The organism is Paraburkholderia sp. BL6665CI2N2 (assembly GCF_004366535.1).
GTDB lineage: Bacteria > Pseudomonadota > Gammaproteobacteria > Burkholderiales > Burkholderiaceae > Paraburkholderia.
The window spans coordinates 1,262,816-1,320,486 of the sequence record NZ_SORC01000001.1; the positions used below are offsets into that span (position 1 = coordinate 1,262,816).

50 protein-coding genes (2 of these 50 running past the window's edge) are annotated in these 57,671 nt (G+C 63.9%); 30 read left to right on the forward strand and 20 right to left on the reverse strand.

Translation table 11 applies throughout. The features are described from left to right. Both B0G81_RS05670 and B0G81_RS43490 read right to left on the reverse strand, forming a co-directional pair. On the reverse strand, window positions 1-181 hold the 5' portion of the coding sequence (locus tag B0G81_RS05670; protein ID WP_134133828.1) for a DUF4148 domain-containing protein. 92 nt of this gene lie to the left of the window's left edge; only the first 181 of its 273 coding nucleotides appear in the window; its start codon is at window positions 179-181; its stop codon lies beyond the left edge, outside the window. A 242-nt stretch (window positions 182-423) separates the two neighbouring features. Beyond that, the gene (locus tag B0G81_RS43490) at window positions 424-687 is read right to left on the reverse strand and encodes a hypothetical protein (protein ID WP_166678926.1); all 264 of its coding nucleotides are present in this window, start codon (window positions 685-687) and stop codon (window positions 424-426) included. A gap of 136 nt (window positions 688-823) precedes the next feature. Here B0G81_RS43490 and B0G81_RS05680 point away from each other — a divergent pair, with 136 nt between their 5' ends. Next, window positions 824-1,132, forward strand: coding sequence for a DUF4148 domain-containing protein (locus B0G81_RS05680; protein ID WP_134133829.1), 309 nt, complete (start codon window positions 824-826; stop codon window positions 1,130-1,132). 60 nt (window positions 1,133-1,192) lie between these two features. On the opposite strand, the gene B0G81_RS05685 is transcribed toward B0G81_RS05680, so the two are convergent. From B0G81_RS05685 to B0G81_RS05700, 4 genes are all read right to left on the reverse strand, one after another. Further along, a complete protein-coding gene (locus B0G81_RS05685; protein WP_134133830.1) occupies window positions 1,193-1,774 on the reverse strand; it encodes a hypothetical protein in 582 nt (193 codons plus the stop codon). A 34-nt stretch (window positions 1,775-1,808) separates the two neighbouring features. Further along, the gene (locus tag B0G81_RS05690; RefSeq protein WP_134133831.1) at window positions 1,809-2,540 is read right to left on the reverse strand and encodes a hypothetical protein; all 732 of its coding nucleotides are present in this window, start codon (window positions 2,538-2,540) and stop codon (window positions 1,809-1,811) included. Between the two features lie 158 nt (window positions 2,541-2,698). Beyond that, complete coding sequence (locus B0G81_RS05695) at window positions 2,699-4,063, reverse strand: sigma-54 dependent transcriptional regulator (RefSeq protein ID WP_134133832.1); 1,365 nt, start codon at window positions 4,061-4,063, stop codon at window positions 2,699-2,701. After that, window positions 4,048-5,556: a HAMP domain-containing sensor histidine kinase gene (locus B0G81_RS05700; RefSeq protein ID WP_134133833.1), complete on the reverse strand. Its 1,509-nt coding sequence runs from the start codon at window positions 5,554-5,556 to the stop codon at window positions 4,048-4,050. Before B0G81_RS05700 ends, B0G81_RS05695 begins: the two co-directional genes overlap by 16 nt. Before the next feature lie 338 nt (window positions 5,557-5,894). Here B0G81_RS05700 and B0G81_RS05705 point away from each other — a divergent pair, with 338 nt between their 5' ends. Together B0G81_RS05705 and B0G81_RS05710 are read left to right on the forward strand one after the other, a co-directional pair. Further along, window positions 5,895-7,157 carry an MFS transporter gene (locus tag B0G81_RS05705; RefSeq protein WP_134133834.1) on the forward strand — a complete coding sequence of 421 codons (1,263 nt, stop codon included), beginning with the start codon at window positions 5,895-5,897 and terminating at the stop codon, window positions 7,155-7,157. A 69-nt stretch (window positions 7,158-7,226) separates the two neighbouring features. After that, complete coding sequence (locus B0G81_RS05710) at window positions 7,227-7,658, forward strand: response regulator (protein WP_181196471.1); 432 nt, start codon at window positions 7,227-7,229, stop codon at window positions 7,656-7,658. Window positions 7,659-7,698: 40 nt separating this feature from the next. Here the strand turns inward: B0G81_RS05710 and B0G81_RS05715 are convergent, their stop codons facing one another. Further along, entirely contained in the window at window positions 7,699-8,028 is a 330-nt protein-coding gene (locus B0G81_RS05715) for a helix-turn-helix domain-containing protein (protein ID WP_116123250.1), read from the reverse strand. Between the two features lie 87 nt (window positions 8,029-8,115). Between B0G81_RS05715 and B0G81_RS05720 the strand changes: the two genes are divergently transcribed. From B0G81_RS05720 to B0G81_RS05735, 4 genes are all read left to right on the forward strand, one after another. Further along, a complete protein-coding gene (locus B0G81_RS05720; RefSeq protein WP_134133835.1) occupies window positions 8,116-9,213 on the forward strand; it encodes an NADH:flavin oxidoreductase/NADH oxidase in 1,098 nt (365 codons plus the stop codon). 235 nt (window positions 9,214-9,448) lie between these two features. Then, window positions 9,449-10,480 carry a MerR family transcriptional regulator gene (locus B0G81_RS05725; protein WP_134133836.1) on the forward strand — a complete coding sequence of 344 codons (1,032 nt, stop codon included), beginning with the start codon at window positions 9,449-9,451 and terminating at the stop codon, window positions 10,478-10,480. 29 nt (window positions 10,481-10,509) lie between these two features. Beyond that, on the forward strand, window positions 10,510-11,133 hold the full coding sequence (locus B0G81_RS05730; protein WP_134133837.1) for a sigma-70 family RNA polymerase sigma factor: 624 nt from the start codon (window positions 10,510-10,512) through the stop codon (window positions 11,131-11,133). Between the two features lie 205 nt (window positions 11,134-11,338). Beyond that, entirely contained in the window at window positions 11,339-12,016 is a 678-nt protein-coding gene (locus B0G81_RS05735; protein WP_134133838.1) for a dihydrofolate reductase family protein, read from the forward strand. 86 nt (window positions 12,017-12,102) lie between these two features. On the opposite strand, the gene B0G81_RS05740 is transcribed toward B0G81_RS05735, so the two are convergent. Both B0G81_RS05740 and B0G81_RS05745 read right to left on the reverse strand, forming a co-directional pair. Next, on the reverse strand, window positions 12,103-12,870 hold the full coding sequence (locus B0G81_RS05740; protein ID WP_116123939.1) for a DUF4410 domain-containing protein: 768 nt from the start codon (window positions 12,868-12,870) through the stop codon (window positions 12,103-12,105). Window positions 12,871-13,648: 778 nt separating this feature from the next. Continuing rightward, window positions 13,649-14,098 carry a hypothetical protein gene (locus tag B0G81_RS05745; RefSeq protein WP_134133839.1) on the reverse strand — a complete coding sequence of 150 codons (450 nt, stop codon included), beginning with the start codon at window positions 14,096-14,098 and terminating at the stop codon, window positions 13,649-13,651. A gap of 351 nt (window positions 14,099-14,449) precedes the next feature. On the opposite strand from B0G81_RS05745, the gene B0G81_RS05750 reads away from it, so the two are divergent. The 3 genes from B0G81_RS05750 to B0G81_RS05760 all read left to right on the forward strand — a co-directional run bounded on the left by B0G81_RS05750 (window position 14,450) and on the right by B0G81_RS05760 (window position 17,194). Next, window positions 14,450-14,875 carry a phasin family protein gene (locus tag B0G81_RS05750; protein ID WP_106277025.1) on the forward strand — a complete coding sequence of 142 codons (426 nt, stop codon included), beginning with the start codon at window positions 14,450-14,452 and terminating at the stop codon, window positions 14,873-14,875. A 580-nt stretch (window positions 14,876-15,455) separates the two neighbouring features. Next, complete coding sequence (locus B0G81_RS05755; protein WP_134143005.1) at window positions 15,456-15,905, forward strand: DUF2844 domain-containing protein; 450 nt, start codon at window positions 15,456-15,458, stop codon at window positions 15,903-15,905. Window positions 15,906-15,916: 11 nt separating this feature from the next. Continuing rightward, complete coding sequence (locus B0G81_RS05760; protein ID WP_134133840.1) at window positions 15,917-17,194, forward strand: DUF3443 domain-containing protein; 1,278 nt, start codon at window positions 15,917-15,919, stop codon at window positions 17,192-17,194. A gap of 84 nt (window positions 17,195-17,278) precedes the next feature. Here the strand turns inward: B0G81_RS05760 and B0G81_RS05765 are convergent, their stop codons facing one another. Further along, window positions 17,279-19,120 (reverse strand): adhesin, encoded by a 1,842-nt coding sequence (locus B0G81_RS05765; protein ID WP_134133841.1) that lies wholly within the window; start codon window positions 19,118-19,120, stop codon window positions 17,279-17,281. 338 nt (window positions 19,121-19,458) lie between these two features. Continuing rightward, window positions 19,459-20,742, reverse strand: coding sequence for a putative zinc-binding metallopeptidase (locus B0G81_RS05770; RefSeq protein WP_134133842.1), 1,284 nt, complete (start codon window positions 20,740-20,742; stop codon window positions 19,459-19,461). A 333-nt stretch (window positions 20,743-21,075) separates the two neighbouring features. On the opposite strand from B0G81_RS05770, the gene B0G81_RS05775 reads away from it, so the two are divergent. From B0G81_RS05775 to B0G81_RS05865, 19 genes are all read left to right on the forward strand, one after another. Further along, complete coding sequence (locus B0G81_RS05775; RefSeq protein ID WP_134133843.1) at window positions 21,076-24,549, forward strand: transglutaminase family protein; 3,474 nt, start codon at window positions 21,076-21,078, stop codon at window positions 24,547-24,549. A gap of 46 nt (window positions 24,550-24,595) precedes the next feature. After that, window positions 24,596-27,232: a circularly permuted type 2 ATP-grasp protein gene (locus tag B0G81_RS05780; protein ID WP_134133844.1), complete on the forward strand. Its 2,637-nt coding sequence runs from the start codon at window positions 24,596-24,598 to the stop codon at window positions 27,230-27,232. Further along, a complete protein-coding gene (locus B0G81_RS05785; protein ID WP_106277035.1) occupies window positions 27,229-28,119 on the forward strand; it encodes a transglutaminase family protein in 891 nt (296 codons plus the stop codon). Before B0G81_RS05780 ends, B0G81_RS05785 begins: the two co-directional genes overlap by 4 nt. A gap of 328 nt (window positions 28,120-28,447) precedes the next feature. Then, a complete protein-coding gene (locus tag B0G81_RS05790) occupies window positions 28,448-30,586 on the forward strand; it encodes a fimbria/pilus outer membrane usher protein (protein WP_134133845.1) in 2,139 nt (712 codons plus the stop codon). 459 nt (window positions 30,587-31,045) lie between these two features. After that, the gene (locus B0G81_RS05795) at window positions 31,046-31,999 is read left to right on the forward strand and encodes a hypothetical protein (protein ID WP_134133846.1); all 954 of its coding nucleotides are present in this window, start codon (window positions 31,046-31,048) and stop codon (window positions 31,997-31,999) included. A gap of 61 nt (window positions 32,000-32,060) precedes the next feature. Further along, window positions 32,061-33,266, forward strand: a complete 1,206-nt coding sequence (locus B0G81_RS05800; protein WP_134133847.1) for an HlyD family efflux transporter periplasmic adaptor subunit — start codon at window positions 32,061-32,063, stop codon at window positions 33,264-33,266. Between the two features lie 11 nt (window positions 33,267-33,277). Next, complete coding sequence (locus B0G81_RS05805) at window positions 33,278-35,386, forward strand: peptidase domain-containing ABC transporter (RefSeq protein ID WP_134133848.1); 2,109 nt, start codon at window positions 33,278-33,280, stop codon at window positions 35,384-35,386. After that, complete coding sequence (locus tag B0G81_RS05810) at window positions 35,379-36,683, forward strand: TolC family outer membrane protein (protein ID WP_134133849.1); 1,305 nt, start codon at window positions 35,379-35,381, stop codon at window positions 36,681-36,683. Before B0G81_RS05805 ends, B0G81_RS05810 begins: the two co-directional genes overlap by 8 nt. A gap of 175 nt (window positions 36,684-36,858) precedes the next feature. Further along, on the forward strand, window positions 36,859-37,281 hold the full coding sequence (locus B0G81_RS05815) for a MarR family transcriptional regulator (protein WP_134133850.1): 423 nt from the start codon (window positions 36,859-36,861) through the stop codon (window positions 37,279-37,281). Window positions 37,282-37,362: 81 nt separating this feature from the next. Continuing rightward, a complete protein-coding gene (locus B0G81_RS05820; protein WP_106277047.1) occupies window positions 37,363-37,785 on the forward strand; it encodes a MarR family winged helix-turn-helix transcriptional regulator in 423 nt (140 codons plus the stop codon). Window positions 37,786-37,870: 85 nt separating this feature from the next. Continuing rightward, complete coding sequence (locus B0G81_RS05825; RefSeq protein WP_208328511.1) at window positions 37,871-38,971, forward strand: HlyD family secretion protein; 1,101 nt, start codon at window positions 37,871-37,873, stop codon at window positions 38,969-38,971. 7 nt (window positions 38,972-38,978) lie between these two features. Then, window positions 38,979-40,550, forward strand: coding sequence for a DHA2 family efflux MFS transporter permease subunit (locus B0G81_RS05830; protein ID WP_134133851.1), 1,572 nt, complete (start codon window positions 38,979-38,981; stop codon window positions 40,548-40,550). A 10-nt stretch (window positions 40,551-40,560) separates the two neighbouring features. Further along, window positions 40,561-41,994: an efflux transporter outer membrane subunit gene (locus B0G81_RS05835; RefSeq protein WP_134133852.1), complete on the forward strand. Its 1,434-nt coding sequence runs from the start codon at window positions 40,561-40,563 to the stop codon at window positions 41,992-41,994. A gap of 70 nt (window positions 41,995-42,064) precedes the next feature. Then, the gene (locus tag B0G81_RS05840; protein WP_134143007.1) at window positions 42,065-43,252 is read left to right on the forward strand and encodes a thiolase family protein; all 1,188 of its coding nucleotides are present in this window, start codon (window positions 42,065-42,067) and stop codon (window positions 43,250-43,252) included. 195 nt (window positions 43,253-43,447) lie between these two features. Then, on the forward strand, window positions 43,448-44,725 hold the full coding sequence (locus B0G81_RS05845) for a NupC/NupG family nucleoside CNT transporter (protein ID WP_116123271.1): 1,278 nt from the start codon (window positions 43,448-43,450) through the stop codon (window positions 44,723-44,725). A gap of 15 nt (window positions 44,726-44,740) precedes the next feature. Next, window positions 44,741-45,130, forward strand: coding sequence for a cytidine deaminase (locus B0G81_RS05850; RefSeq protein ID WP_134133853.1), 390 nt, complete (start codon window positions 44,741-44,743; stop codon window positions 45,128-45,130). Further along, window positions 45,127-46,092 (forward strand): nucleoside hydrolase, encoded by a 966-nt coding sequence (locus tag B0G81_RS05855; protein WP_134133854.1) that lies wholly within the window; start codon window positions 45,127-45,129, stop codon window positions 46,090-46,092. The genes B0G81_RS05850 and B0G81_RS05855 overlap by 4 nt, the downstream gene beginning before the upstream one ends. Window positions 46,093-46,303: 211 nt before the next feature. Then, window positions 46,304-47,239, forward strand: a complete 936-nt coding sequence (gene panE, locus B0G81_RS05860) for a 2-dehydropantoate 2-reductase (RefSeq protein ID WP_134133855.1) — start codon at window positions 46,304-46,306, stop codon at window positions 47,237-47,239. Between the two features lie 67 nt (window positions 47,240-47,306). Beyond that, window positions 47,307-47,606 (forward strand): hypothetical protein, encoded by a 300-nt coding sequence (locus B0G81_RS05865; protein WP_116123275.1) that lies wholly within the window; start codon window positions 47,307-47,309, stop codon window positions 47,604-47,606. 86 nt (window positions 47,607-47,692) lie between these two features. Here the strand turns inward: B0G81_RS05865 and B0G81_RS05870 are convergent, their stop codons facing one another. Genes B0G81_RS05870 through B0G81_RS05900 form a run of 7 tightly spaced genes read right to left on the reverse strand, consistent with a single transcriptional unit; the run spans window position 47,693 to window position 54,576 of the window. After that, window positions 47,693-48,739 (reverse strand): ABC transporter substrate-binding protein, encoded by a 1,047-nt coding sequence (locus B0G81_RS05870; RefSeq protein WP_106277060.1) that lies wholly within the window; start codon window positions 48,737-48,739, stop codon window positions 47,693-47,695. A 32-nt stretch (window positions 48,740-48,771) separates the two neighbouring features. Then, entirely contained in the window at window positions 48,772-49,899 is a 1,128-nt protein-coding gene (locus B0G81_RS05875) for an FAD-binding oxidoreductase (RefSeq protein WP_134133856.1), read from the reverse strand. Beyond that, a complete protein-coding gene (locus B0G81_RS05880; RefSeq protein ID WP_134133857.1) occupies window positions 49,892-51,325 on the reverse strand; it encodes an NAD(P)/FAD-dependent oxidoreductase in 1,434 nt (477 codons plus the stop codon). Before B0G81_RS05880 ends, B0G81_RS05875 begins: the two co-directional genes overlap by 8 nt. Continuing rightward, complete coding sequence (locus B0G81_RS05885) at window positions 51,322-51,744, reverse strand: (2Fe-2S)-binding protein (RefSeq protein WP_134133858.1); 423 nt, start codon at window positions 51,742-51,744, stop codon at window positions 51,322-51,324. The genes B0G81_RS05880 and B0G81_RS05885 overlap by 4 nt, the downstream gene beginning before the upstream one ends. Further along, window positions 51,744-52,538, reverse strand: a complete 795-nt coding sequence (locus B0G81_RS05890; protein WP_106277067.1) for an ABC transporter permease — start codon at window positions 52,536-52,538, stop codon at window positions 51,744-51,746. The genes B0G81_RS05885 and B0G81_RS05890 overlap by 1 nt, the downstream gene beginning before the upstream one ends. A gap of 39 nt (window positions 52,539-52,577) precedes the next feature. After that, a complete protein-coding gene (locus tag B0G81_RS05895) occupies window positions 52,578-53,492 on the reverse strand; it encodes an ABC transporter permease (protein ID WP_134133859.1) in 915 nt (304 codons plus the stop codon). Continuing rightward, on the reverse strand, window positions 53,485-54,576 hold the full coding sequence (locus B0G81_RS05900; RefSeq protein ID WP_134133860.1) for an ABC transporter ATP-binding protein: 1,092 nt from the start codon (window positions 54,574-54,576) through the stop codon (window positions 53,485-53,487). The genes B0G81_RS05895 and B0G81_RS05900 overlap by 8 nt, the downstream gene beginning before the upstream one ends. 303 nt (window positions 54,577-54,879) lie before the next feature. Between B0G81_RS05900 and B0G81_RS05910 the strand changes: the two genes are divergently transcribed. Further along, complete coding sequence (locus B0G81_RS05910) at window positions 54,880-55,758, forward strand: IclR family transcriptional regulator (protein ID WP_134133862.1); 879 nt, start codon at window positions 54,880-54,882, stop codon at window positions 55,756-55,758. A 63-nt stretch (window positions 55,759-55,821) separates the two neighbouring features. Here the strand turns inward: B0G81_RS05910 and B0G81_RS05915 are convergent, their stop codons facing one another. Both B0G81_RS05915 and B0G81_RS05920 read right to left on the reverse strand, forming a co-directional pair. Further along, entirely contained in the window at window positions 55,822-57,402 is a 1,581-nt protein-coding gene (locus B0G81_RS05915; protein WP_134133863.1) for an OprD family outer membrane porin, read from the reverse strand. 177 nt (window positions 57,403-57,579) lie between these two features. Beyond that, window positions 57,580-57,671: the end of an oligopeptide/dipeptide ABC transporter ATP-binding protein gene (locus B0G81_RS05920; RefSeq protein WP_134133864.1), read on the reverse strand. 934 nt of this gene lie beyond the right edge of the window; only the last 92 of its 1,026 coding nucleotides appear in the window; its start codon lies beyond the right edge, outside the window; the stop codon is at window positions 57,580-57,582.

The window sequence follows — 57,671 nt, forward strand, 5'->3', positions numbered from 1 at the left end:
TCGTATTGGCGTCGGGCGGGTATTGCGTCTTGCTGGACGGAATCACGCCGGTGTGTTGCGCGTGAACCAGTTCCTGTTTCACCTCCGCGCGAGTCTTGCCTTGCGCCTGCGCAAGCTGCGAGGCCGTGCCGAATATCGTCAGGGCGGCGACTGACAGGGTGAAGAGTTTTGCAGTGTTCATGGTGAAATCTCCTGAGTGACGACCGCCGTTTGGCGATTCGTGAGCTCAGTGTGAAGCGCCGGTGGTGTGCAATCGTGACCGAAACATGAGAAAAATGTCAGGACCCACGGCAGCGACGAAACGGCGATCGCGCGGCCGCGCGCATGAGATTTTTGTCATATTGGCGTGATGCTGGCAGCGAGCGTCGCGGAGCAGGATGACGCATCTTTCTCCGAGAACGACGAGGCGGCGACATGCGCGCGTTACTGCAAAAATCCGCCTTGACGGCGATCCTTGCCACAAGCCTCGCGGGATGTGCGGGCAGCGGTGGCGAGCCGGCGGTTGCCGTCAAGCCAGGTTCGTCCGCGCACAAGGCGCCGACGGACCTGGCACCAGGCGAGCAGATCGACTACGCCGGCCACCGCTGCGGAAATCCGAATCTCCATGTGAAGACGCATCTGTGTCTTTTTCCGCGCCGATAGCGCCTGCGTGCGGACCTTCGCTTCGAGATGGGGCGGCCCAGCCATGCTTTATCCACAATCGAGAACAATCCTCTCCACGCACGGCCCTTATTCTCGAGCGCCGACCTTTCTAGACTGTTGTCACTGATTTACGAACAGGGCTGTTCGTAGCAGAACAAAGCGAAGTGTGGAGGTCGTCGTCATGAAGTCCCTTATTCAAGCCGTTGTGGTTGCCGCTGTCCTTGCAGCGCCGGTTGCGGTATTTGCTCAATCGAATTCGCCTGTGACCCGTGCGCAGGTGCGTGCCGAGTTGCTCGAACTCGAACAGGCCGGCTATAACCCGGGCCGCGGGGAGGATCCGAACTATCCGGCCGATATTCAGGCCGCCGAAGCACGGGTGGCGGCACGGCATGCGGCGAGCGGTTTCGGTGGCGCCGCGAGCGGTTCGTCGGAGGCGGGGCGCGCGCCCGTTCCCAGCGCGGATTGGAATGCGATGTACAACCATCCGTGATGCGTGAGCGGTGTGAACGTGCGTGGCGACCGGCGTCGTCGGTCGCCACTTGACATCCGCTCAGGCGTCCGACGCGATTTCCTCGTCGACCAGTTCGGCGATGTCGTGTACATCGACCGTGCAACCCAGCCGGTTTTTCACACCACGGCCCCAAGCCTGCACGTGAACGCCCGGCGTCAGATACGCAATAAGTTCGGCGGCGGCATGCGGCGGCATACGCAGTGACGTGCCGTCTTCCAGCAGCGCGCCGCGCAATTCTCCTTTCGGTCCGTAGAGCGGCATGACGACTTCGCCTTGCACGTCCATCGGCTCGCCGTGGCGCTCGGGGCCGTGTTCATGTTTCGGACCATGTTCGTGCGCGTGTGGACCGTCGTCGACGATCTCGACGCCTTGCCGGCTCGTCAGCGAGACGGCGGCGATCAGTTCGGCGCCGCGCGGTTTCACGCCGCGCACGCGTACGGCGTCGCCGGGCGCGATGTGACGCGCGATCTGTTTGCCCAGATGAGGCGGGAAGTGCACCTGCTGCTGCGTGCCGTCGGCGTGCTGAAGAATGAAGCCGTCCGCGTCGCCGTGCGGATTGAGCAGGAACAGCACGACTTTGCCGCGCGTTTCAGGCAGGCAGGCGGGGTCGATCCAATGCATGGTGAAACTCCTTTGTTCGAGTGATGAGTCGGGATTACCTGGGCGGGACGTCGTAAATCACCGTGAGATTGCCGGGCGTGCCGAAAGCGGTGGCCTGCAGCGATTCGCCGTAGCGATTGCGCGTGCCGTAGCCTTGCGCCGCGATCGTCGCGCCCGGTTGCAGCAGGTTGGCGAAGCGCGCGGCCGCGGGCGGCGTCAGCTTGATCACCGTGCCGTCGGTGAGCAGCACGCCGTCGGGTTCGCCGCGCGGCGCGCTGGTGACGCGCAGCACGCGCCCGGTTGCGTCGAGCTTGACGAGTCCGACGCCGGCGAGCAGCTTCGGCGGACGTTGGGCGTCGGCCGGCGGCGGTTGATCGACAACGCTGCGGCCGTTGTTCGCGTCGGCGATCTGACGGGCGCGCAGCGTTCCGCCGGGCTGCGCGAAGCCGTTCACGTTGACCGTCGCGCCTGGCGCGAAGGCAGCGGCCACTTGAGTGCCGATATGCGGAGGGAAGCGGACAAGTGTGTTGTCGGCGAGCAGCATGCCGTCGACATCGCCTTCCGGGTTGATCACAAAACGCTGAAGCACGCCGCTCACAGTCGCGGGAGCGCCCTCTCGCGGAGCTTCGGCGAAAGGTGGCGGCAGCGGAGCGTTAGCGTTCGGCGCGGGCGGTGATAGCGGCGCGCTTGGCTGCGGCGGCGGCACGGGTTGTGCCGCGCAAGCCGCTGTCGCGGCGATCACGGCGAGCACGGACGCCGCGCGGGCGATCGGGTTGAAACGGTTCATGGTCAGACTCCTTCGACAGCAATGTCGTGCAGGAGTCTTTGCAACCACCATGCCATGCCGCTATGCGTTGTCGCGTAAGGCTTTGCGCCACGGCGTCCGGTTCAGGCTGTCGGCTGGCTGGACGCGGGGTGTCAGCCGGATGGACACCGGCAAGCGCATCAACCCAGCTTGTACGCGGCGATCTTCGTATAGAGCGACTGACGACTGATGCCGAGGCGGCGCGCGGCTTCCGCGCGATTGCCGCCGGTCTGTTGCAGCGCGCGTTCGATCGCGGCGCGCTCCAGCCATTCGATCGACTGCTGCAGCGGCAGATCGAGCAGCGCGGCCGGAATCCCGTTCGCGGCGGCACGCGGCGCAGTGAGAAAAGCCAGATCGTCGGCGGTCACGAGCGGGCCGCGGGCGAGTGCCGCGACCCGTTCCATTGCGTTCTTCAACTCGCGTACGTTGCCCGGCCATGCGTGCGCGAGCAGGCGTCGTTCGGCATCGGCGCTCAGGGTCCGCACGGGACCGGCCAGGTTGGCGGCGGCGATGAGAAAGTGCGCGGCCAGCGGGAGAATGTCATCGGGGCGATCGCGCAACGGCGGCAGATGAATCGGAATCACGTTGAGCCGGTAGAACAGATCCTCGCGGAACGTGCGCGCTACCACTTCCTCCGCGAGGTCGCGGTGCGTTGCAGCCACGATCCTCACGTCGATTGGCACACTCGTGTTGCTGCCGACCGGCGTCAGCGTGCGTTCCTGAATCACGCGTAGCAGCTTGGCCTGCATGGGCAACGGCAGGTCGCCGATCTCGTCGAGAAACAGCGTGCCGCCGTTCGCCTCGGCGATGCGCCCGGCGCGTTGCGTCACCGCGCCGGTGAAGGCGCCGCGCGCGTGGCCGAATAGTTCGCTCTCCAGAAGGTCAGCGGGAATCGCCGCGCAGTTGATCGCGACGAAGGGCGCATGGCGGCGCCGTGACGCGTCGTGCAGGACGCGCGCCGCGACCTCCTTGCCGGTGCCGGTTTCGCCCGTGATCAGGACAGTCGAATCCGTGGCGGCGGCGCGGCCGATCTGCTTTTGCGCGTCGCGCAGCGCCTCGCTGTTGCCGAGCAGGCGTGGCGTGCCGTCGCTGACGTCTTCGTTCGACGCCGGCAGCGCCGGATTCGCCGCGCCGCGATTGGACGCTTCGATCTTGCGCAGCAGGGACGCAATCGCATCGCGCCCGACCGGCTTGGTCAGGTGCTCGAAAGCGCCGAGCCGCATGGCGTGAATGGTGTTGTCGCTGGTGGCGAAGGCGGTCAGCACGACCACGGGCAGCGCCGCGCGCGCCGGCATCGCGCGCAGACGCTCGAGCACGTCGATGCCGCTCAGGTCCGGCATCCTGATGTCGAGAAACATGCAATCGATGCGGGCGTCGCCGGCAAGCTGTGCAAGCGCTTGCTCCCCTGTGCCGGCCTGTTCGATGACATGGCCCAGGTCGCCGAGCGTTTCGGCGAGGCTTTCGCGAAAGGCGTCGTCGTCGTCGACGATCAGGATGTGCGCCATGGGATCTCGATCACAAAACAGGCACCGCGCTCGCGCGCTTCATAAAAGGCTCGCCCGCCATGCGCGGCGGCGATTTCCCGTACTACGGCGAGGCCGAGCCCCGAACCGGCCGCGTGGCCGGTCACGAACGGTTCGAAAATGCGCTCGCGCTCGGCGTGCGGCACGCCGGGTCCGTCGTCGGTCACTTCGATTCGCAGCGTGTCGGCGCGCCGCGCCGCGTGCAACGTGACGTTGCCGCCCGATGGCGTATGACGTAAAGCGTTGAGAAGCAGATTATCGATGGCGCGCGCCAGTTGCTCCGCGTCGAAACATGCCTGGGCGGGAAGCGCTTCGGCGCACTCCAACGCGAGCGCGACACCGGCCCGTGCGGCTGCGTCGTGGTGCCATTCCACACGTTCGGCCAGCCAACCGCGCAAGTCGACGGCGTGGGCGTCGACACGCACAGGTTGCGTCAGCGCCAGCAGACCCGAAAGCTGCCGCTCCACGCGCTGAATCTGCTCGAGGATCGCGCCGAGCGCGCGCTGCTTGCGCTCGGCGTCGCCGTTCAGGGCATTTTCCGCCTTCAGCCGCATCGCGCCGATGGGGTTGCGGATTTCGTGCGCCATTTGCGCGGAGAACCGGCCGATCGCCGCGAACCGTTCCGCGGCCGCGAGCTGCGCATGCAATTCGCCGGCTTGCTGCTGCAGGGAGGTGGCGCGCGCGCCGTAGGCGTTGAACGCGTGGACGATCTTGTCGAGGTCGGGCTCGCCGGTTGGTGCGATCGGTGTGAACAGGTCGGCGGGCCGGCTCAGGCCGGCCTCGATACGCGCGAGATTGGCGCGCCAGCGTCGCAGCAGAACGCCGAGCGCGATCGCGATACCGACGATCACCGCGAGCAGCACCGCGAGCGTGGTCACGAGCGCCTTGCCCGACGGCCCGAGCGGTGGATGCACGCGGGAAAGGGTCCATGCGAACAAACCATCCCGATGCGGCACCGGACAGGCGGTGACGATCACGGCGTCCTGCTGGCCTTCGACGAATTCGGATGCCGCCGTATGCGTGGTGGATGCCGCGCGCAAGGTGCGGAGGATCAAGGGCGTCTCGGCATCGGGGATGTCGCGTTTGATGCCGCTGCCCTGATAGGTCGGAAACGCATACGCGTCGAAGCTGCCGCGCGGCGCGCCTTGCGGGCGCCAGAAGCCGCCTTCCACGCCGTCCATTTGCGCGAGCACGATGTCGAGGATCGCGTGCATCAGGTCGGTGTTCGGCGCGTTGGACGGCGCCGGCTGCGTGGCGGCCGGCTCCGCCGCCCGGTCGACGGACAGGTCGTAGCGCGATCCGATCGTCTCGCAGCCGGCCAGCCCCTGTTGACGGGCGACGCCGATCTGCCGTCCGAGATTCGCTTGCGCCATGAACCACACGATCCCGATCAGGGCGGCGCACATCACTGCAACCAGCAGCCAGAAAACGATTAGCTGACTGGCGAACGATAAACGTCGGGGAGCTGCGGCCATGATGTGCGCGGAGAAGGACAGGAGCTAGACAGTAGCAAAATTCCGGCCCGTGGTGCTCGCGCCGACAACAGACGTCCGGCCGGATTGCGGGCCAGCCGGACGCGGGCTCGCGGTTGCGCCGTTGGACAGTCGCTGTCCACGAACCGGACAGCGCTGCGCGGCGTCGTGAAGCGCCGGCACGCACGCGCGGCGTTCGCGCGCCGATGGCATACGAGTTGCATCTGGCTGGCCGCCATCCCGGCACGCTTTGCCAGTGAGGTCGTCCGCATGTTGAAGCCGATACACCCCAACCATTCGCCGCGCGACGAACGCCGGCGGTCGGCCGCGCAGAGCGCATCGTGACACCCCGGCGCGCGCTCGAGGCGCTGAACTTCTTCGTGGCCGATGTGCAAGCGGGCATCGGACCGTTTCTCGGCGTGTTCCTGCAGGCGCGCGGCTGGGGCGCCGATCAGATCGGCACGGTCATGACGATCGGCGGCATCGCGGGCATGCTGGCGACGTCGCCGGCCGGGGCGCTCGTCGACGCGACACGGCATAAGCGCACTCTGATCGTGATCGCCGGCTTGATGACGATGCTGGCGTCCGGCCTGCTGTGGATCTCGCACGGTTACTGGATGGTGGCGGCGTCGCAGGTGGCGACCGCGATCACCGGCGCCGCGATCGGCCCCGCCTTGGCGGGCATGACGCTTGGCATGGTCAGGCAGCAAGGTTTTGACCGGCAGTTCGGCCGCAATCAGGTGGCCAATCATGGCGGCAACGTCGTGGCGGCGGCGCTGTCCGGCTGGCTGGGCTGGCGCTACGGATTCGGCGCGGTGTTCGTCCTGAGCGCGCTGTTCGGCTTGCTGTCGATCGTCGCCGTGGCGTCGATTCCGGGCGACGCCATCGATCACGAGGCCGCGCGAGGCGCCGGTGCTGACGCGAGTGCTGGCGCATCGGCCGCCACTGGCGAACCGCCGGCGAGCGGCTTGCGAGTGTTGTTGCAATCGCGCCCGTTGCTCCTGCTCGCCGCCGCGCTAGGCTTGTTCCACCTGGGCAACGCGGCGATGCTGCCGCTCTACGGGCTCGCGATCGTCGCCGCGCATCAAGGCGAGCCGAGCGCGTTCACCGCGCAGACCATCGTCATCGCGCAACTCGTGATGGTCGCGGCCGCCGTGCTGGCGAACCGGCTGATTCGCTGGCGCGGCTACTGGTGGGTGATCCTGCTGACTTTCCTCGCGCTGCCGCTGCGTGGGCTGATCGCCGCGTCGGTGATTCACGCGTGGGGCGTGTGGCCGGTGCAAGCGCTCGACGGCATCGGCGCGGGTCTGCAGAGCGTCGCGGTGCCGGCACTGGTGGTGCGTCTGCTGGAAGGCAGCGGGCGCGTGAACGTCGGCCAGGGCGTCGTGATGACGGTGCAGGGCGCCGGCGCGGCCTTGAGCCCGGCGTTGGGCGGAATTCTCGCGCACCGTTTCGGCTATCCCGCCGCGTTTATCGCGCTCGGCGCGGTGTCGACCGGTTCGCTGGTGTTATGGCTGGGCTTCGGGGCGTCGCTCAGGCATGCGTGCGCAGCACGTGAAGAAACGGCGCGGGAGACGGTCGAGGCAACGTCCCCGATTTCGTGACGCTGCTTCCCCGGCCGTTGGTATGCCGTTTGCTGTCCGCTGATGTTTCTATCGCAAGCGGTCACGCCTATGTCCCGAACCCCCGCTACTTGCCAAAGATGGAGCGCCCGTGAGATCCGGGTATTGCACGAATTGCCGCGCGTACTTGTTGTCGACGACAACGTCGGCGCCGCCGAAGCGCTCGCCACCTATCTCTCCTACGAAGGCGTCGAAGCACGCGCCGCCGACGGCTGCGAGCAGGCGCTGCGCTGCGTGCGGGACTGGGTGCCCGACGTGGTGGTGCTTGACATCATGATGCCGGAGCGCGACGGCTATGAAACCGCGAGCGCGCTACGCAGCTATCTGCCGACGCAGAGTCTGGGCATTGTCGCGTTCACGTCGCTCGATGAGGATCACGTGAAGGAAACCGGCAAGGCACGTCACAATTTCGACGGCTATTGTCAAAAAGGCACGGCCCCGACGGCGTTGCTCGCGCTGATGCGCAAGCTTTGGCGGGAGTAGAAGCGGCGGATCGTCGCGCGCGCGACGCCGCGCCGTGACGTCAAGCCGGTTCGCTCTCCACCGGTTCCGCGACGATCTGCTTGAGAATCGCCTCCATCAAGCCCGGAAACCGGGCGTCCAGTTCCGCGCGCCGCAGCGAATTCTGATGCACGGTGCCGGCCACGCGCGTGCGCACGAGACCCGCTTCACGCAGGATCCGGAAGTGATGGGACACGCTCGACTTCGGGCGGCCGCCGTCGAGTTCGCCGCAGGTGGCCTCGTCGACCGACGCGAGGCGCCGCACGATCTCGAGGCGGACCGGGTCGCTGAGTGCATGAAAGAGCCGCCCGAGCGCGAAATCCTCGGCGGCGGGGTGGTTATAAGTGCGCATGCTGCAAATGATAAAGGTTTCTGCGATACTTCGTTATTCGATGTTTATCGAACTACCGTACAAGCAAGTCCAGAGGAGTTTAGCCTGATGTCCGCATTGTTCCAGCCCTACAAGCTCAAAGACGTTTCCCTGCGCAACCGGATCGCCATTCCGCCGATGTGCCAGTACACCGCCGAAGACGGCCTGATCAACGATTGGCACCGCATCCACCTGGCCGGTCTGGCGCGCGGCGGCGCGGGTTTGGTGATTGTCGAGGCGACGGCGGTGTCGCCTGAAGGCCGTATCACGCCGGGCTGCGCCGGTATCTGGACCGACGAGCAGGCGCGGGCTTTTGCGCCGGTGGTGGCCTCGATCAAGGCGGCCGGCTCGGTGCCCGGCATCCAGATCGGCCACGCGGGGCGCAAAGCCAGCGCCAACCGTCCGTGGGAAGGCGACGACCATATCGCCGACGACGACAGCCGCGGCTGGCAAACCATCGCGCCGTCGGCAATCGCATTCGGCGGCGGTCTGCCGAAGGTGCCGAAAGCCATGACGCTCGACGATATCGCGCGCGTTCGCGAAGACTTCGTCGCGGCCGCGAAGCGTGCGCGTGACGCGGGCTTCGAATGGCTTGAACTGCATTTCGCGCACGGCTATCTCGGCCAGAGCTTCTTCTCGATGCATTCCAACCAGCGCGACGACGCCTACGGCGGCAGCCTGGAGAACCGCAGCCGCTTCCTGCTCGAAACGCTGGCGGCGGTGCGCAAGGTGTGGCCGGAGCATCTGCCGTTGACGGCGCGTTTCGGCGTGATCGAGTACGACGGCCGCGACGAGGAAACCCTTGTCGAATCGATCGAACTGGCGAAGAATTTCAAGCGCGAAGGACTGGATATGCTGAGCGTCAGCGTCGGCTTTTCCACGCCGACGGCGGCGATTCCGTGGGCGCCGGCGTTTCTCGCGCCGATCGCCGAGCGGGTGCGCCGCGAGGCCGGGATTCCGGTTTCGTCGGCGTGGGGTATCGACACGCCGGAACTGGCGGACCGTTCGGTGAAGGACGGTCAACTGGATCTGGTGATGGTCGGCCGCGCGCATCTGGCCGATCCGCACTGGCCGTATCATGCGGCGAAAAAGCTCGGCATCGAGCGTCCGTCGTGGACGTTGCCGGCGCCTTATGCTCATTGGCTGGAGCGCTATAAGGTCGCCTAAGCGACTGAGTTGGCGCATCGAGTCTGTTGCGAAAATTGTGCCGCTTGCTCCGCCGCTTTATGCGGCGGGTCAGGCGGCACATTTCATTCTGCCTCCAGGCTAGCGTGCGGTGTAGCCGTTAAAAATCATGGTGCATCAAAAATACCGTTTCAGCGTCGGATAGTGAGTCGATAATCGTTTCGAAGTACCTGAAATGAACTATGCTTGAAACGAACATAGGCTCATTTAGGGTTTCATGATGACTTCATGTGACGAGCAGCAACCGGCCCAACAGGGCTACAGAAGCGGCGAAGCAGCGCGTCTGGCCAAAATGCCGGTTACGACCTTGCGGATCTGGGAACGCCGTTACGGCGTGGTCGGGCCTGCCAAAACCGCGTCAGGCCAGCGTTTGTACACGGAAGACGACGTCAGGCGACTCAGCCTGATCAAACTGCTGGTGAGCCGCGGCCACGCGATCGGCGCGATCGCGCGGCTCGATCGCGAGCAATTGCAGTTTCTGGCGGCGCGCAGCGGACGCGAGAGCGGCGGCGCAACCGACCTGCCGCTGGTCGAGTCCGTCGATCTCAGGCTCGCCCTCGTGGGCGGCAGCCTTGCGCAGCGTTTTCGGGCGTCGGGCGTCGATTTGCGACCGTATGGCGTGAACGAACTGCTCACGTTTGCCGATCTCTCCATCGCCGCGGCCGGTGGCGACACGAGCGCCGAGCGCGGCGCGCCGATCGACGCCTTGCTGGTCAGCGTCGACTCCCTGCAAGAGGACGTCGCGTCGCAGGTCGTCGCGCTCGGCGACGCGGTTCGCGCGAAAGCGATCGCGGTCGTCTACAGCTTCGGCACGGGTCCGGCGGCGGAGATTCTGCGCGTGGCGGGCGTGCGTCTTTATCGCGAGCCCGACAGCCGCACGGAATTCCGTCAGATGCTCGGCGACCTGTGCGAACGCGTCCGCATGCAGGAACGCATCGGCGACGACGCCGTGTGGTCGCGCGTGCGCCGTCGCTACGACGACCGCGAGCTGGAAGTGATTGCCAGCCGTTCTTCGACGATCGCGTGCGAATGTCCGCGTCACCTCGCGGAACTGGTCATGAAGCTGTCAGCGTTCGAGCGCTACAGCGACGCATGCACGTCGCGCTCGGCGCAGGACGCCGCGCTGCACCGCTATCTGGGCGACGTCAGCAACCGGGCTTGCGCGATGGTCGAGGCGGCGCTTGAGCGTGTCGCGCGGGAAGAGGGCTGGTTTGCCGGGTCGCAGTCGCCGCAGGCCGGTCAGGAATAAGGCGTGCGCACCGTCCCGGAGGATGTGCAATGTCACATGATGCTTCGACCGACGCGACCATCAGCGCGTCCGCACTGGATCAGAAGAGCGCGTATCTCGCGGCGCTCCTCGAGCGTGTTGCGAGGCACGAGGCCGGCGCGTTCGAGGAGCTGTACCGGGCGTCGGCGCCGTCGCTGTTCGGCCTTGCGGTGCGCGTCACCCGCACCAGCGAATCGGCCGAAGAAGTGGTGCAGGAAGGCTTCGTCAAGATCTGGCGCTTCGCCGGTTCGTACGACCCGGGCAAGGCTTCGCCGTCCACGTGGATGTCGACCATCGTGAAGAATCAGGCGCTCGATTATTTGCGGCGCAATCCGTACTCCGGCGTATATGTTGACGAGCTGGACGAACGCATTGCCGCGAGCGACGCCGACGTGAACGTCTGGCAGGAGTTCGCGCTGGATGCCGAGCGTCTGTCCTCCTATCTCGGCCAGTTGGCGCCGGTTCAGCGTCAGGCGATCGCGCTTGCCTATTTCCGGGGTCAGTCGCAATCGGAGATCGCGCATACGCTCGATGCTCCGGTCGGCACGGTGAAAAGCTGGATCAAACGCGGACTGGAGTCGCTGCGTGCCATGGCCGATGCGCGACCGGCGCCGCATCACGGCGGCCTATATTGAGCTGCTTGCCGCTTGCGCTCGCTGCTGGCCCAACGGCGCCCCATCGCGCCGCGCATTCGCCGCGGCTTGCCTAGCAAGGTCACGGATGGATCGCCCGCTTGCCGCGCGACCGAGGTCACGCACCCTGCTCAAACGGAATCAACGCGGTTGCGGAACAGCCCTTGCTGCAAGGTTTCTTCATTGACCTGACACGGAGGCTTGACGCATGAACCCTTATATCGTCGCTCACATGATGTCCTCGCTCGACGGCCGCAGCCTGACGGACGGCTGGCATCTCGACTACGTCTCGGACCTGTACGAAAGCACCGCAGCCACTTTCGAAGCCGACGACTGGATCTGTGGACGCGTCACCATGCAAGAAATTGCGCACGGCACGGATTATCCGGAAGGGCTCGCCAAGGGCGCCGTGCCGCGCACCGATCACTTCGCCGAACGCAAAGCGGATCAGTACGCGATTTCAATCGATCCGCAGGGCCGCGTGGCGTGGAAGAGCAACAGCGCGCTCAAGTCGCACGTGGTCGAAGTGCTGACCGAACAGGTTGCCGACGACTACCTCGCTTACCTGCAATCGATCGGCGTGTCGTACATATTCGGCGGCAAGACCGAACTCGATCTCGGCAAGGTCGTGCAAACGCTGGCGCGTGAACTCGGCGTGAAGAAGCTGATCGTGGAGGGCGGTTCGCACGTGAGCGGCGCGTTCGTGAACGCGGGTCTCGTCGACGAAGTGAGCGTGCTGATTTTGCCGTTAGTGGATGGCCGCAGCGAACATCCTTCCTCGTTCGAAGTGGCAATGGAGAAGTGGCGAGCGCCCGCGTATCTGAAGCTCACGTCCGTTGAGCAGAAGGAACACGGTGCGGTGTGGCTGCGTTATACGAAGACCTGAAAGCAAACGGCAGAGTCGGATCGAATTCCGACTCTGCCGCGCGTTGTTCATGACCGCTGGCGATTCAACCAACCGGCAACGGGTTATCAGCCTTTGACGTGTTCCGTCGAGAGCCAGCCACCGCTTACGCCGATCTCGCCAATCTGCTTGGCCACCGCATCGGCGAGGCGCTTTGCGTCCGCCGACACGCCGGCGCGTTTCTTTTCGGATACGGCATGCAGACCGCCACCGACTGCCGCCGAGGTCGCGATACTGCCGGCGGCCGCGCCCACGCCGGCAGTCTCGACCATGCCCGGCGCCTTACCGCTGTCGGCGTTGGCGGTGAAGGTTTGCACCAGACGCGGCGCGCCGCCGGCGGGCTTATACAGAATCTGCACGGAACTGCTTACCTGGCTCTTGCCCGCACCGAGGCCGATCAACAGGCGGCGACGGCGATTGCCCGAGTCGATCGTATCGAAGCTGCCTTGCACGAGCAGCACATTCTGATCGGCGGGCGCTGGGATGTCCGAGCGGATCGCACGCAGACCCATCGACTGCAATTGATGCACGATTTCGTCGGCGACCTGCTCGCGGACTTCGGCGGCATCGGCGGCCTGCTTTTGCGCGGCGGACGAACCTTCGAGCTGCGTCTTCAGTTTCTGCATCATGCCGCCGTCCAGTTTGACCTGGTCCGGATTGGCGTCGAAGGTGTAGACATAGATGTTGTCCGGCCGCACCTGGACCGGCGTGCTCGCCGCGCTTGCATCCTTGATGCTGCCGCCGGCGCAACCGGTCAGCAGTGCGCTACAGCAGACCATCGCCACGCAGGCCAGACGGGCGGCATTTTTTCTGAGGAATTTCATTGAAGTAGGCAACATTGTTGATCCTGTCGTCGGCACGCGGTGCCGGAATGTTCGAACGTTCTCTCGATGATCGGGCAACCGTAGGATCGTTGATCATCGGCGAACGTCTCGCACGTGAAGCACCCTTGATCTCATGCGTTTTGTTTCTTACGCACCGGCAGCGAAACGAAGTATGGGCGCGTGACTTCGCGAACTCCATTCAACAATTATTTCGTCCTATGTCATGGCGCGAAGCGGTGTCGCGTGAGGCTTTCGCGTGTCGTGAAAGTCAGCGAAGTCAGCGGACGTGGCGGGAAAGGGAGGATGTGCGGATGAGGATCGGCCGCGCCAGCAAGTGGCGTGGGGTTGCCCAACGGCGAGTGTGGCGCCGTGCTTACTCGGCCATCAGCTCAAGGCAAGCTTGATGATGCAACCAAGGACAAAAACCAGTAGAACGGCGGCAACGGCCATGTTCAGCGGGTAGCGCATTCTTCACCAGAGCACGAGTGTTGCGGTGCTCATATCCTAATCACCTGACGGACGATGAGAAGTGGTCAGTGAAGCGGCAATGTGGGAAAGCTAACGCAGGATGCTGAATGGTTAGACCAGGTCCAGGCTGGTTAGACCAGGTCCAGGCGGGAGCGCTTCCAATCGTCTGGCGAAAAAATGGCCGCGCCTGACACGCACTGGCTTGCGTGTCGAGCGATCATCCAGCTAGGGAGCGGCGCAACGGCGAAGCGCGCCATGGACCGATCACTTCGTTCATGCGCGGCGTCACAGTGCGACTTGCGCCACGACGCCGTCGCACGAATTATTGCGCCTGAGCCGGCGGCGGCATCCCGCTTGGCGCGCCGTGCGCCGCCTTGTTCGCAGCGGCGAGGTCCTCCGACAGACTGGTGCGCAGCGTCGCGATTGCCTGGTCGGGATTCGCGGGCTTCAACTGCTCGCGAGCCAGCGAGTCGTACACGTAATGACGCAGCATCGGATCTTGCGTTTTGTTCAACACGTCGTGATACACGGCGATGATTTCACCTTCATGTCCGCTCATGGCGTAAAGGCGGCGCAACTGTTCCAGGTCGTTGATCACGGCGAAGCCGGGGCCCATCGGACCCATCCGGCCAGGCGGCGGCGGCCCGTCGCCGTGCTGCGGCTCGCCGTGCGACCGAGGGGCCGCGGGCGGTGGCGCTTCCTGGGCAAACGCGGCACTCGCGGCCAGAGTCAGAACGGCGCTCAGCGCCGCGCTCAAGATTGATTTTTTCATGAACTTGCTCCCATCAAGACAAGGCCGGCGCTACGGTGCGCCAGCACATGAGCAACGATAATCGACATGCCAATTCGTAGGGTTACTGAAACCGCCTTGTAACTTACCGTGCCTTCCATGTTGCGCGGACGGTGGCCGGCCGGGTCTGTCGACGGCGCCGCGTGAGCCAGGGTGTGCCCGCTGGCGCATTGTTTCCGGATGGCGCATGATTGGACGATGTGCCGTCCGACCCCAGAACCCGTCCGTTCCCACGGGCGCACGGCACACGCCGCGCCGCCAGTGCATGCGTCACGCAGACATAACGCGGCGATGCACTGCCGGCGAGTATTCAACCGTTAAGGAGGATTTCGCATGGACCGACCTGACGCCGCCAATCCGTTTGGCGATTTCACCAAAATGCTGGAGCAGTTCAAGCTCCCCGGCTTTGACGTACCCGCCATCATGGAAGCGCGACGCAAGGACGTGGAAGCACTGGTTCAGGCGAATCAGACTGCTTTCCAGGGGATGCAGTCGCTTGCGCAGAAACAGGCCGACATGTTGCGCTCGACCTTGGGCGAATTGCAGTCGCTGACGGGGCAGTTGTCAGCCGGCGGCGCCGCGCCTTCGGGCAAAGCTGCCGAGTTGATCCAGCAAAGTCTGCACAAGTCGCTTGCCGATATGCAGCAACTGGCGCAAGCCGCGTATCAGACACAAGCCGAGTCGTACGCGGTGATCGCAAAACGCGTAGAAGAAAACGTGCAGGAGCTTAAATCGCTTTTGCAGCAGCAGAAAAAGTAACGAACGCTGATGCGTTGAACGCTGACGCGTCACGTTCGAATCACCGATGCCGCAGATGACCTTCGAGTTATCCGCGGCATTTTTTTGTTCTGAAAATCATGGCCGACGCATCGATTATCTGGTCCTACAAAAACCCTTTTAAGGCCTTGTATTGTCGGACAAAAAGCGGCATTTTGTTGGATCTTTTCAGTGTCCGCTTACATTCGCCGCACAACGTTGCGCGCATCAATTTTTTTCTGCGTCGACCTTCGGCCGCGCGTTTCATTGTTCGCTTTAAACGAGCCGCGACGCAAAAATGCGCGCTCAAGCGCCGCCCCTTCGTGATCTGGTCCTGAAATATCAAACCGGCCCAAACGACGCCGCGCGGAGCAAAGGTTTAAATCTCTGCGCAAACGATTGGCGCGCGTCGCTGCCACGCCTAAAGTTTCGCGCCGCCACTCCGTAGACGCATTCACGCAGCCCAACCAGTGTGAATGCAGCACGGCACCACCGGCGAAGCGTGCGCCCCTAGTTTCCCGCTCGTGATCGGCTCGATAGCAAGTCACGAGCGTTTCACCTCGAAGGAACTCACTTGAAACCGATGCTCTATTCCCGCATTGCTCGCGCAATGCTCGGGGCAGGCTGTGTGCTGTCGTTTGGCGCGCATGCGACGCTGGGCCAGAACGTCAGCACCGTCGACGGCGATCAATCCCGCTTGCGCGCGGTGGCACACACAGCCACTACGCAAAGCGCGTACTCGGTACACCTGATGACGCTGCCGTCCGGCACGCTGGTGCGCGAGTACGTCGCGCGCAACGGCGTCGTGTTCGGCGTCGCGTGGGAAGGGCCGACGCTGCCGGATCTGAAATCCATGCTCGGGACTTTCTTCGACGCGTACGTCGTCGCCGCCACGACGCGCCACGGTACGCCGCTCGCGGTTTCCAGCAGCGACCTGGTCGTGTATTCCGGTGGGCATCTGCGCGCGTTCTCCGGCCATGCGTACCTGCCGCAAGCGGTGCCGGCGGGCGTCGATGTCGGCGTCATTCAATAACGGAGCGGGCCATGCGTCTTACGTCTTCGTTCAAAACTTTGCTGTGCGCGGCATTGCTCGCGTTGCTCGTCAGTGCCTGCGGCGGCGGGGGCGGCGGCTCCAGCGGATCAGGCAGCGCGGCCGGCACTAACGGTTCGACCAGCACCTCGTCCGGTCCGTCAGTGGCCAACACCTCGCCGCTGTCGCAAACGCTGGCTGCAAACGCAGTGCGCGTGACGGTCGACTCCGGCGTGAGCGATGTGCCGAACATGCCGTTCGTGAGCCTCACCATCTGCGCGCCGGGCACGACGCAATGTCAAACCATCGATCACGTGCTGGTCGATACCGGGTCGTGGGGCGTGCGCCTGTTCGCATCCCAGTTGCCTGCTCCGATGCGGCTGCCGCAACAGCAAGACGCGCCGGGTCATCTGGTCGCCGAATGCATGCAGTTTTTCGACGGCTACACGTGGGGCCCGGTCAAACTCGCCGACTTGCAGATTGCCGGCGAAAAAGCCGCGTCGCTGCCGATCCAGGTGATCGACCCGAACTACGCAACGCTGCCCGCCGCTTGCGCGAACTTCGGCGCGGCGCGCAACACGCCGGCCGCGTTGCAGGCCAACGGCATCCTCGGCATTGGCGTGTTCAAGCACGATTGCGGCGCGAACTGCGTCCAGCAGGCGCTGGCCGGCACGTACTACGGATGCAACGGCGCGACATGCACGTCGATTCCGCTCGCCGAAGCGTTGCAAGTGGCCAATCCGGTTCCGTACTTCGCCACCGACAACAACGGTTCGCTGCTGAGCCTGCCGGCGGTATCGGGCGGCGCGCAGTCGGTCAGCGGGCAACTGATATTCGGTATCGGCACGCAGACCAACAATACGCTGGGCGGCGCGCAGGTAATCGGCGTGAGTCCGTCGAATGGTACCTTCACGACCGTGCAGAACGGCATCACGTATTCGCGCAGTATTCTGGACAGCGGCTCGACTGGCCTGTTCTTTCAGACCAGTGCGTTGCCGGTCTGCGCGAGCCCGAACAATTCGTACTACTGCCCGGTGTCGACCGAGCAATTGAGCGCGATGATCCAGGGCGTGAACGGCACCACGAGCGCGGTGAATTTCAGCGTCGGCAATGCCACCACGATCGCTCAGACGTATAGCGGCGATTCGGCGCTGCCGCTTCTGGCGGGACCGGCGTTCGTCACGTCTTCGATCTTCGACTGGGGCTTGCCGTTCTTTTACGGCCGCAATGTGTACGCCGCCATCGAGCAGCAGCCGACTCCCGGCGGCATGGGCCCTTACGTCGCGTATTGAGCAAGGCGGCAGACGACGGATGTGAAAACGGGCCGCGACGGAGATCTTCCGTCACGGCCCGTGCGTTTGACGCGGTCGAATGACTTACCGTTTGCCGAGACCGTTCAGCAACTTCAACACGCCTTCACCGAACGCCTCGGGGCGTCCCTCGAAGATCCGCTCGACCGCTTTTCCGTCGATCAGGCGTTGGCGCAGCGCTTCGCGCTCATCGTGCTGTTCGGCGAGCCGGGCGGCGGCGCGCACGTATTCGTCGGTCGAGTGAGTTGTGAGCCACGACGGCAGACCAGCGCGCTCGAAGAGGCCGCTATCGATATGCTCGAACACTTCACGCCCGCACAGGTTGACGCCGGGCAGGCCCATCGTGAACGAATCGACAATGCCGTTGGTATTGCCGAACGGGAACGGGCTTACGAACATGTCCATCGTGTTGAGGATCTTCAGATATTCAGGGTAACTGAGCGAGCCGTAGACGTCCACGCTCGATTCCGGCAGCGTCGCGTAGATCGATTTTCTGACGTACGCGAGATCGATGCTTTCGCTCCAGCATGTCATGAAATGGAATTTGACCGGCACGCGCGCGGTGTGAACGATCGCCTTGCATGTTTCGAGAAAGTGCGGATTGATTTTCATCGCGCTGGCCGTCACGCCGATGTTGACCACTTCGCCGCGCTCCGGCACGGACGGCACGACATTGGTGAGCAGTTTCGACGGCACGTACGGTTGGCCGTCCTTCGGCAAACGCAGCATTTTTTCGCTGAAGCAGGCCGGGTCGCCGACGAAATCGTCCTCGACGCTCACATAGTCCATATGCGCCGCGTGCATCGTCGCCGGATGGCCGAGCCCCGCGATCTGCAACGGCGCGACGCGCAGGTTCGACAGAAAGATCGTGTGCGAGAACATGCCGACGCTCGGCATATAGAGCACGTCCGGCTTCTCGCGCGTGGCGAATTCCTGGATCTGACGGATGCAGTCGCCGATATATTCCGGATGCTCGAATTCGACGAAGCGGTCGAAAATCGCGCGTCCCGCTTCGTCCACGTGCTGCGCCTCGCCGAACGCGACGACTTCGAAATGCTGGCGCGCGGCGAGCATGGTGCGCGAATGGGTTCGATAGATCGAGTGGCCGCCCGAGAACCATTCGAGCACGACAAGCATCACCGGCTTGCGGCCTTTGAGTCTGGTGCGGGAGACGCTGGCCTCGTGGCCGAGCAGGCCGAGCGTGTCCAGCTTCTTGCGCACCAGCCTGTTGATGCTGCGCTTGATCTCATGCCGCTCAGGCGAGGTCGAATAACTGCAGTGCATGTAGGCGCCGCAGACGGCGCCGGTCGGCAAGTCGTCGAGGTCTTCGATCGTGTCGAGCGCGCCGGGCAACCATTCGAGCAGACGTTCGCGCTTTTCGTGCGCGGCGGGGGAGATGTGCACCGCCCCGGCGACCATCGAAACGCCAAGGCTCGTCGCGAGCACGGGGTCGCGCTGGTGGAGGTCGGCAAAATCGATATCGTATTGCGAGCCCGAGGTATAGAGCACGAGTTGCTTGCGGGTTAATGTGGCGCGCGCTTCATCGTCGTTCTGGACGGTTTCGAGGAGCTTGCGCACGATGTGATCCGTCGATCCATACGATGACACGGCGAAGATCATGTTGATCCACGGCCGGCCCCAGAACATGACGTTTATCTTCTCCGCCTCGAGCGGATACTCGGGGGCGGAAAACAGTGTTGTGAAACCGTCGGCGATGCGCTGCAAGGTATCCAGCGATTTTTCGTCATCAGGTGAGTTCGGCGTGGTGCGGGCGAAGGGTTCGGCGCCGAGTCTGCCGCGCTTGCCGGACAGCGTCTTGAGTAGCGTGCAGAACTCCTCGTGCGCGGCGTCGTAGTCGCGGGACTGGATCTGGGATTCGAAACGTTCGAGGGAAAATTCGGTGCTCATGGCTTGGGTCGATGGTGAACGGCTTGCGGCGTTCCGCATGCGCGTTATGTTCAATGACAGAGAGGCGGGCGGCAGGGCGTTTGCAACCGAAGGCGGGTTGCGACGCGTGATTCGAAGCACGGCGCGCCGACTGAGGCGATCTGCGTTTACTGCATGTGTCGCCAACTGAACCTGATTGTCAAAGAATTCGACCGGGCTGCATGTAGGAAGAGTCTTATTTTGAGAGAGGGTTTTTGAGGGGGATCGTGCGAAGACTAGTGCTTGCGCGCGCTGAACGTGTCAGGGATGCGGTTTTAAGAGCCGATCCCAACCAGGGCGGTTTGCTTCCGAAATACGGGTTACCGTCGTCTCGTAGCCCGTTTGGCCGGGGCTGCCCGAGCGGCGACAGGCGCGGGCTGCGCCGGCGGCTCTGCCTGCGCCGCCGGCGCGTCAATCGCATCGCCCGGCGCCGCGCCCGCCGCCGCTTTCACTGCACGCGCCACCCCAGCTTGCGCCTCCAGCTCCTGCACTGCCACCACCGCCGCCTGACCCGGCGGCGTCGCCGCTTCCCGCGGCTGCGATTTATCGCCGGCCGCTTCAATCACCCGATGCACGAAGCGCAGCTTCTCCACCACCGGCGCGGCCAGCGTGAACGGATACCCGTCCGGCATGCCGAGGCTGCGATTCAGGCTGTTCAGCGCATAAGTGAGCGGAAACCAGCGCTTCATCAGATTCTCGAAGCTCGCGTCTTCCACCGGCGTGCGATCGGTCAGAGTCGGCTCGCTCGGGTCGTCGGGCAAGAGCGCCACGCCGTAAGACGTCGACGTATCCAGCACGTCCACGATCAGCATGTAATGCGCCCACGTCTCGGCCCAATCTTCCCAGGGATGCATCGTGGCATACGCGCTGATAAACGACGCCTGCCACTCGGCCGGGGCGCCGTCGCGATAGTAGGCGTTCAGCGCCTCACCGTAGTCGACGCTTTCGTCGCCGAACAGTTTGCGGAACGGCTCGAGCCAGCGCGGATTGTTCTCCACCAGTTGGCTAAAGTAGTAGTGCCCGGTCTCGTGCCGGAAGTGGCCGAGCAGGGTGCGATAGGGCTCGCCCATTGCGGTGCGGACTTTCTCGCGATAGGCGTCGTCGGCTTCGGCGATATTCAGCGTGATGAGCCCGTTATCATGGCCGGTCATGACGCGCGAACCGTCGCCGCCGTCCTCGAGGAATTCGAACGCGAGGCCGTGCTCCGGATCGGCCTGGCGCGACTTCACGTCGAGGCCGAGTTCGGCCAGCGTGTAGAGCAGACGGCGCTTGGCCATTTCCAGCCGATACCAGTAGAGCCGGTTGTCGGGCGCGCTCAGATTCGGGATAGTGAGCGTCAACTGGCAGGCGCGGCACAGCAAGTCCGGCGAGTCGGCGGGGATCATCCAGTTGCAGACGTTTTCGACGGCGTAGTTGTGGCACTGGCGGAACAGCGCGCCTTGGGCGCCCGGATGCAGGCTGCGCCAGCGGCCTTCGCCGGCATCTTCGAACGCGCTGATTTCCGCCACTTCGGGTACATAGCCAAGCAACGACTCGCAACGTTCGCAGCGAACGTTTTCATAGAAGACGAGGTGCGAGCAATGGTTGCAGTGGAAGGTTTTCATCGGTGGGGCCTGGAGTGGGAGGGCAGTCGTAGAAGAAGCCACTTCGCAATCTTCATGCCGCATTTGCCAGACGTCACTGGTTTAACGCACATTACGTGCATGATCGTGCATCGGCGCTGCGCCGCTTTGGTGCGTAGCCCTGAAAACGGCAGTGGAACGGCGCTTGATCAGATCGACCGGACGGTCGGCGATGCGCGGCAAACTTCACAGCAGGCGATGATCCGGGGAGTCCAGGCAGTTCAGGCGGTTTTTCGCACTTGTTTGACAGGCGTTCCATAAACGGCATGAAGCTTGCTTTTTGGCGGGCTGCCATCCTTCGTCCAGGAGTCCGGTGTGTCCATACGCGTCGCGTTGCATCATGTCACACATTACCGTTACGACAGGCTGGTTTCACTGTCGCCCCAGGTCGTGCGTCTCAGGCCTGCGCCGCATTGCCGGACCCCGATCCTGTCGTATTCGATGCGGGTCGAGCCGGCCGAACACTTCATCAACTGGCAGCAGGACGCCTTCGCCAACTACCAGGCCCGGCTCGTGTTCCCCGAGAAGACGCGCGAATTCAAGGTGACCGTCGATCTGGTCGCCGAAATGGCCGTCTACAACCCGTTCGACTTCTTTCTCGAACCCTCGGCCGAGCAGTTTCCCTTCGAGTATTCGCCCGGCCTCGCGCTGGAACTCGCGCCCTACCGCGTCAAGCGGCCCATGACGCCGCGCTTCGCCGGGTTCGTCGCGAGTATCGACCGCACGCCGGCCGCCACCGCCGATTTTCTCGTCGCCCTGAATCAGCGGCTGCAGCGCGAGATCCGCTACCTCATCCGGATGGAGCCGGGCGTGCAGACGCCCGAGGAAACGCTCGTCAGCGCGGCCGGTTCGTGCCGCGACTCCGGCTGGCTGCTGGTCGAGACCTTGCGGCAATTAGGACTGGCGGCGCGCTTCGTGTCCGGCTATCTGCTGCAACTGGCGCCTGACGTGAAATCGATCGACGGCCCCAGCGGCACCGAAGTCGACTTCACCGACCTGCACGCGTGGTGCGAGGTCTACCTGCCGGGCGCGGGCTGGATCGGTCTCGATCCGACCTCCGGGCTGCTGGCGGGCGAAGGGCATATCCCGGTCGCCTGCACGCCCGAGCCGGGCAGCGCGGCGCCGATCTCCGGCGCCGTCGACGAATCCGAGGTCGAGTTCGAACACACGATGTCGATCGAGCGTGTTCTGGAGACGCCGCGCGTCACCAAGCCATTCAGCGAAGCGGTCTGGGCCGACGTGCTGAACATGGGCGCGCAGGTCGACCAGCAATTGCAAGACATGGACGTGCGCCTGACGATGGGCGGCGAGCCGACTTTCGTCTCGGTGCGCGACCGCGACGCAGCCGAATGGAACACCGACGCGCTCGGCCCGACCAAACGCGGCTACGCGGTCGCTTTGATGGACAAGCTGCGCTCGCGCTACGGCGCGAACGGCTTCCTGCATATCGGCCAGGGCAAGTGGTATCCGGGCGAACAACTGCCGCGCTGGGCGATGTCGCTGTACTGGCGCGCCGACGGCGAGCCCTGCTGGCACGATCCGTCGCTGTTCGCGGACGAACGCGAGCCCGGCACCTACACGGCGGCCGACGCGCAACGCTTCCTCGCGCATCTCGCGACCAAGCTCTCGCTCGACACCGACTGCATCCAGCCCGGTTTCGAGGACGTCTGGTACTACCTGTGGCGCGAGCGCCGTCTGCCGGTCAACGTCGATCCACTCGACGCGCGGCTGGACGACGAACTGGAGCGCGTGCGCCTGCGCCGCGTATTCGACGCGGGCCTGGGCGGCGCAACCGGTTTCGTGCTGCCGCTCGCGCGTGAACGCGATCTGCCCGGCGAGCCGCCGCAATGGGTGAGCGGCCGCTGGTTCTTCCGCGACGAGCGCATGTTCCTGATTCCCGGCGATTCGCCGATGGGTTACCGCCTGCCGCTCGATTCGCTGCCATGGGTCTCGAAGACCGACTATCCGTACCAGCACGCGCACGACCCATTCGCGCCGCCCGTGCCGTTGAGGTCGGCCGCGCAGTTGCGCATGCAATACGACGGCGAGCAGCGCAACATGAGCCCCGCCGATGCGCGGCGCGCGGCGGCGTTGTCGTCCTCGGCTGCGGAGTTGCTGAGCGGCATGCCGGGTGGCGGCGTGCTGGCCTACGCGCGCCAGCCTGGTGACGAAGCGCCGCCCAAGCGCGGGCAGTCGTCGAAGGAAACGATCCGCACGGCAATTTGCGTCGAAGCGCGCGACCCGAAACGCGCGGCCGGTCCGAAGGCCGAAACCGAAGCGTTCGGCAGCGGCCGCACATTGCTGCATGTGTTCATGCCGCCGCTCACCGAACTCGACGACTATCTCGATCTGCTGGCCGCCGTCGAGGCGACCGCAGCCGAGTTGCGCATGCAGGTGGTGCTCGAAGGTTATCCGCCGCCGCGCGACGCGCGCCTGAAAATACTGCAGGTCACGCCGGACCCCGGCGTGATCGAGGTGAACATTCATCCCGCGGCGAACTGGGACCAACTGGTCGATCACACGGAGTATCTGTATCAGTCGGCGGCTGAAAGCTATCTGAGCAGCGAGAAGTTCATGACCGACGGCCGGCACACCGGCACCGGCGGCGGCAATCACTTCGTGCTCGGCGGCGCGACGCCCGCCGACAGTCCGTTCCTGCGCCGGCCCGATCTGCTGGCGAGCCTGATCGCGTACTGGCATAACCATCCGTCGCTGTCGTATCTGTTTTCTGGGCTGTTCATCGGGCCGACCAGCCAGGCGCCGCGTATCGACGAAGCGCGCAACGATCAGGTCTACGAGCTCGAAGTGGCGTTCCGCGAGTTGCAGCGGCAGATCGACATGCTCGGCGGCCGCGACAGCGCGAACCTGCCGGCATGGATGATCGACCGCTCGCTGCGCAACATCCTGATCGACGTGACGGGCAACACGCACCGCGCCGAGTTCTGCATCGACAAACTCTATTCGCCCGATGGCCCGACCGGCCGTCTCGGCCTGCTCGAACTGCGCGGCTTCGAAATGCCGCCGCACGCGCGCATGAGTCTGGTGCAGCAACTGCTGCTGCGCGCGCTGGTGGCGCGTTTCTGGCACACGCCGTACACGCAGCGGCTCACGCGCTGGGGCACGGAGCTGCACGACCGCTTCCTGCTCGGCACCTTCGTGAAGATGGATTTCGACGACGTGCTCGGCGAGCTGAACCGCGCGGGCTACGCGTTCGACAGCAGCTGGTTCGCGCCGCACTTCGAATTCCGCTTCCCGCTGGTCGGCGAGACCACGGTGAACGGTGTCTCGCTGACCATCCGCAACGCGCTCGAACCGTGGCACGTGATGGGCGAAGAGGGCTCGCCGGGTGGCACGGTGCGCTACGTGGATTCGTCGGTGGAGCGGCTCGAAGTGCGTGCGCTCGGTTTGAACGACAATCGCCACGTGCTGACCGTCAACGGCGTGCCGGTGCCCTTGCAGCCGACCGGCCGCGTCAGCGAATATGTGGCCGGCGTGCGCTTTCGCGCGTGGTCGCAGCCGTCGGCGCTGCATCCGACCATCGGCGTGGACGCGCCGCTCACTTTCGATCTGGTCGATACATGGGCCGGCCGCTCGGTGGGCGGATGCCAGTATCATGTCGCTCATCCGGGCGGGCGCAATTACCAGACCTTCCCGGTGAACGCCTATGAGGCGGAAAGCCGGCGGCGCGCGCGCTTCTTCGCGTCGGGTCATACGCCGGGGCCGCTCACGGTCGATGCGCCGCACCGCAGTCTGGAGTTTCCGTTCACACTGGATCTGCGCTACTGGTGAAACCAGCACACTCTTAAAACCAGCACACTCTTAAAACGACACGACCTTGGCCTTTCAATCGACTTTTCCCTTCGAGACGTCCGCGGCGCGCGCGGACGCTTCGTCCCTGTTGCGCCTGCTGCCGGCCTACGAGGGACATTGGGACGAGTTACGCGACGCCTCGGGCGCGCTGCGCGAACCGTGGCGGCAATTCTTTCAGCGGCTCGGCGAAGACGGCATCGCGCGGCTCGACGATCATCTCGCCTCGGTCGCGCAGCAGATCCGCGACAACGACATCAGCTACAACGTCTACGCGGATAACGGCGAGCCGCGGCCATGGGCGCTCGACCTGCTGCCGTTCCTGATCAGCGAGGACGAGTGGGCGCATATCGAGCGCGGCGTGACGCAGCGCGCGCATCTGCTCAACGCCATCGTCGCCGATATTTATGGGCCGCAAACCTTGCTGGAGCGCGGGCAATTGCCGCCCGCTCTGGTTTTCGGCCACCCCGGCTATCTGCGCTCGGTGAAGGGCTACGCGCCGCCGGGCGGCCAGTACCTGCAAGTGGTCGCGGTCGACCTGGCGCGCACGCCCAACGGCGACTGGACCGTGATGGCGCATCGCACCGAGGCGCCGTCGGGTCTCGGCTACGCACTGGAAAACCGCCTGATCGTCTCGACGCTGTTCGCCGATCCGTTCCGCGCCCTGCGCGTGAGCCGGCTCGCGCCGACCTATTCGCAGCTGATCGCGACACTCGTGCAGGCGGCGCAGGCCACGATGCGTCACGAGAGCGACGGCGCCGACCACTCGCCGCATATTGCGCTGCTCACGCCTGGGCCGTTCAGCGAAACCTATTTCGAGCACGTGTTTCTGGCGCGCTACCTCGGCGTGACGCTGGTCGAAGGCAAAGATCTGACCGTGCGCGACGACAAGCTTTATCTGAAGACGCTCGCCGGTCTCGAACGCGTGCACGTGGTGCTGCGGCGTCTGGACGACGCGTTCTGCGATCCGGTCGAGTTGCGCGCCGATTCGAGCATCGGCGTGCCCGGCTTGTTGCAGGTCATGCGCGCGGGCAATGTGATCGTCTCGAACGTGCCGGGTTCGGGCTTTGTCGAATCGCCGGCGTTGCACGGTTTTCTGCCCGGCATCGCCGAAGTGCTGCTCGACGAAGACCTCATGTTGCCGAGCGTGGCGACGTGGTGGTGCGGCGAGGAGGCAGCGCGCGAGCACGCATTCCGGCGGCTCGACGAGGCGTTCATCGTGCCGACCTGGCCCGTTACCGGCCGCGATGCGCCGCCTGGTGTGGAGCAGGGACGCCAGCGCTTGTCGACGTGGCGCGAACGCATCGAAGCCATGCCCGACACGTACACGATCCAGCAGGCGCAGCGCTTTTCCTGCACACCGCGTTATGAGGATGGCACCGTGGGGCGCCGGCCGTCGGTGCTGCGCGTCTATGCGATTGCGGACGTCAACGGCGGCTGGCATGTGATGCCGGGCGGCTTCACCCGCATGGCGGCCGAACGCCAGACCACCGTGTCCATGCAGTACGGCGGCAGCAGCGTCGATACATGGGTGCTGTCGAGCCAGCCGACTTCGACGTTCACACTGCTGCCTTCACCGATGCAGCCCGCCGACCTCGCGCGCAAGCATCGCACCGTGTCGAGCCGCGCGGCGGAAAACCTGTTCTGGGCCGGACGTTACGGCGAGCGCGCCGAGAACAATGTGCGGCTGTTGCGCCTGATCCTCGGTTCGCTGGAAGGCAACGACGCCGACGCGATGTTTCCGACCCTGGTCGAACTCGCCTTGCATTGCGGGCTCGTGCAATCCGGCGACATGTTCGCGCCGCATTCGCCGCAAGCTTTCGAGCGTGCGCTGGTCGCCAACCTGATCGAGAGCACCGGCGCCGCGAGCATCGGCCAGAACCTGACTTCGCAGGCGCGATCCAATGGCGAAGTGCGCGGGCGTCTGTCGAACGATCACTGGCGCACGATTCTCGCGGCGCGCAACGACTTCCGCGACGCGTTGCAGATGTTGATGCCGGCGCCGGGCAATGGTGGCGGTTCAGCTTCCTCACAAGCTAACGGTAACGGCCGCGGCGAACGCTACGAGCGTTACGACCGCGTCACGCTGATGAACGCGCTCGAACACCTGTCGGTGCAGTTGTCGGCAATCAGCGGTGCACAGGGCGACCGCATGACGCGCGACGAAGCGTGGCGTTTGCTGTTCGTGGGCCGCCATATTGAACGCGTGTCGGCAATGACCGCGTTCCTGCGCGTGGTCGCCGACAAAGGCCAGCTGTCTACGCCAGCCGGTTTCGATCTGCTGCTGCAGTTGTTCGACAGCACGTTGACGTACCGCTCGCTCTATCCCGGCCGCTTCGAAGTGCCGGCCCTGCTTGACCTGATTGTCATCGAGCCGACCAATCCGCGCGGCATCTACGGCGTCTATGAGCGGCTGCGTAAAAAGCTCGACGAGATCGCCGTAGCGGCGGGCAGCACGCGGCATCGTCCGTTCGCCGAATTGATGGCGCCCACCGATGTGTTGCCGACGCTGGAATCGCTGTGCGAGGTGGACGAACACGGCGCGTACGTCAATCTGATTGCGGTATGCGATCAGATCGCCGGATTCGTCGGCGCGGCCGGCCATGAGATCAGCGCGCGCTATTTCAGTCACGCCAGCACGGTCGCCTCGCAGGTGTGGTCATGAAGCACACGCCGACCGTGCTGTCCGTCTCGCATCGCACCACTTATCGCTATTCCACGTATGTGGAGACCGCGCAGCATCTCGCGACGATCCGGCCGATTGCCTGTTCGTGGCAACGTGTGGTCTCGCACAGCGAAAAGATCGAACCCGAACCGTCGTATCTGAATAGCCGGATCGACGCATTCGGCAACGACGTGCTGTATTTCGCGCTGGATGCGCCGCATGAGCGCTTGCAACTCGTCAGCGAAACCACGGTGGCGCTCATGCCGCGCTGGACCGATCTCGATCCCGAGGCGACGCCCGAATGGGACGACGTGGCCGATGCGCTGCGCTTTCGCGTCGGCGGCCAGTTCCGGCCCGAAGCGGAATTCTGTTTCGCGTCGCCGAATATCGTGCCGCGGCCGTCGCTGCGCGACTATGCATTGCCGAGTTTTCCAGCCGGCATGCCCATCGCCGCGGGCGCGATCGATCTGATGCACCGCATTCACGAAGACTTCGCCTACAAGCCTTCCGCGACGATGTTCGATACGCCCGCCGAACGCGCCTTCGAACTGAAGAGCGGCGTGTGCCAGGACTTCGCACAGGTGATGATCGGCTGCTTGCGCTCGCTGGGTTTGCCGGCGCGCTACGTGAGCGGTTATCTGCGCAACGATCCGCCGCCGGGACAGCCGCGGCTGATCGGTGCGGATGCGTCGCACGCGTGGGTGTCGGTGTATTGCCCCGGCAGCGGCTGGATCGATCTCGATCCGACCAACGACGTGCTCGCCGATATGGATCACGTGACGCTTGCCATCGGCCGCGATTACAGTGACGTGTCCTTGCTGCGCGGGATGATTCTCGGCGGCGGTGCGCATCGCGTGGAAGTGGGGGTGACGGTGCTTGCGCTGTAGGGGCCGCGCCGCGCTTTCCCGCTCTATCTCACATCGATCTCCCGGCCTGGACAAGCTTCAGGCCGCGACCTATCTGTCGGCCCTGCCGCGCTTGCGGCTACGCTCCTTTCCCTCATTTGCAAATGCCCGTCTGCACCCGGCGATGCATCAACGCCGCCCAATGCTTATACCGCACGTAAAACCCGTGGCCCTTTTGGGAAAGTTCCCGTCTTCTCTCAGTGAAATCGTCTAGCGGGCGCGAGCGCCAGCGCCGATACTTTCCTTCGAAACGCGGTCACACAGAGCCACGTGCGCATCGCTAGACGCATAACGAACACTGACGGTTGAAATGGCGGGGAAAACACAGTCCGAACTCGCGCGGGGACTGAATAGGCATGCGTTCAGGCATACCCATGCGCTAATGTTCGGCGCGCTCGGCGCTTGCGTGTCGGCGTCCGGGCACGCGCAGGCACTCGACGGCGCGAGTAGCGTGTTCAGCGGCCAGCGCAATAGCGATGGCGTCGATGCTTCGGCAATCGTGCCCGACGTGCCGGCGCCGACGAGCGAACCTGTCGTGAATCCGTACGCGGACAGCCCGTCGGCGGCGCTTGGCTACGCGTTCAATACGTTTCATACGTCCGGTCAGGGAGTAGCGGATACACAGAGTTATCTTGGCTTGACTGCCGGCGTCAATATCGGCAACTGGCGAGTGCGCGAACAGGGTGTGTTGCAGTCCAATACGGGCCGGGGCACGTCATACGAGAATGTCGCGGCTTACCTGCAACATGACATCCCCTCGTTGAAGAGCCAGATCGGGCTCGGGGACCAGTTCACGGACGGCGCGGTGTTCGACAGCATCGGCGTGCGTGGCGTAAAGATGGAGAGTATCGATAGCGCGGCGTCTGAGTCGCTGCCCGGTTACGCACCTGTGGTGCGCGGTGTGGCGATGTCGAATGCGCTGGTCACCGTTACGCAGAACGGCAACCGTTTATACGAAGCGACAGTTGCGCCAGGGCCGTTTGAGATTGATGACGTTGTACCAACCGGGTACGGCGGCAACCTGAACGTTACCGTGACGGAGGCGGACGGCAGTCGGCACAGTTTCACCGTGCCGTATGCATCTGTCGTACCGCTCGTGCGTCCGGCCTCGACGCGCTTCAGCATCGTCGATGGCGTGACCCGTGACACGCAGGTCAGGCATCAGAGCGCTTTGCTGCAAGGTGCGGTACAGCGCGGTATCAACGGCGTGATAACGGGCTATGGCGGGGCGATCGTCGCGGACGGCTATCTGTCCGGCCTGATCGGCGCGGCGCTCCGTACGCCGATCGGTTCGTTGTCGGCCGATGTTTCGGAGGCTCAGGCCGATCTATCGCATGCACGAAGGTCGCGCGGCACAAGTTTGCGTATCGGCTACAGCAAGTTTATCGAGCAGACGGATGCGAACTTGTCCGTCGCAGCGTACGGCTACTCATCCGGTGGCTTCCTCACGCTGCGCGACGCGATGCTGCAGCGCGACGCCGTGCTGGCGGGTTCCGGCGCAGACAGCATCGGACGCCGGCGCAACCAGTTGCAGATCACCCTGAGCCAGCGCGTCGGCGCCGGTGACGGTTCGCTTTATGTGGCCGGCTCGACAGCGAATTATTGGAACCATTCGGGCTCCGACACGCAGTTTCAGATCGGCTACACCGGCGCGTTACGGGTGGTCGAAGCGAATCTGAATTACACGGTATCGGTCTCCCGTCAGCGCAACGGGTTGGCAGGGCCAATGAGCAACCAGGTATTCGCAAGCGTCTCGCTGCCGCTCGGCAAGACGGAGCGCGCTTCGTCGCTGTCAGCGGGCCTGATGCATGACAGTCGCGCTGGCTGGTTCGAACAGGCCATGCTCGCGGGCTCCGCCGGCACCGCAGATGAGCTGCGTTACGGCATATACGGAACGCACTCGGAACGCTCGACTACAGGTGGCGGCATTGCGCAGTACCAGAGTGCTTACGCGACTGTGGGCGGGAGTGCGAGCGGCGGCTCTGGCTACTCGCAGACGTCGGCGAATATGCGGGGCTCGGTGTTTGTTCACCGCGAAGGCATTGCGCTGGGCAATCGACCTGAAATCGCAGCGGACATTGGCTTGCTGAAGAAAGGCTTGAACGTCGGCGCGTCGGACTCTGTTGACCCGAACGCGAGCAGTCCCGGTTATGTGCCGGTGCCGCATCTGGAGCCGAGTGGTGCGGATCCGATCGACATCGGCGTCCACCGCGATCTGGTCACCGGTGGCGCCGAGCCGACGAGCCGGCAGACTGGGTCGCGATGGGACGCGTGGGTCACCAGGCAGCAGCCGGCTGGCGACAACGTGGCTGGGAATGTCGCCACCGCGGACCAGACGGAAGGTGCCGAGCGTCTGATGCTGTTCATGAACGCCGTGCCGATGAAGGTGTATGCACGTAATTCGGTTGTTTTGTGGTCGGATGTCGAGCGCGCGAACGGACATCACTGATAGGGCTTGGGACGCTCGCGCGATGCCCTGAATCCGGCTGTCAGTAAGACCGCGTGGCGCGGGTAGCTAAAGATTAGAGAATTGGCCGAGCCTCACTAGAAGCAAAGCCATGTTTTGCAGTTCGTAGTCTGTAGTTGTAGCTGTACTAACTTTATTTCACTAAAAAAGGCAAGAAAATGCAAAAAATCGATCGTAACGCGCTGGCTCAATCGAAAATCGCTGGTGGTTGCTGCAAGTCATGCTGCGCACCGGCGAGGTCAGCTCCGGCACCGCAGCCTGCTCCGGCACAGGTAGCAAAGACTTCGGCGCGCTAAGCAGCGTGCAGTAAGGGTGCAAAGGCGGGCTGATTGTCGGCCCGCCTCCTCGCGAAACCCGTCGTTCATGACTGGGTTTCGCGTTCAGATGACGAATGATGGCGTTCCTGCGGGATGGCTATGTCACCGTGACGAAGGAGCCAGCATGGAGTGGTTGAAGGCGTTTCGCACGCTGCCCGTTGCCTTCAGGCGCGGTGCGAGGCGAAGCCGCGCCTGGGCGCAAGGCGCCTGTCTCGCGCGTATTCCTCTCCGTGCGATCGAGCCGCTTGCTATTTCCGCATGGTATGTGGGGAGCCGTTTCAACGCTCGGCTCCGCTGGAGCGGTATTGAGCGGCGGGATGTCGGGCGCGACGTGTTGAAGCTCGAAACTGTTGATGATCATCGCGTGCTGTCGGGCAGGGTGCTCGAGAAATTGATCGATCAGCGGCTTCATTTTGGCCGCCAGCGCAACCGCGCCGAAACCTGGCCGGATTTGCAGCGCGCGGCTGGCGTTCTCGCGCAGATCATCAGGAACGTGAAAACAGCGACGCCGGAGCGGGCGATCATCGTTTCGCCGTTTCACTACCTTTCGCAATACGCAAACATTTATCTGATCGACGAACTGCGCCAACAACTCGGTCTCGCGTCCATCGGTGTCGTATCCGGCGTGCCGCAAGATATCTACGGAAGCGATGAGGCGATGATTCCGCACATCGAGATCCTTCACACCTATAGCGAAACGAATCGCGGCGGATTGGGTTTGCGCGCGGCGCGCTCGCTTAGACGCAACGGTGTTGTCGTGCTGTTTTCCGACGCACCGCCGTTCACGTTGAGCGACTATCCCATGGAGACGGTCGGCGTGTCCATTTTTGGCCGTTCGGCGCGTATTCATAACGGCGTATTCCGCATGGGCGCGCCGCTCGACGCGTTGTTGCTGCCGTTCTATCTGCGCTTCGAGCGCGGGCGTTTCCGAGCCGTCGTGCTGGAGCCGATCGAGCTCGCGCAAAGCGACGCGCCTCAACGTCTTGCCGACTGCATCGAGAAAGCGCTGAGAGACAACTATGCGCGCTCGCTGGCCGCCGGACATCCTTCAATGTACGCGTTCGCGCCCGCCAGATAGCCCACGCAACCGGTGTTGAACAGATAGATCTCGGCTCCAGAAGAGAGGCGGCAGGACAGTAATGGAACCAACCAGTATTCCGCAGTTCAAGGACATCTCGTGGCGATGGATCGCCTATGTCGCGTCCGCAATCGTGATGCTCGCGATCGGCTTCGGCTTCCTGCATGAAGTCGAACTCAAGCAGGATGTGCAGTGCGAAATCGTGTCGCCGTCTGAAGTGAAGATACGGGGTTTGAGCGGACTCGTGACGTCGGTGTACGTGCACCCATCGGAACGTGTGGCGTCGGGTGCGCCCTTGTTCGCACTGCAACGCGATCTGTCGCTGTCGAGCGACGGCCGCCAGCGCACTGTGTTCGACTCGCAAATGCGCGACGAGCAGATTCGCCTCGCTGACGAGCAATATACGCAACGTAAGGCGCAACTCATTGCGCAGCGGGATGCTTCGTCGCTGACCGGCGCGAGCCGGCGAGCGGAACTCAGCGCGCTGGATGAACAGATTGCCCAGAACCGCGAGCTTGCGGACGAATCGCAGCAAAAGCTCGTGCGCCTCAAGTCGGTGTCGGACTACGTGACAGCCGATCGTATCGAGCAGGCCAGCGCCGACGAGCATCAGGTCAAGGTCTCCATTGCTCAGGGCAGGGCGCGCCGCGAACAGTTGCGCGGCGAGATATCCACGTTAAGCGGCACGCTGATCGACCTCGACGCGCAACTGAAAGAGAACGACGCCAGGCACGAACAGAGCATTCAGGAAATCCAGATGCGCTTCGAGCAGTCGCGCCTCGACGCAACCATCTCGGCACCGCACGCGGGCGTCGTCACGTTTTCGAAACTCGTGCCGGGCCACACGCTGGAGGCTTCCGACGTCGCCCTCGTCATCGCGACCGACGAGAAGGGCGCGTTGCGGGCGGCCTTACGTATTCCGTCGCGGCGTCGTGGGTTCGTCGAAAAAGGTCAAACGGTGCGGCTTAAATTCGATGCGTTTCCGTACGCGAAATTCGGCAGCTACGAAGCCCGCATCGACGCTATTTCCGACACGACCATGCAGGCGTCCGCGGTGCCACCAGGCGTTCCGGCGTCGCTGGCCGCTCAAGGCGGTGGCGACGGCGACTATCTGGCGTGGGCGACGCTGCGAGGCAAGACATTCGACTACGGCAGGCAACATTTCGACATCTTGCCGGGGATGCGGGCAACGGCGAGCATCGTCGTCGAGCGCAGGACGATCGCAGAATGGGTGCTGGCGCCGCTTTTCCGCATGATCAGAGGCTGACAGGAGGCCCAGTGCGAACGATCTATCAGAACGAAGTCGCGGAATGCGGCTATGCCTGCCTGGCAATGGTGCTTTCATATCTCGGCCGTGCGACCGAAGTGCGCGAATTGTCCGCGTTCAGGCCAATATCGGCAAACGGTCTGACGTTGATGGATCTCTACGACATGGCGACCGACTTCGGCCTGGCCGTACAGGCCTACCGGTTCGACATGGCGGATCTTCATTCGGTCAAGCGCGGCTCGATTCTTCACTTCGGCGGCGCGCACTTCGTGGTGTTCGAGAAGTGCGGGCATGGCTACGTTCAGGTTGTCGATCCGGCCAGCGGGCGGCGGCGGGTCTCGATGGATACGTTTATAGCGAGCGTGTCCGGTTATCTGCTGGAATGTTCGGCAACGCCTTCCATGCCGCGCATTCGCGCGAAATCGCCGGTGCCCGGCGCGCTTGCACGCGTGCGAGCACTGAATCCCGCACTGCGCAGACAACTGGCGAAAGTCATGTTCGTCGCGCTGGGAAGCCAGTTCGCAATTCTCGCCATGCCTTATCTCGGCAACCTCGTGCTCGACTACGTGGTCTCCGCGGACAACCTGAATTTGCTGAGCGTGTTGGTGCTGACATTTGCCGGCATTTTCGCGGTCGGGGCACTGAGCCAGTATGTGGAGTCGCGCCTTGTCGAACTGCTGCATCAGCTTACGCAGATCAACATGACCGAGGGATTGCTCGGCCATCTCCTGCGCAACCCGATGTCGTGGTTCGAAAAGCGTCACGTCGGCGACGTGTTTGCGCGCGTCAAGGCGCAGGACGAGATCAGCATCTATGCGACCCGAACCGTTACGTCGATGTGCATCGACATTGCGGTGGGATCGCTGGCGCTCGGTCTGATGCTGGTGCAGAGCCGCATGCTGACGGCGGTCGCCGCGGCCATGTTCGTCCTCTATCTTGCCGTCGCACTGGGCATGTTCGCGCGCATGCGGGACAACCATGCACTCGTGCTGGAAACGTCGGCGCGCTGCGACGACGCGTTGATCGAAACGATCCGGGCTGCGGGCCTGATCAAGCTTGCTCAGGGCGAGACGCGCCGCACGGCGCTTTACATGATCAAGTACAAGGAATATGTGGGCGCGCTGCTGGCGAGTAACCGGTTGAACAGCGCGCGCGACGCGATCCTCAAACTGGTTCAGTACGCGGACACGATTGCGATCACCTGGTTCGCCGCACGGCTGATGCTGGCCGGCAGCGTTTCCGTGGGCGTGTTCTATTCGTTTCTGATCTACAAGTCGTTGATGTCGGAGCGTCTTGCCCACGCCGTCAATGGCGTGTTCGCGTATTTCATGCTGAGCGTGCCGACCGCGCGCGTGGCGGACATCGTCGAGTGCGAGGAAGAGCGGTATACGCCGCTTGCCGAGCGCAACCGTGTGACGGAGATACGCATGTTCGAGCGTATCGAGGTGCGCAACCTCACGTTTCGCTACGGCGTGTCCGACCAGCCGGTTCTGCGAGACGTGAGCATCGATATCCGTAATGGCGACAAGATCGCTATTACGGGGCCGTCGGGTGCGGGCAAATCGACGTTATTCAAACTGCTGTCGGCTGCCGAGCCGCTTCAGGAAGGCCAGATCATGCTCAACGGCATCGCATGGCCCAATCTGACTATCGACGAAATCCGCCGGCATGCCGCCCATATGCGGCAGGGCGACCTGATCCTGCATGGCTCGATTGCCGAAAACATCACGTTATTTGCAGCCAGTGTCGACGAAGAGCGCGTCCATGCGCTGCTCGAAGACGTGGGATTGATGCAGGACGTCATGCGTCTGCCGATGCGCACCCGAACCGTGATTAGCGACACCATTGCGAACATCTCCGCTGGCCAGCGGCAACGCCTGCTGCTGGCGCGTGCGCTCTATCAGGGCCGAAGTCTGCTGCTGCTCGACGAGCCGACATCCAATCTGGATCCGGCTTCGGTGCAACACGTGGCCGGCTTGCTGCGCCGGCTGAAGTGCACGGTCGTTGTGATCACCCACGACCGGTCCCTGGCAGCCGCATTCGACGTTCGGTATCGCCTGATAGACGGTGCACTGGTGCCCGAGCACTTACATCCTCTGCCGGAGCCGGTCCATGTTTAAGTTCCGTGTCGCGCGCGTGGCGGTGCACCTGTTTTGCGCCATGGCGAGTCCCGCATTTGCGGCCGACCTTGTCACCGTCACGCAACAGACGCTCGGCCGCGACACCGGTCTCGCGCAGGCACGTGCCGGCTACGCGGCCGCGCAGCAGGCCGTTCCGCAGGCGCGGGCGGGCTTACTGCCGCAGATTTCCGCAGGCTGGGGGCGCACCTACAATCGCCTCGCGACGGAAGGTTTTCCGACCACGACCTACTGGCAGTCGGGCTGGACCGTCAATATCGCGCAGCCGTTGTTCGACTGGACGAAATGGAGCAACTACAAGCAGGCGGATTTTGTCGAAGCGCGTGGCGCTGTCGAACTGAATGCGGCGCAACAGGCGGCAATTCTGCGGGCTGTGCGTGTCTATTTCGAAGCGCTTGTCGCCGAAGATGAGTTGAGACGCGTCAGCGAATACGCGGCCGCGGTCGATCAGCACTTGCAGTTGATCAATCGAGGCAAAGCGGCGGGTGAAGCTACGCTGATCGATTTGCGCGACGCCCAGACCGCGCGCGAGAAGGTCGCGATCGAGCGGATGGACGCTGAAAACACGTTGCTTGCGAAGCGCCGCGCGTTCGAGCAAGCCACCGGCGTGCCGTTCGAGACGCTCGCGCGATTGCCTGAGTCCTTGCCCATGCCGCGCCTGCAACCTGAGGATGTCGAAGCGTGGGCCGCGCAGGCAAAGGATCACGCGTTCAACGTTCAACTGAAACAACTGGACTGGGAGATCGCCCGGACTGAAGTGAGCAAGGCGCAGTCGGAGCACTTGCCCTCGGTGTACCTCACCGGAAGCTATACGCCGGCCGGCGCGGCCTCCGGTTACGCGCGACCCACCACCACGACAACGGGCATGCTGGCCGTCTCGATACCGATTTTTTCCGGCGGTGAGACACAGGCAAAGGTAAAGGCGTCATCGGCTCTGGAAGACAAGGCCCAAGAGGGCCTCACAGGCGCAGCGCGTGACGCCGAAGCCGCCGCCCGCGATGATTACAGCCGCTATCAGTACGGGCGCACGCGAATCGACTTGCTTGCCCATCTGGTGGCGTCTTCGCAAGAGGTGTTGGCGGCAAGTAAGGTCGGTTTTCGAGTGGGCAGCCGGACGGCCAGCGACGTGCTCAGAGCGATCGACGCGCTCTATTCTGCGCAACGCGATTTGCTGGCGGCTCGTTATGACGCCATCGTCGCGCTGATGCAACTCAAGGGCGACACAGCCGCCCTGAGCATTGCCGACGTGGTCCAGATCAACAATGTGCTGGTGCATTGAAGCAACCGCGATTTGACCCCGTTGATATGGGATACCTGCTAAAAATACACTCGGCGTGCACCACCGCCCATCTATCGGGAAGCAGCCTTGATGAGGCCGTTGATCAGATTCCGCAACACTGTGTTCAACCCAGCCAAACTTGACGCTGTGCGTATGCACATATAGACTCCCCCTCATGAACCGTCCCATCTCCTACGACGAATGCAACTGCTTTGCGCTGCGCCAGGCGGCCCGGCACGTCACGCAAATCTACGAGCGCCACCTCGGCGAAGTAGGCTTGACGGCTGCGCAGTTCACGATTCTCGCGAGGCTCGCGCGCACGCCGAATCTACCCATGGTGGATCTGGCGGACGCGATGGTGATGGAACGCACCACGCTGGTCCGCGCGATGAAACCCCTGCAGCGCGACGGCCTGGTGGTGGCGGAAGCGGCGGAGCATGACGGCCGCACCTTCCTGTTCAGTCTGACGGAGAAGGGCGAAGCCACGTTCGACCAGGCCGCCATTGCGTGGCGCGCCGCGCAGGACGAATTCGAAAAGAAGTTCGGCCATGCGCGCGCCAAAACGCTGCGCGCCGAACTTTTCAGCATCACCGGCTAGTTGAGGCGCACCCGCTCGTTCCGGCGAGCGTCGGTCCGCCTGTTTGTGTGCATACGCACTCACTAACGAGGAAGCGCAACAATGGAAGGGCTTTTCGACGACGACTGCTTTGCCATCCGCCAGGCCGCGCGTTATGTCTCGCAGATATACGACCGGCACCTGGCGAATGTGGGGCTGACCATCACGCAGTTTTCGCTGCTGGGACGGCTCAAACGCACGGGCCCCATGACGATGAAGCAACTGGCTGAAGCCATGCGCATGGAACGCACCTCCCTGGTCCGCACGATCCAGCCGCTGCGCCGCAACGGTTTGGTGTCGAGCGAGGCGCTCGGCGCCGACGCGCGGGCGCTGACGATCGCGCTCACGGCGGCAGGCGAAGAGCGTCTCAAGGCAGGCCGCGAGCATTGGCATGCCGCGCAAGCGGAATTCGAGCATCGTTTTGGCGAACGGCGCGCGGCGGCATTGCGAGGCGAACTGTTCGCTATCACACGAGATCCAGTCTGAAAGTCGCGGCTACGGCGACGCACGGCCGGCGCGGTCCACGCGCTTTTTTTTCAACGTAACGAGTGCATACGCACATATCGACATCATGTCCACTACTCCATCGACTATCGCTCCGCCAAGCGCGGCGCAGACCGCCAAACCGGCACGCCGCATTCCGTGGATGTTGCTCGCGGTCATCACGGTCCTGGCCGTGCTGGCGCTTGCGGCGTCGTACTGGTTCTTCGTCGGCCGCTTCGTCGAAACGACTGACGATGCCTACGTGGGCGGCGATGTCACGGTGATGGCGCCGAAGGTGAACGGCTTCGTCAAGGACGTGCTCGTGCACGACAACCAGTTCGTCCACGCGAACGAGGTGCTGATCCGGCTGGATGCGCGCGATTACGACGCGCGGCTCGCGCAGGCCACGGCGGAGGTGCAGAGCGCGCAGGCCTCGGTGACCGAACTGCAGGCGAAGAAGTCCTTGCAGCTCGCCACCATCAACGAGCAGGCCGCCGAGGTTCGCGCGTCCGGCGCCGAACTGACGCGCAGCGCCGCGGACCAGACGCGCTACCGCGAACTGGTGAAGGACGACGCGGTGTCGAATCAGGTCGTCGAACGTGCGAATGCCGATTTGACCAAGGCGCGCGCGGCTGTGGATCGCAGCGGTGCCGCGCTGATCGCGGCGCAACGGCAGATCGCCGTGCTCGACGCGCAGATCGGCGACGCCGAGGCGCGCATCGCGACGGCGCAGGCCGCCCAGCGCGTCGCGGCCTTGAACGTGGAGTACACGACGATTCGCTCGCCGATCGACGGCTATGTCGGCAATCGCACGGCGCGGGTCGGCCTGCTGGCGAACACCGGCGTGTCGCTGCTGACCGTGGTGCCGTCGAGCGGGTTGTGGATCGACGCCAACTTCAAGGAAGACCAGTTGAAGAAGATGCGCGTCGGCGACAGCGTCGATGTCGATCTCGACGCCTCGAGCACGCCGATTCACGGCGTGGTTGAAAGTCTGGCGCCGGCCACCGGCGCGACATTCAGCGTGCTGCCCGCGGAGAACGCCACCGGCAACTTCACGAAGATCGTGCAGCGCGTGCCGGTGCGTGTGCGGCTGGATGTACCGAAGTCCATGCAAGGCGTGCTGCGTCCGGGCCTGTCGGCCACGGTGAAAGTGCATGTCGATAGCGGCAACACGCCGGCGCACGGATAAGCCGATCATGACTCAAGTTCTCGCCAACCCCGCCGACCTGCCGACGCGAATCAAAGTCCTGGCGTTCACGTTGATGTGCGTCGGTTTTTTCATGGCGACGCTCGATATCCAGATCGTGGCGTCGTCCCTCAAGGACATCGGCGGCGGCTTGTCCGCGAGCCAGGACGAACTCTCGTGGGTGCAGACCTCATATCTGATCGCTGAAATTCTGGTGATCCCGATGTCCGGCTGGCTCACCCGCGTGTTCTCCACGCGCTGGGTGTTCGCGTTTTCCGCGCTCGGCTTCACGCTCACCAGCATGCTGTGCGGACTCGCATGGGACATCAACTCGATGATCCTGTTCCGCGGTTTGCAAGGCGCGCTCGGCGCCGCGATGATCCCGACGGTGTTCACCACCGCGTTCGTGCTGTTCCCCGGCAAGCAGCGCCTGATCGCCTCCACCACCATCAGCGCGCTCGCCACGCTCGCGCCGACCATTGGCCCGGTGATCGGCGGCTGGATCACGTCGCAATGGTCGTGGCACTGGCTGTTCTATCTGAACCTCGTGCCGGGCCTCGCCGTCACGCTGTTGGTGCCGAAGTACGTGCACTTCGACAACGTCGACCTGTCGCTGCTGAAGAAAGGCGATTACCTCGGCATCCTGTTGATGTCCGGTTTTCTCGGTTGCCTTGAATACGTGCTGGAGGAAGGGCCGCGCAAGAACTGGTTCGGCGATCACGTGATCCTGACGTGCGCATGGATCACCGCGATCTGCGGGTTTCTGTTCCTCGTGCATGCGTTCACCGCAAAAGAACCGATCGTCGATTTGCGCGCGTTGGCGATCCGCAACTTCGGCATTGGCAGTCTGCTGTCGTTCATTACCGGGATCGGGATTTTCTGCGCGGTGTTCCTGACGCCGGTGTTCCTGTCGCGTGTACGCGGTTTCGATTCGTTGCAGATTGGTGTGGCGCTGCTGTCGGTCGGCTGTTTTCAACTGGTCGCGATGGTGGTGTATTCGATAGTCGCGCGCTTTATCGATATGCGGATCCTGCTGGTGTTCGGGCTGGTGCTGTTCGGCGTCGGCTGTTATCTGTATGTGCCGCTGACCAATCAATGGGGCTGGCAGGAATTGCTGATTCCGCAAGCGTTGCGCGGCATCGGCCAGCAGTTCTGCATTCCACCCATCGTGACGATGGCGCTGGGTTCGTTGCCGATGTCGAGGCTTCGTTCCGCCAGCGGCCTGTTCAACCTGATGCGCAACCTCGGCGGCGCGATCGGCATTGCCGTGAGCAGCACGATGCTCAACGACCGGCTGAACCTTCACTACGAGCGGCTCGATGAACATCTGAACGTGGGCCGTCCGGTGGTCGAATCGATCTTGCAGCAGCAAAGCGCGCATTTCGCGGCAGTGGGCGGCAACGTGCTGAACGCGGCCAACGCCGGACTCGGTGAACTGCACGCACTGCTGATGCGTGAAGCACTCGTATTGACGTTCTCCGACACGTTCTACGCCTTGTCGCTGTGTTTCGTCGTGGGCCTGCTGAGCGTGCTGTTCTCGCGCCCGTTCGGCAACACCGCACCGCCGCCCGATGCTCATTGAGGAATCCAACATGAAACCGATCCTTTTCAAAGTACTGGCGAGCGCCGCCTTGCTGACGCTCGCGGCGTGCGCGGTGCAACCGGAAACGCACGCGGATTTGCCGCAAACCGTGAAGACCGTCGCGCCTGCCGCGTGGAATGTCGACGCGCCGCAAGACAGCGTCAGCGCCAACGCGTGGTGGGAGCAATTCGGCGACCCGGTCATGCATCAACTGGTCGAATCCGTGTTGACCGGCAATCTCGATGTGCAGGCGGCAGTGGAGCGCGTCAGGCAGGCGCAGGATCTGGCGAAGCAGAATCGCGCGGCCCTGCTGCCGGAATTGAATGCGAGCGCGACCGCGTCCGACTCGCGTCAGAACACGCCGCCGCCGCTCGGCTATGTGCGCCAGGCCGGTGTCGGCTTGACGGCGAGCTGGACGCCCGACGTGTTCGGCGGCGAACGTCTTGCCGTGCTGGCGGCGCAGGCGCAAGTGTCGGGACGCCAGTCCGCGTTGAACGAGGTGCGCCTCGCGCTCGCCGCGAATACCGCGGCAGCGTATATCGATCTGCGCTGGGCGCAATCGCAGTTGCAGATTCTGAGCGACAACGAGCAGATCCGCGCACGCGCGCTGAAGCTCACGCAGCAGCGTCTGCACTATGGGCTGTCGACGCAACTCGACGTTGCGCGCGCGCAGAACCAGCTCCAGGATTTGCAGGCGCAGATTCCGCGCGTGCAGTCGGCGGTGCAGCATCAATTGAGTCTGATCGCGGTGTATTCGGGGCGCACGCCGGAAAGCGTCGACAGCTTGCTGCTCGCCAACGCACGCGATATCCCGGTGCCCGCGCAAAGCGTGCCGCAGATGCTGCCTTCGGAAGCACTCCTGCAGCGTCCTGACGTGCGCACCGCCTACGCGACAGTCGAGCAGCGCGCGGCGGAAGTGGGCGTGTCGAAGGCGCAGCGCTATCCGCAGTTCCGCCTCAATCTCGCCGACGGCCTGCTGGCCTCGTCTTATCTCGGCTTGCCGACGCTGACCGACAACCTTTTCAGCGCCGCGTTAAGCGCGACGAGCCCGATCTTCAACGCCGGCCGTATCACCGCGAATATCGACGCGAGCGAGAGCCGCATGCGCGAATCGCAACTCGGTCTGCAGCAGACCATGCTGCAAGCGCTCAAGGAAATCGAGGACAACCGCAGCGATCTGGTGAGCGGCGCGGTGCAGGTGCAACGTCTTGGCGGCGCGCTCGATGCGTCGAATCAGGCGCTGCGTTTGTCGAGCGAACTGTACAAGGGCGGCGCGGCGGATTTTCTCGATGTGCTCACTGCGCAGGAGGCCTATCTGCGCGACGCGGAGTCCTTGAACCAGGCCAGGCGCGAGCATGCGCTCTCGGCGGTGGCGTTGTACCGGTCGCTCGGCGGCGGCTGGGATGTGCCTGACGCGGTCACGGCGGTGTCGTCGAACAACTGAACATTTGAACAAGCGATCGACTGATGCACGGGCGTGGCCAATGAGGTGTTGAACCAACTGGAGAGAAATGATGGCGAATCAGCGAGAAGTAGTGATCTGCAATCCGGTGAGAACGCCGATCGGCGCATTCGGCGGGGCGCTGAAGGACGTGCCCGCAACGGAGCTAGGCGCGCTCGCCGTGCGCGAGACGCTGCGCCGCAGCGGGCTCGACGCGGCTGAGTTGGCATCGGTCGTGATGGGCAATGTGATTCAGGCCGGCAACAAGATGAATCCCGCGCGCCAGGCGTCGATCGGCGGCGGCGTGCCGGTGGCCGTGCCGGCATTGACGGTCAATCGCGTATGCGGCTCGGGCGCGCAGGCGGTCGCGTCGGCGGCCCAGGAAATCCTGCTGGGTCTCGGCGATGCGGCCGTGGCGGGCGGCATGGAAAACATGGACCGCGCGCCGTATCTGCTGGACGGCGGCCGGTGGGGCTACCGCATGGGCAACGCGCAAATCCACGACAGCCTGTTGCGCGACGGCCTGAACGACGCGTTTTCCGGCGAGCATTCCGGCTGGCACACGGAAGACCTCGTCGCGCAGTTCGATATCACGCGAGAAACGCAGGACCGGTGGGCGGCGCGCTCGCAGCAGCGATTCAGCGAAGCCCAAGCGCGCGGCGATTTCGACGCCGAACTGGTTGCCGTGGAAATAGCCGGGCGCAAAGGCCCGCAACATTTCACGCGCGATGAACAACCGCGTCCCGACACCACGGTGGACACGCTCGCGAAACTGCGGCCGGCATTTCGCCCCGACGGCACGATCACCGCAGGCAACGCGCCCGGATTGAACAGCGGCGCAGCCGCGATGCTGGTGGCCGAGCGGGGTTTCGCGGAAGCACGCGGCATCGCGCCGCTCGCGCGTCTCGTGTCTTATGGCGTCGCCGCTGTCGAACCTGGCATGTTCGGCCTCGGTCCGGTTCCGGCGGTGCAGATGGCGTTGGCACGAGCCGGTTGGCAACTGCACGATGTCGAGCGCTTCGAGATCAACGAAGCGTTTGCCGCCGTGCCGATCGCGGTCGCGCGCAAGCTCGGCATGGCGGACGAATTGATCAACGTGCAAGGCGGCGCAATTGCGCATGGTCATCCGATCGGCGCGACGGGCGCCGTGCTGACCACGCGCCTGCTTCATTCGATGCAGCGCGATGGCATCAAACGCGGCATCGTGACGCTGTGTATTGGCGGCGGCCAAGGCATCGCGTTGGCATTGGAAATGCTGTGAGTTTGGATCGATAGCAGCAGGGTGCGTCGGCGTGCGATATACGTGTCGATGCACCTCGCTGCGATTCCTGAGATGCGCGGCGCATCAACCGTGGGGCATTCCGCGGCCCTAGAGTGCCGGCCCATATTTAAAGTTTTTATTCCGGCACCGCTTTCGTTTAGCATCACTGCCACTTTCACGAGAACACCACGAGACATGGCACTGATCGTTAGAAACATCCTCGGCATTGCGGTACTGCTACTCATCGCGTTCATCTTTTCCACCAACCGTGGCGCCATCCGCTTACGAACTGTAATCAGCGCGCTGCTGGCGCAGGTGGGAATCGGCGCGTTCATTCTGTTCGTGCCGCTCGGCAAGTCGATCCTTTCGGGCGCGGCGTCCGCCGTCAATCATGTGCTCGGCTACGGCAACGCGGGCATCGAGTTCCTGTTCGGCGGCCTAGTGCAGGCCAAAATGTTCCAGGTCTTCGGCGACGGCGGTTTCGTGTTCGCCGTGCGTGTGCTGCCGGCCATCATCTTCGTCACTGCGTTGATCTCCGTACTGTATTACCTCGGCGTGATGCGCTGGATCGTTATCGTGCTCGGCACGGTATTTCAGAAACTGCTCGGCGTGTCGAAGATCGAATCGTTTTCCGCGGTCACCACGATTTTCCTCGGCCAGAGCGAAATGCCCGCCGTAGTCAAACCGTTCACGCCCGACATGACCGGCGCAGAACTGTTCGCGGTGATGTCGAGCGGCATGGCGGCCGTTGCCGGTTCGGTGCTGGCGGGCTACGCGGGACTCGGCGTGCGCATCGAGTACTTGCTGGCGGCGTCGTTCATGGCCGTGCCGGGCGGCTTGCTGTTCGCCAAGATCATTCATCCGTCCACCGAGCCGAGCCGCGTTCGTCTCGACAACCTCAACTTCGACGAGAAGCGTCCCGCCAATATCATCGAAGCCGCGAGTTCCGGCGCGACCGTCGGCCTGAAAATCGCGGTGATGGTCGGCGCCATGCTGATCGCGTTCGTCGGTCTGATCGCGTTGGTCAACGGAATCGTGGGCGGCGTGGGCGGCTGGTTCGGCCATCCGCAACTGTCGATGCAATCGGTGCTCGGCGTGGTCTTCGCGCCGCTCGCCTATCTGATCGGCGTGCCGTGGAACGAGGCCACGATTGCCGGCAATTTCCTCGGGCAGAAAGTCATTCTTAACGAGTTTGTCGCGTATGCGTCGCTATCGCCGTATCTGAAGGACGCCGCGAGCGTGACCGCGGCCGGTCTGACGGCGCTCGATCCGCGTACCATTGCTATCCTGTCGTTTGCGTTGTGCGGCTTCGCGAACTTTTCGTCGATCGCGGTGCTGACGGGCGGCTTTAGTGCCGTCGCGCCGGGACGCCGTGCCGAAGTCGCGCGCTACGGCCTGCGTGTCGTGCTCGCCGCCACGCTCTCGAACCTGATGAGCGCCACCATTGCGGGCATGTTCATTACGCTGAATTGAATCGAGGATTGCTGGATGAATATGGAAGAATTGTTGGAACGCGCGGGGCTCGCGCGAGAAAAGGCCTATGCGCCTTATTCGAAATTCAAGGTCGGCGCGGCACTGTTGACCAGGGACGGCCAGGTGTTCGACGGTTGCAACGTCGAGAACGCGTCATATGGTTTGTGCAATTGCGCGGAACGTACCGCGTTTTTCAGCGCTATCGCTGCCGGTTATCGGCGTGACCAGTTCGCCGCGCTCGCCGTAATCGGCGATACGGACGGCCCGATCGCGCCGTGCGGCGCCTGCCGGCAGGTCATCATCGAACTGGGCGGCCCTGAACTGCCGATTCGCCTCGGCAACCTGCATGGCGCCACGCGCGACACCACCGCGCGCGAACAATTGCCGGACGCGTTCTATCTATGAGCAAGCACAGGGTCATCTACGATACCGACCCAGGCGTGGACGATGCCATGGCGCTTGTGTTTCAGGCGCTGCATCCGGATATCGAACTGCTCGGCCTGACGAGCGTATTCGGCAACGCAACGATCGAAACGACCACCCGCAACGCGCGCTTTCTCGCCGGACGGTTCGCCGCCGGCGTGCCGGTCGCGCAGGGCGCGGCGGCGCCGCTCAAGCGCCGCGCGCCCGAGCCGCTCGCATGGATTCACGGCGACAACGGGCTCGGCAATATCGCACTGGATACTACGGACGAGGCTCCGCTCGACGCGCGTCCCGCGCACCGCTTCATCATCGACACGGTGCGCGCGCATCCCGGCGAAGTGACGCTGCTCGCGGTGGGCCCGCTCACGAACCTTGCGCTCGCGCTCGCCGACGATCCGCAGATCGCCTCCCTCGTCAAACAGGTGGTGATCATGGGCGGCGCGTTCGGCACGGACGGCGTGCTCGGCAACGTCACGCCCGCGGCGGAAGCCAATATCCTGGCCGACCCGGATGCCGCCGACATCGTGCTCGGCGCGGCGTGGCCGGTCGCGATCGTCGGGCTGGACGTCACGCAGCCCACCATCATGAGCCACGAGTATCTGGCGTCGCTACGCGAACGCGGCGGCGCGGCCGGCCAGTTCGTATGGGAAGTGTCGCGGCACTACGAGGCGTTTCACGAGCAAAGCGCGCAGCTGGCGGGCATCTACGTGCACGATTCGTCGGCGGTGGCCTATATGCTGGCGCCGCATCTCTATACGACGCGCAGCGGCCCCGTGCGTGTGCTGACGGACGGCATCGCGGTGGGTCAGACCATCCAGAAGCCGGCGAGCATGCCGGTGCCCGCGCCGGCCTGGGATAGCCGGCCCGACTGCAAGGCGTGTATCGGAGTGGACGTGCCGGGTATGCTCGAGCTTTACGAGCGCACCATTTGCGGCACGCTGTGAACGTGAAAGAGGCACTGGCCTGACGCGCCGGCGCATTGCCCGATTGATCTGAGGTAAGCCGCTGTGCAATGCAACACGGCGGCTCGCGTCAATCCTGGCCGGTGCCGATCTTCAATCTTTGCTACATTCTGCACACGCGCCGCATTCGCGCCCCCCGAAACTCTCGCTCGTGGAGGCAAGCGCGTGATCGAAATCTATCAAGAGGCCAAAGATGCGAATTCTTGTAGTAGGGGCGGGCGCAGTAGGCGGCTATTTCGGCGGCCGTCTCGCAGCGGCGGGCCAGGACGTGACCTTCCTCGTGCGTCCGGGCCGGGCGGAAAAACTCAAGCGTGAGGGGCTCGTCATCAGCAGCGTGCGCGGCGATCTCAGTCTGCCCGATCCGCAAACCATTCTCGCCGGCGTCGGCGCCGAGCCGTTCGATCTGGTGCTGCTGAGCTGCAAAGCCTACAGTCTCGACGACGCCATCGACTCCTTCGCGCCGCTCGTCGGCGAGTCGACGCTGATTCTGCCGATGCTCAACGGCATGCGCCATATCGACGTGCTCAACGAAAAGTTCGGCGCGGCGCGCGTGCTGGGCGGCCAATGCGTGATCGCCGCCACGCTCAATGCCGAGCAGCACATCGTGCATCTGAACGACATGCATGCGATCACGTTCGGCGAACAGGCCGGCGGCACGTCGGAGCGTGTTCAGGCGATCGCCGAGGCCATGGCCGGCGCGAATTTCGACACACTGGTCAGCGACAACATTTTGCTGCGCATGTGGGAGAAGTGGGTGTTCCTGGCCACGCTGGCGGCCAGCACGTGCTTGATGCGCGGTTCGGTCGGCGATATTCTGGCTGCGCCGGACGGCAAGCGCGTGATCGAGAATCTGCTCGGCGAGTGCCGCGCGGTGGCCGAGCACAACGGCTTCACCATGGGCCCGGACTTCGACGCACGCGCCACGCAAACGCTCTTCACGCCTTCGCCGCTCACCGCGTCCATGTTGCGGGATGTGGAAAACCATTCGCATACCGAGGCGGATCACATTCTCGGCGATCTGATTTCGCGCGGCGGCGACGCGCAAAAGGGCGAGCACGGCTTGTCGTTGTTGCGCATCGCCTATAGTCATCTGAAGACGTATGAAGCGAGGCAGGCCCGCACGTCCTGAGCGATGCCATGGGCACGAATCGGGACTTCACGGGCATGGCCAACAGCCTAACGATCAGAGGTGAAGCATGCCGAGCCCCATCGGATCAGTGCCCGCACTCAGTGCCGCTTCGGCCACGATCTTCTCGATCGGCATCGTCTTTCTCGGCTACTGGGGTTTGTATGAGCCGACCCAGTGGCGAGTCGCCGACGTCTTCGTGTTCGTGTCCGCGCTGATCGGATTCGCCTGCCTCGGGCTCGTGCCGTGGGTCGCCACGAGTCCTGTCGAACCCGAAGGCAGCGATAGCCGGATTCGCATTGCGCGGCATCTGTTTCTTGTCGGCGTGGTGGGGATCTGGCTTGCGGTGGCGATGTCGGTGATTTTCTAGAACGACACCCACGCTCACGCATAAAAAACGCGCGCCTTGCACAGTTGCAAGGCGCGCGTTTTCGTTGACGCGCAACCAGTCAGCGCTTAGCGCTCGATTTGCCGGTTCCAGCGCGTATCCCACTGCGCGCGGTGCGCGTTGATCGTGTCCCAATCGACCACCGTCACCTTGTGCACCAGGTCGTCGACGTTGCCGAGGCTTTGCTGCATGGGCGGCGTCATCTTCGCGAGACGGTTGGTGGGTATCTGGCGCCCGGCTTCGGCGGCCTTGGTCTGCGCCGGCGCGGACAACAGGAATTGCGCGAGCTTCTGCGCCAGTTGCGGATCGGGGTTGTTGTTGACCACACACAAGTCGACCAGCAACAGCACCGGACCTTCCTTCGGATTCACATAGCCGACCGGAATGCCCTTGTCCGCCAGATCGCCCACGGCGGTCGGCGTCAACGGGAACAGGCCCGCCTCGCCGGTCTGGACCATTTCGGAAATCTTCGCGGAGTTCGGCACGTACTCGACCACGTTCGGTCCCACCGTGCTCGCCCATTTCGTGAAGCCCGGCTCGACGTTCTGCTCGCTGCCGCCCATCAGGCGGTTGATGGCGAGAAAGCCGTGCAGCCCGAAGGTGCTGCTCGACGCCGACTGGAACACTACCTTGCCCTTGTATTTCGGATCGGCGAAATCCATCCACGAGGTCGGCGGCGCCCAGCCTTTTTCAGCGAACAGCTTCTTGTTGTACGCAATGCCGGTCATGCCGAGTTGCACGCCCGCGCCCATGTCGTCCTTCATGCGCGCGAACGGATAGAGCTCCTTGAGCACGGGCGCGTCGTCGAGCTTCTTGCACACGCCCATGCTGACCGCGCGCGCCATCACGCCGTCGTCGAGAAACACCACGTGGATCTGCGGGCTGGCCTTGTTGGCGAGCAGCTTGGCGAGAATGTCCGACGACGTGCCCGGCACCACGACCACCTTCACATTGTTGGCCTTCTCGAAGTCGGGCAGCACCTGGCTCGTATAAGCCTTCTCCATCGGACCGCCGTTCATGCCGATGTAGATCGTCTTGGTTTGCGACCACGCCGGCGCGGCCGCGCCGAATGCGCACAATGCGGCCAGCGCCGCGAGCGTCTTGAACAGTTTCATTGAGGGGCTCCTGAGGTTCACTAAACGAGGACTTAAGCGACCGGTGAGGTCGCGACAGCAGCAAAGCGGCCAATCGAAAAAGCGTCGAGTGGCGTCGCGGTGGCGCCGTCGACGACGAGATCGGCGAGCACTTCACCGACGCCCGGCGCGAGCAGGAAGCCGCCGCCTGAAAAACCGAATGCATGCAACAGACGCGGCACGCTACGGCTCGCACCGATGATCGGATTGCTGTCGGGCGTTTCGCCTTCCACGCCGCTCCATGTGCGGATCAGCAGCGCCTCGCGCAAGGCGGGCAGCAGCGCGCACGCGTCGCGCATCACGGCGCGCGTGGTATCCGTCGACGGCTGGCCGTATTCGCCGTCGCCATGTCCGCGTCCGCCGCCGATCACGCAATTGCCGCGCGCCACCTGCCGCGCGTAGATGCCGCCGCCATACACGCCCAGGTTGTGGGCGATGAAGAGCGGCAACGGCTCGGTGACCCACATGTTCGGATAGATCGGTTTCATCGGCGCGGTTTCGCCGAAGTAGCCCGCCACCGTATTCGCCCACGCGCCTGCCGAATTGATGAGCCAGTCGGCGCTGATGCGCAGATCGCCGGCGCGCAGTTGAAAGCGCGTGCCGTCATGATGAATGTCGGTCAGTTCGGTTTGCTCGCGCACATCCGCACCCGCGGCCCGCGCGGCGCGCGCGAAGGCGGGCGACACCAGCCGCGGGTTCGCATGACCGTCGGTGGCGCACAGCGAGCCGCCCACGGCCGCTGGCCCCAGCCACGGGTAGCGCTGGCGGAACGCCGCGCCGCTGATCAGTTGCGTGTGCAGTCCATAGTCGCGCGCCATGTCGGCCCACGTCTGCAGCGCGGCGAGATCGCTTTCGCTGCGAGCAAGGCGCAAATGTCCCGACATCGTGAACTCGCCGTCGATGCCGATCAACTCCGGCAAGCGGTCCCAGATACGTCGTGCGCGGATTGCGAGCGGCATCTGTTCCACCGGCCGGCCCTGGCAGCGCACGCCGCCGTAGTTCACGCCGCTTGCCTGTGCGCCGCAATAGCGCCGCTCGAACAGGCCCACGCGCAAGCCGCGCTTCGCCAATGCCAGTGCCGCCGATGAACCGACCAGGCCACCACCCGCAATCGCGACGTCATAATGCAGCGTGTTACTCATCGCGCGCCTCCGCGGGGATGTCGGCGACGTCGTCGGCGTACATTTCCGGCGCGAGCGGAATCGGTTTGACGGGCGGCTGGCTCCGCAAACGGCCCACTGCGTCGAGCGGCTTGCCGGTTTCCCCGGCGAGCAGGGTCAGCGCGGCTTCGCCGCACATGCGTCCCTGGCAGCGGCCCATGCCGACGCGCGTGAGCGCTTTCAGCCGGTTGATCTCATTCGCTTCGCCGCCGCGGATGCAGCGCCGTAACGTGCCCGCGTCGATCTCTTCGCAGCGGCACACGGTCATGTCGTCCGGCCATTGCGACGCGCAGTTGGCGGGCGGCGCGAAGGCTGTTTCGATGCCCTCGCGAAACACCGCGATACGTTTCAGACTGCGCTCGATCGATGCCGCGTCGGGCATGCCCGCACCACGCGGATGCGCGACGCCGAGATCGTCGAGCAAGGCGAGCGCGGCGCGGCGTCCTGCCAGTTCGGCGGCGTCGGCACCGGCGATGCCCGCGCCGTCGCCGGCGAGATAGAGGCCGGGCACGGAACTGCGGCCCGCCGGGTCCACTTCAGGCAGCCAGCAACGGTTGGTCGCGTCGAAGCGGAAGCGGCAGCCCGCGAGATCGGCGAGCTGCGTCTCGGGTTTGAGGCCGAAGCTCACGCCGACCGCGTCGCATGCAATGGTTTCAGTCGGCGCGCCTTCGCGCAACGCGCGCCATTCGAGCGCTTGCACACCATCCATGCCACGAATGCCGACCAGCGTCACATCACGCTCGATCCGCACGCCATGTGTTTTCAGCCAGCCGACGTAATACAGGCCTTTCGCGAAAGTGGACGGCAGACGCGCGAGTTTCGGCGCCGCGGCGATCTGCCGCGAGAACGGACTCGTGTCGAGCACGGCCATGACTTGCGCGCCGGCTTTCACGTACTGATACGCCACGAGATATAACAGCGGTCCGGTGCCGGCCAGCACGACGCGTCGGCCGATCGCGCAGCCTTGCGCCTTCAGCGCGACCTGGGCCGCGCCGAGCGTGTAGACGCCAGGCAAGGTCCAGCCCGGCACCGGCAGCACGCGGTCGGTCGCGCCGCTGGCGATGATCAGATGCGAAAACGGCACACGCAGCTCGCGTCCCGCATGCAACGTATCGAGCCGGCCCGCTTCGCAGGCCCACGCGAGCGTGTCGGGGCGATAGTCGAGATGAGGCAGCAGCGCGGCCATGGTCGAATGCAAGGCTTCGGCCTTGTGCGCTTCGAAACCGTAGAGCGTTTTTTTCGAGCGCTCGAAGCCGCCGTTCGACGGTGGTTGCCGATAAATCTGGCCGCCCCAGCGTGCGTTTTCATCGATCACGATCGGCTTCACGCCAGCCGCGACCAGCGTCTCGGCAGCGCGTACGCCCGCCGGCCCGGCGCCGACGATCACGATGCGGCGTGCGTCGCTCATCGGGCGTCTCCGGTTTTATTCACCGCGCCGAGACCGGCATCGGCGCCGGCTGCGGTCGTGGCGAAGCGTGTCAGCACGCGCATGCCTTCGCTTACGAGCGTCGAGCACGCGCGCACGCGTTTGCCGTCTTCGGTGCGCATCCAGCAGTCCTGGCATGCGCCGATCAGGCAGAAGCCCGCGCGCGGCGCGCCGCTGAATTCGCTTTCGCGCACGTGGCGCTGCTGCATCAGTACAGCGGTCAGCAGCGTATCGCCTTGCAGCGCGGCGACCTGTTCGCCGTCGAGATAGAAGTGCAGCGTTGCGCGCCGCGTTTCCGCCACGCGAACGAACTGCGGCTCGCGGCGCGCGGCGTCCGCGCGGGTAGACGGCGAATGGGACGACAGCGTGGACGGCATTTGAGCGTGGTCGGAAGAAGACATCAGTGCTGGCCGATCAGAATGCGGTTCAGGCCGTACACGCGGTCGAGCAGCAGCATCGCGCCGCCGGTAATGAAGATCACCAGCGCGGAGACGGAGGCCATCATCGGATCGATCGATTCGGTCGCGTACATGTACATGCGCACCGGCAGCGTGACGGTTTGCGGCGAGGTGACGAAGATCGACATGGTCAATTCGTCGAAGCTGTTGATGAAGGCCAGCAGCCAGCCGCCGGTAATGCCCGGCAGAATCATCGGGAAGGTGATGCGGCGAAACGTGGTCCACGGGTCGGCGCCGAGCGAGTGCGCGGCATGCTCGATACTGCGATCGAGGCCGCTCACCGACGCCAGCACGAGCCGCATCACGAACGGCGTAATGATGATCATGTGCGCGAGCACGAGCCACGCGAACGAGCCGGTCGCGCCAATCAGCGCGAAGAAGCGCAGCAGCGCGATGCCGAGTACGAGCCCGGGAATCACGAGCGGCGACAGCAACAGGCCATTGAGAAAGCTGCGCCCCGGAAAACGCGCGCGGCCGATGGCAAGCGCGGCGGGCAGCGCCACGATCAGCGACAGCGTCGCCGAAGCGAACGCCAGTTTCAGGCTGTTAAAGAACGCGCCGATGAAATCCGGGTAATTGAGGATCGCGCGGAACCAGCGCAACGAGACGCCGTGCGTGGGCAACGTGAGCGTTTCGTCGGGCGTGAAGGCGACCAGCACGACGATCACGAGCGGCGCGAGCACGAACGCAATCACTAGCGTATGGAAAATCAGCGCGATGGGGCCGTTTCTTCTCATGATGATTTCACTGAATATGCCGATGAAAGTGCCGATGAATTAACCGAGGCTTCTGGTGTATCTGCGCTCCAGAACCCGGTAATACGTGAGCATCACGATCAGATTCGCGACCAGCAGCAGGAGCGCGATGGTCGCGCCGAGCGGCCAGTTCAGCGAGCCGAGGAATTCGTCGTAGACGGCGGTGGCGGCGACTTTCAGGCGTCGTCCGCCGAGCAGGCCGGGAATCGCGAAGGCGCTCGCCGACAAACCGAACACCATCAGGCTGCCCGACAGAATGCCCGGCGTCAGCTGCGGCAGAACAATGCGGCGCAGCGTGGTGGCGGGCGACGCCATCAGCGAAAGCGCGGCGTTTTCCGTTTGCGGGTCGAGCTTCTGCAACGCGGTCCACACCGGAATCACCATGAACGGCAGCATCACGTGCACGAGTGCGATGACGATCGCGAAGGTGGTGTACTCCAGCTTGTACGGCCCGAGTCCGACCAGACCGAATGCCTGGTTCGCGAGGCCGTTGGTGTTGAGCAGCATGCTCCAGCCGAACGCCCGCACCACTACCGAAACGAGCAGCGGCGCGAGGATCACCAGCAGGAACATCGAGCGATACGGATCGCGCATGCGCGACAGCACGTACGCTTCCGGCGTGCCGATCACAACGCACAACAGCGTGACGAGAAACGCAATGCCGAAGGTGCGCAAAAAGATGGTGTGGTAATACGAGGAACTCAGCACTTCCACGTAGTTGCCGAACTGGAACGCGGCGATCGGCCCGCTGGCCGGATCGAAGCGGTAGAAGGTCAGCACCAGCGTCATCAGAAGCGGCACCAGCACGAGCGCCACGAACAGCAGAAAAGCCGGCGCGCACATCAGCCAGAGCGGCAAAAATGCTTGCCAGGGCGCGCGGCGGGCGTTGGCGGACTTCATGTCGCGGTCGTCGGCGGCGGGCAGCGTACTAGCCATGATGCGCGTCCCGTTGAATGAAGCGGATCGCCTCGCTGTTCCAGTCGACGCCGACCGCCGCGCCTTCGGGCAGCGGCTCCGTGCCTTCGTTCTGGCAGCACACCAGCACTTCGCCGAGGCGGCTGTCCAATCGGTACAGCCATTGGCTGCCGAGGAAGAAGCGGCTTGTCACGGTGGCCGGCACACGTCCCGCGTTCGGTGCGCACAGCCGCAGTTTTTCCGGACGGATGCACAAGGTCACCGCGTCGCCGACGCCGACCACGCGCTCGCGCGCCGGCAACTGCGCCGTATGTCCCGTCTCCGCGAGATCGTGGCCGAGGTCGATGCGGATCGCGTCGCCGTCGCGTGCCACCACGGTGCCCGGCAGCATGTTGGCCTTGCCGATGAACTGCGAGACGAAGCGATTTTCCGGGCGCTCGTACGCTTCGTACGGCGTGTCGATCTGCGTGATGCGGCCGGCTTCCATCACCACCACGCGATCGCTAATCGACAGCGCTTCGGATTGATCGTGCGTCACCATGATGGTGGTCGTGCCAATCTTGCGTTGAATGCCGCGCAGTTCGAACTGCATGTCTTCGCGCAGTTTCGCGTCGAGATTCGACATCGGTTCGTCGAGCAGCAGCACCGGCGGCGCGATCACAATGGCGCGGGCAATCGCCACACGCTGCCGTTGACCGCCGGAGAGTTCGCGCGGAAAGCGATGCGCGAGCGTGTCGAGGCGCACCAGCGACAGCGCTTCGCGGATGCGCTCCTTGCGTTCGGCCTTGTCGATGTTGCGCATCTCCAGGCCGAAGCCGACGTTGTCGGCGACGCTCATGTGCGGAAACAGCGCGTAGCTCTGGAACACGATGCCGAGGCCGCGCTTGTTCGGTTTCATGTGCGTGATGTCGCGGCCGTCGAGCGTGATGCGTCCGCGCGTCGTCTCGACGAAGCCCGCGATCATCTGCAAGGTGGTGGTCTTGCCGCAGCCGGACGGACCGAGCAGCGAAACGAACTCGCCTTTCTCCACCGACAGGTTCACGTCGGTGACTGCCTGCAGTTCGCCGAACGATTTCGTTACGTCCGTGAGTGTGAGAAACGACATGATCTGGCCTTTGGATGGTTCGACACCGGTTCAATCGACGACTGCCTCGATGACGCCGACTCTAGCTAGCCAAATTACCGTCAGTCAATTTCAAATTCCGTTTACCGGTACAAGATTGGAAAAAATTCCGTCAAACGGAATCTATTCACCAAAACCGGCGGCAGGTGTTCCGCTGCATGGTCTCCGGAAAATCCCTATGAATCACTGATGCAACGTTGCCACGTGGGAAAGCTGGCAGAATTCCGCTGACGGATAAAACGCTTTATAGTGTTCCAATCAGTGAAATAATTCAGAGCCAATGAAATGAATGCTGCCGCCAAACGAGATGCCGAGACCGACACCGCGGACACGGGCAGCGCCCCCGGCCCCGGCATGCTGGAACGCGCGTTCGCGGTAATCCGCGCATTGTCCGAAGCGCAGCCCGACGGCGGACGTGTCACGCGTCTCGCGAAAGCGGTCGGGCTCACGCAAGGCACGGTGCATCGCATCCTGCATGCGTTGATCGCGGAGGGCATCGTCGAACAGGACGAAAGCTCCAAGCTGTACCGGCTGAGCGTGGATTTTTTCGCGCTCGCGGCGCAGGCCGGCAACCCGAGCGGCATGCGCACGCTGTGCCGTCCCGCGCTGTTGCGTCTGTGCGCGAGTCTCGGCGACACGATCTTTCTGCTCGTTAAAAGCAGCTTCGACGCGGTGTGCCTCGACATCTGCGAAGGGCCGTTTCCGATCCGCTCTTTCACCGGCGATATCGGCGGGCGTGTCGCTCTGGGTGTCGGGCAGGGCAGTCTGGCGATTCTGGCGTTTCTGCCCGAGGCGGAGCGCGAGGAGATCATCCGTTTCAACGTGCCGCGCATTCGCGGCTACGGTGTGCTCGACGAAGTGTATTTGCGCACCGAGATCGAACGTGTGCGCCAGTTGGGCTACGCGGGGCGCAATAGCGGCGTGCTCGACGGCATGGCGGGCGTGGCGGTGCCGATTCTGGACCGCACGGGCGTGGCGGTCGGGGCGTTGAGCGTCGGCACGCTGGCCGCGCGTCTCGGCGACGACCGTCTGCCGATGGTGGTCGAATTGCTGCGGCGGCAGGCCGATGCGATCGGCCCGCAAACCAATCCGTTCGATGTCGCGCTGCGCCGGCCGATGCATGGCCTGTCGCGCGCGATGACCACCGAACGGATCACCGGATAAGCGCACGCGCGATCAAAGAGGCAGCGCGCAAGCCGCGCCGCCTGTCGAATCGCCCGAGAGCGCTTAGAACACCTTCACCGGCACATTCACCACCAGCCGGTATTCCATGTTGTTGCCGTCTGAGTAGTGATACTGGCTGTTGTGCCACATCGCGATGAACGTGACCTTCGTATCCTTGAAGCGCCCGCTCTGCAGCGTGTAGCTCGGAATGAAACCGAACTCGTGATGATGGCCATGCACCGGCTCGCCGTTCTTCCAGTACAGATCATGCAGCGGTGCGGAAGGCGAGGCATTCTCCGCCGCGCCCGCCGACGCATCCGCGCCCCAGCCGTATTGCCCCCAGAACATCGCCTTGAGTCCGGGCACGCCGGCGTATTTGCCGTCGAATGTATAGCGCAATTGCAGCGACTGCTCGTGCGGCGCGTTGTAGTCCACGTCCATCGAGTTGGTCAGATAGATACCGTTGGTCTCGTTGACGTAGTCGAAGAACTGGTCGCCGAGCACCTGCTGGTAGCCGAGCAACAGCGCGTGCGGGCCGTGCTGCGCGGAGACCGACACGCTGTACGCATTGCTGTTGATGTGCCCCTGACGCGACGCGCCGGTGTCGTGCGTCGAGTAAATGTTCGCAAGGCCGCTCCACTTGATGGTGGTCGGATCGCCGAACGACTGGGCGACCGAGCCGTAGTACTGACGCCAGACGTCGTCGGCCTGATCGACATATAGCGCCATCTCGCCGTTCTTCGCGTAGTGCCAGGTGCCGCCCACATAAGTCAGGCGATCGATCCGCGTGCCGCCGTACGAGGTGGTGAGATTGGTCAGATTGGTGTGGCCACGCGCGTCGACTTTGGTGAAGCTGCCGGCCTGCAGTTCGGTGTGCGCGAGATCGTTGCTGACCATCGAGACGCCGAGAAAAGTCGGCGGCAACGCGCGGTTGTCGTGCGGTTCGAGGAACGGGTTCGTCACGTCCTGCAAACCGTACTTCACGACCGTTTCCGAAATGCGTCCCTTGATGTCGTACATGCCGGGATACGCCCACGCGAGTTGCTGCGAACCGCCGCCGTCCTTGCCCACGTGCACCATATTGCCCGCGCCATTGCCGCCGTCGAGCTTGAGTGCGCCGAACAGCGATGCATCGACGCCGAAACCGATCAGCCCTTGCGTGTAGCCGGATTCAAAGTTGGCCTGCGCGCCTTGAACCCACGCGTGACGGTAAATCGTGTTGGGCGCCTGGAAGTAGTCGGCGTAGTTGCGAAACTGCAGATTCAGATGGCTGTCCGCGATGAGACCCTTGCTTGCCATTTGGCTCGACGGCGGTGCCGGCGGCGTGACGGTCTGACTGGCCTCGGCGTTGACGACGGCGTTGGTGGTGTCGGGTTGGTCGTTACGCACGTGGCCACCTTGCTCCGCCCGGCGCTTGCCGGAAGCATCGATTTGCTGCGTCGGCGTGGTTTGCGCGAGTTGCGCGGGGGACGACAACGTTTGCGCGACCGTTTGAGCTTTAGACGCCTCGGAGGTGGGCTCCGTGACGCTGTCGTCGGCATACGCGTTAACGGCTAGTGTCAGTGCGGGAAGCGTGAATGCGCAGTAAAAGAAGGTTGCTGCTCCGGTTTTTTTTGACCGGTTTTTTGATCGGGTATCTTTCATTGAGTACGTCTCTGATTATTGTGGTGAATCTTTGGCTGGCGCTTAGCCAGTCCATGCTTATCGCTCGTTCCGCGGTTGGCAGGACGAACGAATCCAGCGGCGCGGCGGCCTGCCGCGCCGGGAATACGGTTTTGATTTCTCGGGTTCTTCGGTGTGCTGGCGGTGCGCCGGCGGCACTTACCTCACGGGGTCTTCCACGCGAATACACGCGACCCGTGTTGCCCTGGCGCCGTGCGTGACGGGCTGCGGAATCTCCCGGGCACAGGCGT

Excerpts from the sequence above, each read along its gene's own strand:
- B0G81_RS05890 (WP_106277067.1), bottom strand. The coding sequence starts at position 52,538 with ATGAGAAGAAACGGCCCCATCGCGCTGATTTTCCATACGCTAGTGATT.
- B0G81_RS05865 (WP_116123275.1), top strand. The coding sequence starts at position 47,307 with ATGCCGAGCCCCATCGGATCAGTGCCCGCACTCAGTGCCGCTTCGGCC.
- B0G81_RS05735 (WP_134133838.1), top strand. The coding sequence starts at position 11,339 with ATGAACCCTTATATCGTCGCTCACATGATGTCCTCGCTCGACGGCCGC.
- B0G81_RS05880 (WP_134133857.1), bottom strand. The coding sequence starts at position 51,325 with ATGAGCGACGCACGCCGCATCGTGATCGTCGGCGCCGGGCCGGCGGGC.
- B0G81_RS05830 (WP_134133851.1), top strand. The coding sequence starts at position 38,979 with ATGACTCAAGTTCTCGCCAACCCCGCCGACCTGCCGACGCGAATCAAA.
- B0G81_RS05790 (WP_134133845.1), top strand. The coding sequence starts at position 28,448 with ATGGCGGGGAAAACACAGTCCGAACTCGCGCGGGGACTGAATAGGCAT.
- B0G81_RS05835 (WP_134133852.1), top strand. The coding sequence starts at position 40,561 with ATGAAACCGATCCTTTTCAAAGTACTGGCGAGCGCCGCCTTGCTGACG.
- B0G81_RS05745 (WP_134133839.1), bottom strand. The coding sequence starts at position 14,098 with ATGAAAAAATCAATCTTGAGCGCGGCGCTGAGCGCCGTTCTGACTCTG.
- B0G81_RS05825 (WP_208328511.1), top strand. The coding sequence starts at position 37,871 with ATGTCCACTACTCCATCGACTATCGCTCCGCCAAGCGCGGCGCAGACC.
- B0G81_RS05725 (WP_134133836.1), top strand. The coding sequence starts at position 9,449 with ATGATGACTTCATGTGACGAGCAGCAACCGGCCCAACAGGGCTACAGA.
- B0G81_RS05700 (WP_134133833.1), bottom strand. The coding sequence starts at position 5,556 with ATGGCCGCAGCTCCCCGACGTTTATCGTTCGCCAGTCAGCTAATCGTT.
- B0G81_RS05690 (WP_134133831.1), bottom strand. The coding sequence starts at position 2,540 with ATGAACCGTTTCAACCCGATCGCCCGCGCGGCGTCCGTGCTCGCCGTG.
- B0G81_RS05885 (WP_134133858.1), bottom strand. The coding sequence starts at position 51,744 with ATGTCTTCTTCCGACCACGCTCAAATGCCGTCCACGCTGTCGTCCCAT.
- B0G81_RS05730 (WP_134133837.1), top strand. The coding sequence starts at position 10,510 with ATGTCACATGATGCTTCGACCGACGCGACCATCAGCGCGTCCGCACTG.
- B0G81_RS05910 (WP_134133862.1), top strand. The coding sequence starts at position 54,880 with ATGAATGCTGCCGCCAAACGAGATGCCGAGACCGACACCGCGGACACG.
- B0G81_RS05875 (WP_134133856.1), bottom strand. The coding sequence starts at position 49,899 with ATGAGTAACACGCTGCATTATGACGTCGCGATTGCGGGTGGTGGCCTG.
- B0G81_RS05915 (WP_134133863.1), bottom strand. The coding sequence starts at position 57,402 with ATGAAAGATACCCGATCAAAAAACCGGTCAAAAAAAACCGGAGCAGCA.
- B0G81_RS05765 (WP_134133841.1), bottom strand. The coding sequence starts at position 19,120 with ATGAGCACCGAATTTTCCCTCGAACGTTTCGAATCCCAGATCCAGTCC.
- B0G81_RS05815 (WP_134133850.1), top strand. The coding sequence starts at position 36,859 with ATGAACCGTCCCATCTCCTACGACGAATGCAACTGCTTTGCGCTGCGC.
- B0G81_RS05785 (WP_106277035.1), top strand. The coding sequence starts at position 27,229 with ATGAAGCACACGCCGACCGTGCTGTCCGTCTCGCATCGCACCACTTAT.
- B0G81_RS05820 (WP_106277047.1), top strand. The coding sequence starts at position 37,363 with ATGGAAGGGCTTTTCGACGACGACTGCTTTGCCATCCGCCAGGCCGCG.
- B0G81_RS05750 (WP_106277025.1), top strand. The coding sequence starts at position 14,450 with ATGGACCGACCTGACGCCGCCAATCCGTTTGGCGATTTCACCAAAATG.
- B0G81_RS05695 (WP_134133832.1), bottom strand. The coding sequence starts at position 4,063 with ATGGCGCACATCCTGATCGTCGACGACGACGACGCCTTTCGCGAAAGC.
- B0G81_RS05685 (WP_134133830.1), bottom strand. The coding sequence starts at position 1,774 with ATGCATTGGATCGACCCCGCCTGCCTGCCTGAAACGCGCGGCAAAGTC.
- B0G81_RS05795 (WP_134133846.1), top strand. The coding sequence starts at position 31,046 with ATGGAGTGGTTGAAGGCGTTTCGCACGCTGCCCGTTGCCTTCAGGCGC.
- B0G81_RS05845 (WP_116123271.1), top strand. The coding sequence starts at position 43,448 with ATGGCACTGATCGTTAGAAACATCCTCGGCATTGCGGTACTGCTACTC.
- B0G81_RS05900 (WP_134133860.1), bottom strand. The coding sequence starts at position 54,576 with ATGTCGTTTCTCACACTCACGGACGTAACGAAATCGTTCGGCGAACTG.
- B0G81_RS05840 (WP_134143007.1), top strand. The coding sequence starts at position 42,065 with ATGGCGAATCAGCGAGAAGTAGTGATCTGCAATCCGGTGAGAACGCCG.
- B0G81_RS05850 (WP_134133853.1), top strand. The coding sequence starts at position 44,741 with ATGAATATGGAAGAATTGTTGGAACGCGCGGGGCTCGCGCGAGAAAAG.
- B0G81_RS05770 (WP_134133842.1), bottom strand. The coding sequence starts at position 20,742 with ATGAAAACCTTCCACTGCAACCATTGCTCGCACCTCGTCTTCTATGAA.
- B0G81_RS05810 (WP_134133849.1), top strand. The coding sequence starts at position 35,379 with ATGTTTAAGTTCCGTGTCGCGCGCGTGGCGGTGCACCTGTTTTGCGCC.
- B0G81_RS05715 (WP_116123250.1), bottom strand. The coding sequence starts at position 8,028 with ATGCGCACTTATAACCACCCCGCCGCCGAGGATTTCGCGCTCGGGCGG.
- B0G81_RS05755 (WP_134143005.1), top strand. The coding sequence starts at position 15,456 with ATGCTCTATTCCCGCATTGCTCGCGCAATGCTCGGGGCAGGCTGTGTG.
- B0G81_RS05760 (WP_134133840.1), top strand. The coding sequence starts at position 15,917 with ATGCGTCTTACGTCTTCGTTCAAAACTTTGCTGTGCGCGGCATTGCTC.
- B0G81_RS05800 (WP_134133847.1), top strand. The coding sequence starts at position 32,061 with ATGGAACCAACCAGTATTCCGCAGTTCAAGGACATCTCGTGGCGATGG.
- B0G81_RS05680 (WP_134133829.1), top strand. The coding sequence starts at position 824 with ATGAAGTCCCTTATTCAAGCCGTTGTGGTTGCCGCTGTCCTTGCAGCG.
- B0G81_RS05855 (WP_134133854.1), top strand. The coding sequence starts at position 45,127 with ATGAGCAAGCACAGGGTCATCTACGATACCGACCCAGGCGTGGACGAT.
- B0G81_RS05895 (WP_134133859.1), bottom strand. The coding sequence starts at position 53,492 with ATGGCTAGTACGCTGCCCGCCGCCGACGACCGCGACATGAAGTCCGCC.
- B0G81_RS05710 (WP_181196471.1), top strand. The coding sequence starts at position 7,227 with ATGTCCCGAACCCCCGCTACTTGCCAAAGATGGAGCGCCCGTGAGATC.
- panE (WP_134133855.1), top strand. The coding sequence starts at position 46,304 with ATGCGAATTCTTGTAGTAGGGGCGGGCGCAGTAGGCGGCTATTTCGGC.
- B0G81_RS43490 (WP_166678926.1), bottom strand. The coding sequence starts at position 687 with ATGGCTGGGCCGCCCCATCTCGAAGCGAAGGTCCGCACGCAGGCGCTA.
- B0G81_RS05870 (WP_106277060.1), bottom strand. The coding sequence starts at position 48,739 with ATGAAACTGTTCAAGACGCTCGCGGCGCTGGCCGCATTGTGCGCATTC.
- B0G81_RS05720 (WP_134133835.1), top strand. The coding sequence starts at position 8,116 with ATGTCCGCATTGTTCCAGCCCTACAAGCTCAAAGACGTTTCCCTGCGC.